Source organism: Chryseobacterium candidae (assembly GCF_004916905.1).
Classification (GTDB): domain Bacteria; phylum Bacteroidota; class Bacteroidia; order Flavobacteriales; family Weeksellaceae; genus Chryseobacterium; species Chryseobacterium candidae.
Map to the genome: position 1 here is coordinate 57,672 of NZ_SDLV01000018.1, position 57,671 is coordinate 115,342.

A 57,671-nucleotide genomic window follows, 5' to 3' on the forward strand; every position below is an offset into this window, starting at 1 on the left:
TAGGATAGAAAGCATATTCCGCTTAGTAAATATATGATAACTATTTTATTGTATAAATAAAAATAGAAAATGGAAACATAGATAATAAATAGAGTAATCATTAACAATATATATTTATCTAATAATTCTTTTTTCAACCTCTCAATGCTATCAATTATATTTTTTTTTGCAGTCATTTTGTTATTTTGAAAGTTATTTACTAGTAAATGCTTTTTGTAGTATGTTGAATAATAGGGTTTTGTGTAATTTAAGTTATTTTAAGGTTTTTGATTTGTATTGCCTTTATTTGATTTGTTTTTCATCCTACATTTGCACCTGTATATGTCTTTCGAAAATATTTGTTTTGAAAAATTATAATGCAAAGATATAAACATTAAAAAATATTTTGAAAATTATTTTAATTAAATTATTTGTTTATTGTTGTTTTATTAAGGTTAATTTAAAATTAAGTTTAAATAATTAATAAATAATTATAATTTTAATTATTTCAGTGTGATTTATTTAATTTATTATCTGGGTCCTGATGCTGTATTATTCCGGAAACAGGTAATGGAAAGTATAAATCCATACAAATGTAAATGCCACTATTTTATATTTCTGAATTTGTCTTTTTATAACCAATCTTAATAATACAATATACTATAATTAAAATGCAAAATTCATTTGACAAAGAAAAGATGTCATTATCAAGGCCACCTCCTTATACTGGGAATAGTATCTTAAGAATTTGGTCTTCGAACCGTAACGAAGTAATTTAAATAAAACAAAAAAACAAAAAATGAAAAAATATATATTACTCATTTTCATAATGATGATCGTTCCTTTTCAAGCATATGCTCAAGTTGGAATCAATACAACTAGTCCCAATAGCAAATCTGCGCTTGACATTGTTTCTAAAGATAAAAATACAGGAACTTTGCTAACCCGTCTTACAACTGCTCAAAGAAATGCTATTACCGGGTTGGCAGCTACTGAAGATGGGTTAACTATTTATAATACTGATGAAAAGTGTTATAATTACTATCAAGCCACTAATGCCACCTGGTTAAGTCTTTGCGGAACATATAAACCTGCTGTTTATACCGTAGACTGCAGCAAAATAAAGGTTTTTGGAACTTATACTCAAGGGACTTCCCTTAATGTAAATAATTACATCACGATGCCGGTTACAGTTGCAACAGCCGGAACCTACCATATAATTGCAAAAACAACCAATGGCTATTATTTTGAAAAGACAGGTGTATTTCCGAATGCCGGAACTTTTACTATTTCCTTGTCTGGCTCAGGAGCTCCTAGTGCAGGACCTCAGACGGATACCATATCTTTTGAATATGATGGAACTATTGACACTTCATGTACATCTGTAACTGTAGCGGTAAGCGGCTCACAAATCAGTTATGGTATCACATGTGGTAGCGCAGTTGTAAACGGAACCTATAATGCACAAACTGTTTTGGATTATAATACCAATACGGTGACAATACCTTTATCTAACGTAGATACAGGAGGACAGGTAACCATTATTAGTTCATCTAATAACGGTGTCAATTTTACCGATACAGAAACAATCACAACAGGAAGTACTTCAATAACGCTTCACGGTTCAGGAACTCCAACAAGTGCAGGTGTATTTACTTATACTTTTACAACGAATGGTGCCAATTCACAAACCTGTACATTTTCTGTAACATTTGATACTACCAAAGGTACTTTTGCAGATCCGGCAGACAGATGTTTAGATATTTACAATCTTGGTAAAAGAACGGATGGGGAATACTGGATCAAGACTGGTTCTGCAGATGTTACACCTATTAAAACCTATTGTGATATGACTCATGGAGGGTATACTTTGCTGTGGTCATACTCTGAAAAAACCGCTTATACAGGTGGTGGTCTTTACGGAACGGCTAATAGTATGTATATTGGCGCGAACTCAGGTGCTGTAGCACTTTCTGCGAACTCACCACAGAATGTTGTTACAACTGCTGCAGGGGTTATGAATTATACTAACTACAGAATACCTCTTACAGCAATGCAAAACTCTAAAAGTGCAACTCTGGGCGACTATAGGGTTCAAATCACCAATAATCCAACTAATATGAATGATAGCTGGGGAAATGGTAATTTTTTCAATGCAAAACCAACAACAGGGTATGATTATATCGCGAATGTTGCATCAACTTGCGAGCATCCAATTGTTCCAACTACAGGTAAAATCTTCGGATATGTTTATGATGCCCGTACCAATAATGCTACTTACAATAATGTTGCGACAGCAGGGAGAGTTTGCCCGTATATTAATTCTGGTTATACTTCTCACTGGGATGCAGGAGGACGTATTGCGGGTACGATAACTGCACCTGACGGTACTTCAATAAATGCATCATCATTTAATAATTTATTCGGATTCTTTGGTGAAGTTGAAGGGAATCACCTATTTGGAAAATGTACTACAGATGATAACAGCTTTGCTACGCAAACGTGTTCTTACACAAGCCTAAGGCCACATTCTTTTAATAGTGGAGAAGGTAGATACTTGCAATGGTTTGTTAAATAATCTCATATTATAATCTATATATTATATATTCAAAGATCATAAGCCCGGAACTATTACCCGGGCTTATTTTCGAATGAGAATTCCTTGTCTCATCAACTTAATAGTCTAAAAATATCATAATATGAAATTGAATGAGTTGCAAAAGTTAATAGGACTGAGTAAAAAAGAAGTATTGTCAGAATTTGGAAGTGAATTTAATCATTATCCTGCTGATATATGGACTTATTATTTGAATTCAAATTGGATAGGTATGAAAACCTATATCATCATCTGTTTCAATAATGAGATTGTAGAAAATGTAAAAATGGTAAAGCGATTTGGACGAATTAAGTTTTAGGAAATTTAAATAAGAAATTATGATAAAAGGACCCAATTATAAAAAAATATATACAGATATGGTGCTTGCTAAATATCCGGGTAAAATTGAGGTATGCGGTAATATTTTAAATAAAGAATATATGAGTATTCTTGATGTGATTAAGCTCAATAGACTTTTATTTGAAACAGATAATGAAATCGCTAATCAAAAATTGAGATCATATGATAAAAGAACTGTTTTGGAGATTCTTCACTATCAGAAGGAAAATAAATTGAATAATATACAGACTGCAGTGCATTTTAAATTAAGTCGTAATACAATTACCAGATGGAAGAAATCATTTTTGTAAAGGAGTGAATTTTATTGATAATCAGGTATTTACCATAACGGAAGTTAATCCTAACAGACCTGCTTATCTTATAATGAATGAACCAGGAAATTATGAATATTTAAAAAGGCTTAGTTTAATCTTAAAAAATGAAACAAAACAGCGAAATCGAATTGTCTGGACTGAGCATCATATGAAGAGGAAAGGTGAAAATTTCTATCAGTGTATATAAAAAGAAATTCATTGTCTGAAAATAAAATAACCATCTAAGAATTAGATGGTTATTTTATTGTTTGTAGACCCACAGGGATTCGAACCCCAGATGACTGAACCAAAATCAGTAGTGTTACCGCTACACCATGGGTCTGTTTCTATGCCGCGAAATTATAGAAATTATTTTAAATATGAAAATCTAAATTAAAGATTAATTAACATAATTATTGAGATTGCAGCTTTATGTATTGATATCCAAAGAATTATTTTTTAATATTTTTTTTAAAAACAATTTTTGTAAGAATAGTAACAGATTTTCAGATATTGTTTGTTTAGCTTTAAGGGGAAGCCAGTAATGAATTCCCATTAGATAGTGACTTCCAGCCTCCTTCTTCCAGCTTCTCTCCTTCAAGGTTCATTTAAATAATAAAACCTTATCTTTGCAAAAAAAAATTGGGCTCCAAAAGTTGGAGTAACCCATTAATAACATATCCTGAGCAAAGCAAAAGGATTATTAAACATTTTTTATGTCAAATATTGTCGCAATCGTTGGACGTCCCAACGTAGGAAAATCCACGCTTTTTAACCGTTTATTAGAAAGAAGAGAAGCTATTGTAGATTCTACAGCTGGTGTTACCAGAGACCGTCACTACGGAAAATCAGACTGGAACGGAGTAGACTTTACGGTAATTGATACCGGAGGTTATGATGTAGGTACAGATGATATCTTCGAAGAAGAAATCCGTAAGCAGGTACAATTAGCGGTGGATGAAGCAACTTCTATTATCTTTATGATGAACGTTGAAGAAGGGCTTACTGACACAGACCACGAGATTTACAGACTTCTTAGAAGATCCAATAAACCTATTTACATCGTTATCAATAAAGTAGATTCTGCAAAAGAAGAGCTTCCTGCAACAGAATTCTATCAGTTAGGAATTGATAAATATTACACACTTTCTTCTGCTACAGGTTCCGGAACAGGAGATTTATTAGATGATATCGTTAAAGATTTCCCGACTACAGAATATAAAGATCCATTTGAAGGACTTCCTAAAATTACGATTGCAGGTCGTCCAAATGTAGGAAAGTCTACAATGACCAATGCCTTATTGGATGTTGAAAGAAATATCGTAACCGATATCGCAGGAACCACAAGAGACAGTATCCAGACTTTATATAATAAATTCGGACACGAGTTTGTATTGGTAGATACCGCAGGGATGAGAAGAAAGTCGAAGGTAAGCGAAGATCTTGAATTCTACTCTGTAATGAGATCAATCCGTTCTATTGAATATTCAGATGTTGTGATCATCATGGTAGATGCTACACAGGGATGGGAATCTCAGGATATGAACATCTTCGGACTGGCTCAGAAAAACAGAAAAGGAATTGTAATCCTTGTGAATAAGTGGGATTTGATCGAGGACAAGCAGACCAATACGATGCGTGATTTTGAAAAATCAATCAAAGATAAGATCGGTCAGTTCCAGGATATTCCAATCCTATTCGTTTCAGCTTTAACGAAACAAAGAATCCTGAAAGCTGTAGAAGTTGCCATGGAAGTTTATGAAGACCGTAAGAAGAAAATTAAAACTTCAAAACTGAATGAAGTAATGCTTCCGATCTTCGAAAATACACCACCACCGGCATTGAAAGGAAAGTATATCAAAATCAAATATTGTGTTCAGCTTCCTACGCCTTCACCACAGTTTGTATTTTTCTGTAACCTTCCACAGTATGTGAAAGAACCTTATAAAAGATTTACTGAAAATCAGCTGAGAAAAGAATTCGGATTTACCGGAGTTCCGATCGAAGTCTATTTCAGACAAAAATAACAAGAACAGATGTTCATCAAAAACCTCCGGCAAGCGAAGCTTGCCGGAGGTTTTTATATTATCAGATCAGACTTTATCTTTCAGCCCGATCTTTCAATTCGTTTTTTAGTTGTAATTTTGCAGCAATTGAAATTAAAAATAAAATTTTCATGCTTACTATTTTATCGCAACACTTCTCTCTGGTCAACGAATGGATAAATGAACTTAGAAACGTTACTATCCAGCACGACCGAATGAGATTCAGAAGGAATATGGAAAGAATCGGGGAGATTGCCGCTTTTGAAATCAGTAAAGGACTGGAGTACAGAGAAGTTGAAATTCAAACTCCTTTAGATACGATAAAAAGCCGGGAAATAGCTGTACAACCGGTTATTACAACTATTTTAAGAGCCGGAGTTCCGTTGTTCGAAGGAATTCTGAACTATCTGGACAGAGCAGACTGTGGTTTTGTAGCAGCTTACAGAAAACATGATGCCAACGATTATTTCTCCATCAAACAGGATTATCTTACCTGCCCAAGCATTGAAGGCAGACCTTTGATCGTGGCAGATCCCATGTTGGCAACAGGAGCTTCCCTTATTGAAGCTATCAAAGATTTGCTGACCAACGGAAATCCAACCCAGCTTCATATTGTTGCCGCTATTGCATCAAAGCAAGGTGTGGAAACAGTCCAGAATGCTTATCCTGAAGCTCATATCTGGGTAGGAGCCATTGATGAACATTTAACATCAAAAGGGTATATCACTCCTGGTTTGGGAGATGCCGGAGATTTGAGCTACGGAGAAAAACTTCAGCGATAAATTAAGAAAGATTCCGGAAATCTTTTATTAAGTTCAATAATAAATCAGGCCGTACTTTATCCATAGGATGCTTTGTGTCCGGAAGTACGGCAAATTTTGCGTTTGGAAGGCTTCTGTAAACTCTCATACTCTCTTCAATAGTGACCATATTATCTTTATCTCCCACCATGATTTGAACCGGAGTAGTAATCGTAGCAAAATTATTTTCCAGAGGAGGATTTTTACCTAGATCAATCATTAAATCAGCAATAGCAGGAAGAAGCTGTTTCCATTTTGTTCCGTGTTGTGATTCTAAAAGCTGGGCATACTGAGGAATTTTTTCAAGAATAACATCCGGATTAAGCATTTTACTTTCTTTCAAAGCCTGTTCTTCAGTCCAGTCGAACTTTGTTCCCAACGTTATAACAGAATTTACATTGTCAGGATTTTGCATGGCGTAGCAAAGTGCAACATAGCCACCCATGCTGTGTCCGAAAATAGATAGGTCAGTCAGATGATTCACTTTACAATACTCAGATAATTCCTGGACATACTTTTTAATACTGAGACCGCCTGCAGGAAGTTCCTGATCTCCATGTCCTGAAAAAATAGGAGTATGAACTCTAAAATATGATGACAGAACGTTCAGATAAGGCTTAAAAATGTCACTGTGACCTAAAGCTCCGTGTAGTAAAATCAGATTGGGCATAGTTGTATAGTTTCCGGAAAATTAGGAAAATGAATTGAATCGTGAAAATAGATGGAGGAGGAATTGTAAGAGTGTTTGAGTGTTGTAGGGTTTGAAAATATTCTTGATTATTGCTCTGCACAGAAAAATCCGAAACTAGCATCCTGCAACTCACAACTCGCACTCCGTTCCCGTATCAAGCATCCTCAGCCATCACCAAAACACTCACTTTATTATCTCCGGCACTTAAAATTTCCCATGCCACTGATGAAACCGTATTTCCTGTAGTGAAAACATCATCAATCAGTAGAATATGCTTTCCGGTAATAGATTGAGTAATGGAGAAAATATTGGCAGACTCCAGTCTGTGTTTCTTATCTTTTAAAGCCTGAGCTTTTGAATAGTGATTTCGTTTAATTAATTGATGATCAAAAGCGATGTTGTAAAATGAAGACAACGTTTCTGTGAATAAATGAAGTTGGTTATATCCACGCTCTTTGAGTTTCCTCGGATGAAGAGGTACGCTAACCAGTAAATCAGGTTTGTGGTCATCAAATTTCAGCCGCTCAGTCGTCCAGTCTGCAAGAATCTTTCCAGTTTTTTCTCTGCTTTTATATTTCAGCTCATGAATAATCTGTCTGCTTAAGCCTTTCTCTTCAAATTGTATTAAAGAATAAGCGTTTTCAACCGGAAAGAATAAACTGCATTTTTCCTTAACCGGATTATTTTCAAAATAATTGTAATGGGTAAAATGAATCTGGCTGAAACAAAGATCACAAACCAAAAATTCAGGATCGATGATTCTGTTGCAGTGAATGCAGCGGTTAGGAAACAATACATCTAAAATCATAGTGTGTTTTTACTAAGATATGAAAATAATTGTCAATTTTTGCTTCGCAAAGTCAATAGTGAATTATTATTGTTCGCGAATTTTGTGAACTAATTTATATTGGGTTCGCAAAGGCATTTTTTCGTTGCTGAGTGGAACGGCATAGAGAACGAAAAGCTATTAAATAGTATAGAAAACTTTGTGAACTCCGCGTTTAGAAAATAACTTACCCGTGAATTTCAACAGCAAATCTATTATTCACAAACCTTAATCTCGAATCCCGAACCTCGTATAGAAATTCACAAGCTAAGCGTATTGACAATTCACAATTCACTTTTTAAATATCTTCAAACGTCTTCCTGATCTTCTCCACAGAACTTTTCATACTCAGATTAAAATGTTCCTTTTCCAGTCTTACGGGCGGTGCCTGTCGCACTTCACAATCGGCAATACTGCATGATTCGCAGGTAACCCCTACATTGATGGTTTTTAAAGATGGAGACTTGATAAAACCTATTTTTTTAATCGTTTGAGAATTCAGTAAAATCCCCAGACAATAACTTCTGTTACTTCCATCTGAAAAAGGATTTTTCTGTGAAGTAGAAATTACCAGATAGCTTATTCCCTGATCTTTATAGTGAGAAATCTGAGCATCCGTAAGGGTTTCATTTTCTTTTAAATCACCAAGATTTTTTACCGCAATCCATCTTCTGCAGTAATGTTCGTTCATTGCATTCGCATGAGGAGCCTGTTGATGATTAAGATGAAGCTCTTTTAAAATCTGAATTTTATCCGAGTTTTTCTTTTTTACCAGGCATAAATAAAAAAGATCTTTAATTCCTATTTCAGCCGAGAGGATGTTGGTCAGCCGATAGTAAAACGTTTCAGGAGAGTGGGTGAAACTATCGATCAGTCCCTCAAAACTTTTAGATTCCCATGTATTCTGCTGGAAAAATTCTGAAGTTTTTTCAATGACAGATTTTTTGGAAATGAGCAATGCTCCTGCAAAATAAGAGGCGTAAAAGTTGTTCAGGATCTCTTCAAAACTTCCGAAGTCAAGCCATGAATACGTATTGGGACGATTTTTTAATTCCAGTACATTGAAGCCGATTTCTTTAGCGAGGATGAATGTTTTCTGATCCTTTTCCAGTTTTTTATTCAGAAGCAAAAGTTTTTTTTCCGGAATAAAAAGAGATCGCAGATTGTCCAGAGTTCCATATTTTTCAAAATCTTCAGACTGAATGGTGTAGCTGAATTTTTCTGCAAGAATTTTCTCCAGAATATCAGACTTTAAGCTTTTCTTGATTTTTAACTGATTTTCATGTGTAAACAAATCTACCTTTTCTTCAATTTCCGGAAAATAATTGTCATACAATTCCTGAAATGATCTTAATACCGCAAAATAAAATCTTTCTTTTCCCAGATTATAATTCTGAGAAATTTCGATCAGAGCATTGATAAAAGCAGTTACTTTTTTAGGAGCATCACTGATGATGCTGATGAGGTTGTTCTTATTGATTCCAAAAAGTTCCAGCGGAACTTCTTTAAAGAAATCAGACTGCAGGATTTCATTGAAAGGGGCAAGACTTTTATCAAGTTTGGTAGAAACCAGATCATCGAAAGTACAGTTCAGCGCTTCAGAAAGCTGAATGATTTTATCATGCTTGGGATATTTTTTTCCGTTTTCAATTTCGTTGAGGTAAGATTTTGATAATCCTGTCTTTACAGCAAGATCCTGCAGAGACCAGTTTTTCTTTTGTCTCTGCTGTTTCAGTTTTAGCCCGAAAACTGTTTTGATAAAGTCGCTTTCTGAATTCATTACTCAAATATAAATAAATAGATGCGATTATTCGCATAATAAATTTTAAAATAAATTTAGCGAACGTTCGCTATTTGTGAAAATTTTTATTTATGTTTGTAACATCAAATCACAAAATCAATAGGTTATGGAAACAAAGACTCAGTTAGAAATAAAGTCACAGAAGCAGTTTGAGGAAATATTTACTCCTGATTTGGTAGATTTTCTGATTTCGCTTCATCAAAACTTTAATGATAAAAGACTTGAACTTTTAGAAGAAAGAAAAAATACTCAGCAACATTTTGATCAGGGAAATCTGCCCGGCTTCTTAAAAGAAACTGCAGACATCAGGAATGGGAATTGGGTATGTGCTTCACTTCCTGACGATATGCTGGATAGAAGAGTAGAAATTACAGGCCCTGTTGACCGTAAAATGATCATCAATGCCCTGAATTCCGGAGCATCTGCATTTATGGCTGACTTTGAAGACAGCAGCTCGCCGGTGTGGGAAAACTGTATCCAGGGACAGATTAACCTTTCTGATGCCATTAACCGAAAAATTGATTTTCTCAATGAAAAAGGAAAAGCTTATACCCTCAATGAGAAAACGGCTGTTCTACAGGTTCGTCCACGTGGTCTTCATCTTCCGGAAAAACATATTGAAATCAATGGAGAGAAAGCTTCCGGATCACTGACTGATTTTGGAATGTATTTCTTCAGAAACGCAAAACAGCTTCTGGAAAACGGCAGCGGTCCTTACTTTTACCTTCCCAAACTGGAACATTATAAAGAAGCCCGATGGTGGAATGAGGTTTTTGTTTTTGCACAAAACTACCTTGGAATTCCGGAAGGAACTATTAAAGCTACTGTTTTAATAGAAACCATTACTGCATCATTTCAGATTGATGAGATTTTATTTGAATTAAAAGAACACAGTGCAGGACTGAATTGCGGAAGATGGGATTATATTTTCTCCTACATTAAAAAATTCAGAAACCTTCACGAGTTTATTGTTCCGGACAGAGACCAGGTGACGATGACTTCTCCTTTTATGAGTGCATACTCAAAAAGGGTGATCGAAATCTGCCATAAAAGAAATGTTCATGCTATCGGCGGAATGGCTGCCCAGATTCCTGTAAAGGACGATGATGAAGCCAATAAAAAAGCTTTTGAAAAAGTAAAAAATGACAAAGAAAGGGAAGTGAAAAACGGTCATGATGGTACATGGGTAGCACATCCGGCATTGGTAGCGGTGGCAAAAGAAATTTTTGATAAGTATATGCCTTCCAAAAATCAGATCGATAAAAAATTTGAATATCATATAACGGAAAATCAGCTGCTGGAAATCCCCAAAGGAGATATTACCGAAAAAGGAGTCCGGAAAAATATCAATGTTGGAATTCTTTACCTTGAAAGCTGGCTGATGGGAACCGGTGCTGCTGCTATTTATAATCTGATGGAAGATGCCGCTACTGCAGAGATTTCAAGAACACAAATCTGGCAGTGGCTGAAAAACGAAGCCGTTCTGAGTGATGACAGGACGTTAACCCGAAGCATGGTACTGCAGTGGGAAAAAGAAGAAATGGACCATATTGAAAAGTATGTAGGAGAAGCCCGTTTCCGGAACGGAAAATTTAACCTCGCTAAAGAACTTTTCAATGAACTGATCTTTTCTGAAAAATTTGAAGAATTTCTAACCCTTAAAGCATATCCTTTTATTTAATAAAATGTTGGTTGCTGGTTTTATAGTTGCTGGTTGAAAACCCAATTATCAATTAACACTAACAATAGAACTGGCATCCAGCAACAAAATTATTTTCAAACCTAATCAAACAAAATCCCAATATTATGAAAACAAGACAAGAACAAATCCAGGCTATTGAACAGGATTGGCTTACAAATCCACGCTGGAACGGTGTGAAAAGACCTTATACAGCAGAAGAAGTTTTAAAACTTCGCGGTTCTTATACCATAGATTATACTATTGCTACAGAAATGTCCAAAAAATTCTGGAATAAATTAAATACTCAGGATTATGTGGCAGGACTTGGCGCATTGACAGGTAATCAGGCGGTACAGGAAGTAGATGCCGGGCTGGAAGCAATATATCTTTCAGGGTGGCAGGTTGCGGCGGATGCCAACCTGTCAGGGGAGATGTATCCGGATCAGTCATTATATCCGGCCAACTCAGTGCCTTCTGTGGTAAAGAAAATTAATAATGCCTTACTAAGAGCAGATCAGGTGCAATCCGTAAGCGGAACAGGAAACAAAGAATATCTTGTGCCTATTATTGCTGACGCAGAAGCAGGTTTTGGAGGTAATCTGAATGCTTTTGAGCTGATGAAGCAGATGATTGAAGCGGGAGCAGCGGGCGTACATTTTGAAGACCAGCTTTCTTCAGCCAAAAAATGCGGTCACTTAGGCGGAAAAGTATTGGTGCCTACTCAGGAAGCAGTCAATAAGTTGATTGCAGCACGTCTGGCTGCCGATGTATTAGGTGTTCCAAGTCTTATTATTGCAAGAACAGATGCGGATGCTGCAGATTTACTGACTTCTGATATTGATGACAGGGATAAAAAGTTCGTAACAGGAGAAAGAACCTCTGAAGGGTTTTACGTAGTAAGAAACGGAGTAGAACAGGGAATCGACAGAGGTTTGTCTTATGCTCCATACGCAGATCTGATCTGGATGGAAACCTCAAATCCTGACCTGGAACAGGCGAGAAGATTTGCAGAAGGAATTCATGCCAAATTTCCGGGAAAAATGCTGGCTTATAACTGTTCACCTTCATTCAACTGGGCAGCAAGACTGAGTGTGGAAGAAATGTCTACTTTCCGTGAAGAGCTGGCTAAAATGGGATACAAGTTCCAATTTATTACCCTTGCAGGATTCCATGCCTTGAACACGGCTATGTTTGAATTGGCTTTAGCTTATAAAGAAAGAGGAATGGCAGGATATTCAGAACTTCAGGAGCGTGAGTTTGCATTACAGCAGAAAGGATTCAGAGCAGTGAAGCATCAGTCTTTTGTAGGAACAGGATATTTTGATGAAGTACAGAATATTGTCACAAACGGTTCCTCGGCTACAGTAGCGATGAAAGATTCTACAGAAACCGCACAGTTCCATTAGTCATTTTTTCATATTTTTTTGATATTAAACCTTCTCGTCTTCGGGAAGGTTTTTCTTTTGTTTAAAGGTGTTTAAGCCTGTTTTTACACTATAGATATCTCAAAATAATAAAGAAATAAATACTACATGATAAGTAATTGAAATTTGAATTATATTTGAGACTGAAAAAATATTATTAAAAATGAATTTAATTAAAGTACTTTTTATTACATTAGGATTAACACTTACAGCCAATGCTGCAAAAGCCCAACAAAAGATTGGTAGCGTGAATACTGATGAAATTTTTGCAAGTTTATCCGAAGTAAAAACAATAAGTGCAACTGTGGACAATTTTACAAAAACCAAGCAGACTGAAATTGAAAAATTAATCGGTGATTATCAGGCTAAATTGAAGGCAGCCCAGGATAAAGAAAAGACTCTTAGTGAAGCTAACAAAGAAGCGGTAACGAAAGAACTGATGGCAGCACAAACAGAATTGCAGACTCTGGGTAAAAAAATTGAAGAATCAAGAGCACAGGCTGCTAAAGATATTTCTGCAAAACAAAATGAATTGTTTACTCCGTTACAGCAAAAAGTAAAAGCTGCTATTTCTGCTGCTGCCAAAGAAAAAGGTATCAATTATGTTTTTGATATTGCATCTCAGGAAACTAATAATCTTATTTACAACGATGGAAGTGAAGATATCACAGCTCTTGTGAAAAGTAAATTAGGAGCTGCAGCAACGCCTGCAAAACCTGCTGGAAAATCTAAATAAGAAACTTAATATACTGAATATTACAACGGAATCAGAATTCATGATTCCGTTTTTTTATGCGTAAAAGTGATTAATGGGATGAAGAATATTTTGTTTTAAAATGATAAATTTGAGTAAACTTTCAGCAGAATGAATTTAATGTACGAAAAACAGATCAAAGTAACAGAAGAACATATTGATCACAATAGCCATGTGAATAATGTACAGTATGTACACTGGGTGGAAGAAGTGGCTTCAGAACACTGGGATCTCTTGAAATATAAAACAGAGTATATGAATGATGCCTGGATGCTTCTGGATCATCATATTCAATACAAAAAACAGGTTTATCTGCATGATATCATTACGGTAAGAACCTATCCAATGGCTCCGGAAGGAGCTAAGCAGCCAAGGAAAGTAGAATTCTATTGCAATGATGAACTGGTGGTAAATTCAAGCACACTCTGGATTTTGTTTGATCCTGAAACTAAAAAGATCAAACGTTTGGAAAATGACTGGTTGGAGAAGTTTTTTTGACTATTTGCATCAAATTAAAAAACTAAATACATATGAAGCTCTTATATTCACTGACATTGCTCTTCTTAAGCATGGCAGGTTATGGCCAGGAAAACCCTTACTGGTTTACAGATGATATTAAAAAAAGGTGGCAGACTCCACCCAAAGTCAATCCTGGAGAAGCCAGATGGGTGCAACATTTTACTCGATAAGCGGACAATATAACCCTGCATTGAAAAGTTGGGATATGACTTTTGGAAGAGTGAAAAAGCTGAGCACTGCAGATAGTTTAAGATTTACAAAACTAATCCCTGTCAACGCAAAAGATTATATCTTGAAAAGATCCTTTAGTGAACAGATTATCATCATTAATGAAGCCCATCACAATGCCAGTCACCGAACTTTCGCATCTTCCTTGCTTCAGGGGTTATATGATAACGGATACAGATATTTGGGACTTGAAACATTAGCGAGTGACTCTGTAAACACCACGAAATTTGCTGCTCTTAACAGTGGATATTATTCCAAAGAACCAGAATTCGGAAACTTTATTTACAATGCCTTGAAAATTGGGTTCAAGCTTTTCCCATATGAAGCAGAAGGAAATAATAAACAAAGAGAAATAGGGGAGGCAAACAATATCTTCGATTTTATGCAGAAAAATAAAGATGGCAAATATTTCATCTACTGCGGTTACCAGCATGCGTATGAAGGTGTTCATAAATCCTGGGAAAAAACAATGGCGGGAAGACTTTCAGACCTTACTGGGATAAATCCTTTTACCATTGATCAGACTCAGTTTTCAGAAAAAAGTAACCCGAAGTATAACGAACCACTTTTAAGATTGGTAAATAATACTATCCCTGTTGTTTTAAAAGATGAAAATCAGGCAATCTATAACGGAGAAGATAAAGAACTGTATACCGATATTAAAATCATTCATCCCATTACAAAATACATCAAAGGCAGACCAGATTGGATGCTGACGAAAAATAGAAAGTGGTATAAGATTCCGGTTTGTGAAGTTTCAGAATATCCGGTATTGATTTTTGCCTATAGAAAAGGGGAGTATGAACAGAAAGGAATTCCTGCCGATATCATTGAACTCAAAACATCTAAAGACAATCGTTATTTAATTCTGGACAAAGGAGAATATGAGATTGTCATTAAAAATAAAGAATATAAAGTCATTAACAGATTTGAAAAAACGATCAGATAAAGAGAGGTGATGAAAAACAAATTAAGAAAGATAGTCATCGATAATAATGAATATTTGTATTCGGTTACGGATCAATTGAACGCTGAAACTGAAATTAATACTCTAACATTGAAAGTTTTTCTAAGAGAGCATAAACAGACTCCTTTGATCGTTGAGTTTGTAACATTTGATCATTATATTATGGGTCAGCCTTTAAAATCCGGTATTAAGTTGAGAAATAAATTAACAAACTCAGAAGATACCGTTAATCTTAATGAGCCAAAGTACATTAAACAGTTTATTTTGCTTGGATTAAAAAATGGGTGGTCAGGTGTTAATTCAATAGCAGTTCAAGATGGATTGGATTATTTGTATCAATTAGGTTTTGAAGTAGACCAATTAATTTTCAAGAAGTAATAGATATCAATTTTGAAAACCTGCTAAAAAAAAAAATTTAAAATCGCTGTAATAGAAACAGTCTTTTCTCTATTAAGCGGTTTTGTCATATCTTTGTAATATGATACGTATTACAAAAATTTTTACATTCGAAACGGCTCACGTGCTTTACAACTACGATGGGAAGTGTAAAAATATGCATGGACACTCCTATAAGCTGTTTGTAACAGTGAAAGGGAGACCGATTAATGATATTGAAAATCCTAAAAATGGAATGGTGGTAGATTTCGGAGATATCAAAAGTATCGTAAAATCTGAGATCGTGGACGTATGGGATCATGCGGTCCTTGTCAATGCGCTGTCTCCTCATAAAGAACTGGGAGATGACCTTGAGCAGAAAGGACATAAAGTAATCTATTGCAGCTTCCAGCCAACCTGTGAAAACATGTTGTATGCCATTGCTGCTAAAATCAAATCAAGACTTCCCGAAGGAATTTCTTTAGCCTATCTTAAACTTCATGAGACAGAAAACTCTTATGGAGAATGGTTTGCAGAAGATAATCAATAATTTTTCACAAAACTCAGAAGGTGTTAAAAACAACAATTAATTTAGAACCTGGAAAAAAAGTATATTTCGCTTCGGATCAGCATTTTGGTGCTCCTACACCCATGGAAAGCAAGGTACGGGAGGATAGATTTATACGCTGGATGGATGAGATCAAAGAAGATGCTCAGGTTTTGTTTTTAATGGGTGACCTTTTTGACTTCTGGCATGAATGGAAGCATGTTATTCCCAAAGGATATGTCCGGGTACTTGGAAAAATTGCAGAACTCAAAGACAGAGGAATTCATATTTATTTCTTTGTCGGAAATCATGATCTCTGGATGAAAGATTATCTGGAAGAAGAGATTGGCTGTACCGTATTCTATCAGAAACAATATTTTGAAATGGGAGGGAAGCAGTTTCTGCTGGCTCACGGAGATGGCTTGGGACCCGGAGACAAAGGATATAAAAGAATGAAAAAACTATTCACAAATCCTTTGGCACAATGGTTCTTCAAATGGCTTCATCCCGATATTGCAATGAAAGTAGCGTTGTATCTTTCCCAAAAAAATAAAATGATCTCAGGAGAAGAAGACAAAGCTTTTCTGGGAGAAGATAAAGAGTTTCTCATCATTTATTCCAAAGAAAAACTGAAAACTCAGAAGATTGATTACTTTATCTATGGACACAGACACCTGCCAATGGTACTGGATCTGGACCATAATGCAAAATATATCAACCTTGGAGACTGGATTTCCTATTTCACGTACGGGGTTTTTGAAAAAGATTTTGAACTGAAAACTTTTCAAAAATAAAGCAAAAAAAATTACCCCTAAAAGAGGTAACTTTCGAACGGGTGGAAAAACCCACTCTTGTTTTTAATCCATATTCCAAGTAACACATTGCAATAAGTCTACCAAAATAGGTTTAATGCATTAAAAAATTATTTAAAAACAATATTTTATCTCTGTAATTGCCTTGTAGTAAGGGATTAAGAAACTCAAAAATTATGGAATTGAAAAATATATTCAACATAGAGAATGAACAGGATTTTCTGAATGCCTCATTGAAAACATTTCGTTATCAATATGGAAATGTTGAAATATATAGGAAATTTGTTGATTTTCTGAAGGTTAATCCCGATGAGGTCGATAGTCTGGTGAAAATCCCGTTTCTTCCTATTGAAATGTTTAAAAACCATCAGATTCTGGATAAAAATATTGATACGGATCTTTTTTTTCAAAGTTCAGGAACAACCCAAATGAACCTTTCAAAACATTTCATCGCAGATACTGAGCTTTATGAGGAGAGTATTTACAAAAGCTTTGATCAGTTTATCGGAAAACCGGAAGATTTTATTTTTCTGGGGCTGCTTCCAAGTTATCTGGAGAGACAGAATTCATCACTGATCTATATGGTAGATTATCTGATGAAAAAATCCGGGAAACCGGAAAACGGATATTTTCTTTATAACCATGCCGAACTCTTTGAACTCCTGAACACATTGAAGGATAAAAAAGTGATTCTTTTCGGAGTTTCCTTTGCTCTTCTGGACTTTTTGGATTATTGCCATGAACAAAGCGAAGAATCCATGAACTTCCCCGAAAATTTAGTGGTAATTGAAACCGGCGGTATGAAAGGGCGAAAGGAAGAAATGACAAAGGATGAATTGCTGAAAATATTACAGGAAGGTCTTAAAACAGAGAAAATCTATTCCGAATACTCTATGACAGAGTTGCTTTCACAGGCTTATTCCCTTGGAAATAATGAATATGAGTGTCCAAACTGGATGAGAATTATGGTTCGCAACGCAGAAGATCCTTTAGCTTATGAAAAAGAAGGCCGAACAGGAGCTATTAATATTATTGATCTTGCCAACACCCATTCCTGCTCATTTATTGCAACACAGGATTTGGGAAAAATAATAGGAGATAAATTTCAGGTCTTAGGAAGAATAGATCATTCCGATATCAGAGGATGCAGTCTGCTGGTAAGCTAAAAGTTAAATATAAAAGCAATTGTGAATCGTCAATTTGCTTCGCTTGTCAATTTTTGTATGATCATAATAAATAAAAATACCTTGCGGCTTTTGCTGAGTGAAACAACTCTGCGAACATTTTAAACAGTAGGTAAATAAAAAAACTTTGTGAACTTAGCGTTTACAATATTGACTTTTAGGAGAGCGCATCATCATTAATACTTTTTACATTGTACATTTTACAATTATATCAATGATCAAAATAGAAGAACTCATACACGCCTACATTCATTCCCATTGCGATTTTGAAAAAGAAATCGTACTGACGAATTATTTTCAGGCAGATTGGGAAGCAGATATCTTAATCATCAATTCAGAAGGTGAAAGTCACGAAATTGAAATTAAGCTTTCAAAAAGTGATTTCAAAAATGATTTCAAAAAATCATACCTGAATAAAGATACCGGAGAAAAATTTCTGAAACATGATAAAATTTCCTGTGGCGATTATGTATGCAATTCCTTTAGCTTTTTGCTTCCAATGGGAATGGTAGATGCAGCCCTTATCCCTGAACACTGCGGAATCATAGAGTTCTATCATAATGTGGATACCTGGGAAGCTGAATTTTATCTGATTCGCCAGCCTAGAAATCTTCATAAGGATTCTTACTGGAAACTGAATGACAAGGATCTTTTTATCAGAAAAATGGCTTTGAACCTTCTTCAGCGTAAAATGGAAATCAAAGGAAAGCATGAAGAGCTGATCTTTAAAAATCCTTTTGAAATCAAAAAAATAAAATAAAAAATCCTGCCGCCTGACAGGATTTTATCATTGAATGTTATTTTAAAATTAATCTGCAATTTCAGCAGTATCTCTCTGAAGTAAGAACTTGTAGATTAAACCTCCTACAATTCCTCCCAAAATAGGAGCTACCCAGAACAGCCAAAGCTGTGACATTGCAGTTCCTCCCACAAAGACTGCCTGAGAAAGTGATCTGGCAGGGTTTACAGAAGTATTCGTAATCGGGATAGAGATCAGGTGGATCAAAGTAAGAGCAAGACCAATAGCAAGACCTGCAAATTTACCATTCGCCCACTTATCCGTAGCTCCCATGATTACAATAAGGAAAAATGCGGTTAATAAAAACTCAGCAAGAAATGCTGCTCCCATACTGAAAGCTTTTCCGTTATAAACGGCTTCACCGTAGAAGTTGGTGGCGAAATCTCCGGGTTTTGAGAATTCTACCGCTCCGGCTCCGTTAAGAATCGTGTACAGGCATCCTGCTGCTACAATTGCGCCCAGACATTGTGCTACAATGTAAGGAATAAGGTCTTTTGCAGAAAATCTTCCTCCTGCTAAAAGTCCAAACGAAACCGCCGGATTAAAATGCCCTCCTGAGATATGTCCTACAGCGTAAGCCATAGTAAGAACAGTAAGACCGAAGGCTAAAGCAACTCCTAAAAGTCCGATGCCAATATCTGGAACACCGGCTGCGAAAACAGCGCTTCCACATCCTCCGAAAACAAGCCAAAATGTGCCGAAAAATTCAGCGAAAAGTTTTTTTATCATGTTGTTTATTGTTTAAAGTATCTCAAATGTAAAATTTAAATCTTAAAGTAAAAAGATAAATCTTAAAAATATTTCAAAAAAGAGAGAACAAAAATTGTAAAATCTGCAATTTGGTGTAAAGTTTGTTTGGGATTTATTGAGAGAGTATAATAGTCAGTTTTGAAAGATATAACATAAATGTTTTATCTTTCATTTGTAATTTAAAAGGATGGTGAATGAGAAAGTTTTTTTGCGTGGTCTTTGTACCTTTTATTTATAGTTTACATTATTCGCAGGCAGCTAAAAAAGATTTTCCCTGTTATGATCTTGCCACTGTACTGAAGGTTGAACCAACGCCGCTTTATAAATCTCATCTTGATGCCTCAAAAAGTTTTGGGGTACAGCTGCTGAAAGATTCCAGGACCGTACAGAAATACATCAATAGCGGTAAATTCCACAAAGTAAAAAAATCCGGGAAGGGATATCATGTTCAAAGGCTTGATTACAGCAGGGCTTATATGGTATCAAAGGCAAAAACCACGCTGGAGAAAATAGCATCTAAGTTCAGCAAGGATACAAAAGGCGGTACATTTACTGTTTCATCCATTACAAGAACGCTTGAAGATCAGTGCAGGCTAAGAAGAGTGAATTCTAATGCCTCATTAGGGATTAGTTCTCATAATTATGGGAATTCTTTTGATATTTCTTATGTGAGATTTAACAATGTTCTAAAATACAATCCGAAAATGGAAATAGCTCTGGAGAAAGTTTTAAAGCATTATGAGAAGATTGGTAGAATATATTATATCAAAGAGAAGCAACAGAGCTGTTATCATATTACTGTGAAAAATTATTAATTAAAATCTTCTTGCGTAGCATGTTTAGTTTGTATATTTTTATACGACTAAAAACTATACTTATGTCAACATTAAACATTGTAGACTATATGCTGCCTGGAGAAGAATGTAGAGCAGCATCAAACCAGTGGAAAGCGTCCCTTTCTGACTTTTCCAAAATTCAAAAACTTATCCCTACTAACTATGTTTTTAATATTTCCAGAGAACACCTTGAGTGGATGAAAGGGTTCAGGGAGTATAAAGACTTTTGTGCTGCAGTAGGAGTTTACAGAGACAGATTGATTCTTATTTTTTATCCTATCGATAACGAGGGAGTAAAAATAGATGCAAAAGAATATCCATACAGCTTCCTTACCCAGCTGGAAAAAGATATTAGACTCCAGGAGATCCAGGAATACACTCTTATTAAAAATGCTGTTCTGTCTAAAGATCTTGAAAGCATGGAAAAGAATGCCAATATGGGATTACCGGTTTCCAATACACCAATTCTTGAGCAGGACAAAGCTGTAGATGCTATTGAACGCTGGAGAAATCAAGGTATGGATTGGTTTTACAAAGAGAGCAGAGAAAATCAGGGAAGTGGAATCTTCAGAAAATTCTATGTTCCTACTGCAGACCTTTGCCTTTCTGATGATGGTTTGGCAGGTATTACCTGTTCTTTTGGTATCAGATACAATGATATTTATGGGAAAATGCTGGTAACTCTTATTTTTATCTCTTTCCGTGAAAACCTTAGGAATGCAGAACTTGGAGCCGAAGCTATTTCAAATACATACGATTGGGCAAAACCATGTCCTCCTATCTGCCGTATACCGGATGAAGGTGTAGGATGCGAATTTTAAATGATACACTGAGGAATGGCTGAACTTTATAAGGCAATTTTATTCCTGAACTATGCACTGCTCCTATCTGTTATACTGCTGGGAGCAGCAAAATACCGCATATTAAATCATAAAGAAAAGCAGTATTTTCATTGTATTGCTTTTCTTTTTTTTATTGAACTGCTGAATCTGGCTCTGCCTTATATCTTCAGATTGAATGACACATCATTCCTATATCCTTTATACATTGCAGGAGAGTTTTTTTTACTGACCGGCTTATTTATCAGGAAACTGGACTGGTCAAGATACGTTCTGTTAACTGTAGGTGTATTGGCTGCGGGCTTTATGATCTCGAAATACGGATTTGACTATCCTGCAAATGCTGATATTGCGAAAGTGGTTTCCAATATTATAATTATTTGCCTTTCCGGATTTACCCTGATTCTCGAGATTAAGAATACCTCTGCTCAGAACCGTTTTCTTGTTGTAGATGCCAGTATTTTTTTCTATTACTCAGTTTCAGTATTTATTTTTATTATTCAGCATCAGATTGCCAATCTGTCGGAAAACGATTACTATACCATTCTCAGTGCCAATAATATTCTATCGAGTATTTTGTACTGTTCATTTTTATACACATTTTTCAGATTAAAGAAGTAACTTTAAATATCAATCTGCTGATCCTTATAATTGTTACCATAGCAATTATAGTATCCTTTATTCTGTTGGCCTACAGAGCTTTTATTACCAGAATTATAAAGGAAAAAAACGTACAGCATGAAGCAGAAGTACTCCATCAGAAAAAATTAGTTCTGGAAAATATTAAAGCTCAGGAAGAAGAAAGAAAAAGAATTGCAGTGATGATTCATGATGACATCGGAAACCGCCTTAATATTCTTTCTTTATGGCTGAATAACCTTGATACCCAGGGTGATGAGCAGATCAAAAAAAATATCTACAGCCAGATGTCTTCGCTGATTGACGCTTCCAGAAGTATTTCCCATTCATTATACCCGGTAAATCTGGAGTCGGTAGGGCTGGTTTTATATGTTGAAGAATTAATAGCCAATCTTTCCCATAAAATTAATATCTCTTTGCAGGTAATGCAGGGATATGAAAAGAAAGATCTTTTCGTGGAAGTACAGCTGTACAGGATTATTCAGGAATTTACCACCAATGTGATCAAGCATTCCGATGCAACGGATATCTGGATTTACATTAAAGATTATCCTGATAATATGGCAGTGGTGATTTCTGATAACGGACAGGGTTTTGAATATGAAAAAGTGAAAAAAGGAATGGGAATCAAAAATATAGAATCCCGTATCAAATCTATGAACGCAATACACAAATGGAAAAAAAGTTTTTCGAATAAAGGAAGTCGTTTAATTATAAAAATTCCAAAATATCATGAGTTCCCAAATCAAACTAGCACTGATTGATGATGAACAGCTGATCCTCGAAGGGGTAAAAATGCTGCTTTCCAATGAAAAAAATATATCAGTTTGCCTTACCGCAGATAATGGCCCCGATTTTATAGAAGACCTCGGAAAACTTTTAAAAGATGATTTTCCTGATATTGCTCTCGTAGATGTTCAGATGAAACCTATGAACGGTTTTGAACTGGTGGAAATCCTCAAGGAAAAATATCCGGATCTTAAAATTATTATTCTGTCATCCCATTATAAAACCTCTATTCTTGGATACATGGTTAAGCTGGGAGTATCAGCATTTCTTCCCAAAAATTCGAATAAGAAAACCTTCATTGATGCCATCACAATGGTAGATAAAAATGGGGTATTTTTCACGGCTGAAGATCATCAGATGCTGTTTACTTATATGAACAGTTCTGCCAAGAAAAATTCTCTGTTTGAAACTGAAGATGAATTATCAGAAAGAGAAAAAGATGTGGTAAAACTGATCTGCCAGGAATTGACTAACAACGAAATTGGAGAAAAACTCTTTATCAGCCCAAGAACTGTAGAAAGTCACAGGCAGCGTATTCTTGAAAAAATAGGAGCCAAAAATACAGTGGGAATAGTGATTTATGCTATTGTCAACAATATTTACTCACTTGAAAAAATATAAATTGATTCCGTAGAAATACGGAATTTTTTATTTGGTACTTTTCACTCTAGCTAACCTTGTTTTTCTTCTGTTATTTTGGAATGTCTCTTTTAGGGATGTCAGTTGAAAAAACACAACAGGATCTTTAGTAAAAAATTAAAGTAGAAACATGAATGGTAACAGAGTGATTTCCGTCGGGATTTTCTTTGACGGTACAGGAAACAATGGGGTCAATATTCTTTCACCGGATAAACCGCTGAACAATAATGAAAGCTACTATGGTACTTTCAGCAATATCTATAAATTATACAGTCTGTTCCTTGGAGATCAAAAGATTTATATTGAAGGAATTGGTACTGTAACAGGGAATGAGGATAATAATTTTGCCATGGCGACATGTGCAAACCCGCCGTATGGAAGCGGATATTCATCTGATGATAAACTTCGGAAAGCCGGAGATTTTGTGCAAAAAACAGCAAGTGATGAGACTAAGGAATATCATTTCTACATCTATGGATTCGGGAGAGGAGGTATGCTGGCAAGAACTTTCGGTAATCAGCTTCTGACTTTTTATGCGGTAGGAAATTGCAGAATAAAATTTTTAGGACTTTTTGATACGGTAGAGTCCAAACCTTTCAATACTTATAATATGAAGATATCTTCACAGGTAGAAAATGTTTTACATTTCTGTGCAGTCAATGAGAGCAGGTTTTTCTTTCCGCTTACCGGTATTTTTGAGAATTCGAAAACAATGCAGGATCAGAAATCAGAAAATAAGCCATCAGTTTGGAAAGAAGTATTTGTCCCAGGAGATCATGCTGATATTGGAGGCGGCTATCTGGAAGGACCGCAATCTGTTTATATTTCTACAGATTTCATCAATGTTGATGATCTGCATAATTATGTTTCAGATATCAGAAATACAAAAACCAATGCTGAAGGAAATAAAATCTGGGATGCCTTACTCTCAGGATATAAAGTGGAAACGGTGGATGGCATTTCACGGGCGTATGTCTGCCGTGATAAAGTATACAATGACCTGTCAAAAGTATATGGAAAACTGATGATGGACGAGACCAATACCATATTGTCAGTATTTAGTACAGAAAATGAAGCCTACTTCGGAACAGATTATAATAAACATGCTTTTCTCAATAGATATTATATCAAAATGAAAGAATACCTGAGAGACCTTTCCGGAAACAAAAAGCCAATATATGATTTCGGAAGATTTGCAGATTATACTCATATTTCGTCAAACTTCGGATTGTATAGTAATAGTTTCCGGGATAGAACCCAACGTGAAATTAATATTGAGCTGATCAATAACGGATTAAATGTATCAAGCAGTACCTCCGTTGATGAAACAAGCCGGACAAAAAGGCTTTCCGTAGAACTTCATCTGCCGGAAGACAGCTTTGTTGCTGACTTTCTTTATGGAACAAACGTGCCCAATAATGATATCTGGGTTCGTTCCATTGTAAAAACGCCTGCAGCTGTTAGATTAAATGAATGGAAGAATTAGTGAAAACACTTCTCAGTTTTAAATTTAGGTTAGGGGACATCTTATGGTGTCTCCTTTTTAAAAGGTAACATCTGTCTTCATAGAAGGAAAATGCTCCGAAACTGGCTGCTTTTTTTATTTCTCGGCTATTCATTTCTTTTTCCGTATTTTTGCACCCGAAAATTCATTATTCATTACTAATTATTAATTAAGATGCTTTCGGTTCAAAGTTTAGGGTTACACCATTCAGGAAATTATTTATTTCAAAATGTCAATTTCACCATTAAAAAGGATGATAAAGTGGGTCTCGTTGGTAAAAACGGAGCCGGAAAATCTACTTTATTGAAAATGCTTTCCGGAGAAATTAATTTCTACGAAGGAGAGGTTGTGACGGAAGGTAGTGTTACCATTGGTTTCCTTAAACAGGATCTTGATTTTGTAAAAGGAAGAACGGTATGGGCTGAAACCATGCAGGCCTTTGAGCAGATCAATGCCTGGAAAGATGAGCTGGAAGAGGTGAATCACCAGATGACAGTGAGAACTGACTATGAAAGTGATTCCTACACGGATCTGATTAATAAAATGACCGAACTGAATGACCTTCTGATGAATCATGATGCCTACAATCTTGAAGGCGATATGGAAAAGGTATTATTTGGTTTAGGATTTAAAGCCGATGATTTCCAGAAAATTACTGATGAATTTTCCGGAGGGTGGAGAATGAGAATCGAATTGGCAAAACTGCTTCTTCAGAAGAACGATATTATGCTTCTCGATGAGCCTACCAACCACCTGGATATGGAATCTATCATCTGGCTGGAGAACTTCCTCAAAGATTATCCGGGAGCTATTGTTCTGGTAAGTCACGATAAACAGTTTATGACAGCGGTATGTAACCGTACTTTTGATATCAACAACAAAAAAGTTGACGACTATAAAGCGAACTATTCCAAATATCTTGTCATGAGAGAAGACCGCCGTGAAAAACTGATTCAGGCTAAAAAAAATCAGGATGCGGAGATCAAGCAGATGGAAGATAACATTAATAAGTTCCGTGCAAGTGCTACCAAAGCTTCTTTTGCACAGTCACTTATTAAAAAATTAGATAAGATTGAACGTATCGAAGTGGATAACGAAGACGTTTCAAAGTTCAACATCCGTTTCGTACAATCTATGGTTCCGGGGAAAGTAATCTTTGAAGCCATCAATCTTGGAAAAGCATATGGGCAGAAGCAGATTTTTGATGATGTAGATTTTATCGTTCAGAGAGGAGACAGAATTGCTCTTTTAGGACAGAACGGACAGGGGAAAACAACGTTAGCCAAAATTTTAGCAGGAGATATTAAAGATTATTCCGGAACATGGAATCTTGGGCATAATGTTAACATCGGATATTTCGCTCAGAATCAGGAAGAGGTTTTAACACCTAATAAAACAGTTCTGGAAGAAGCAGAAGATGCAGCAACAGAAGAAACAAGACCAAGAGTAAGAGATTTATTAGGATCTTTCCTTTTCCAGGGAGATGCTGTTACTAAAAAGACAAAAGTACTTTCCGGAGGAGAAAGAAACCGTCTGGCACTTTGTAAACTGTTACTTCGTCCTTTCAACACACTGATCATGGACGAACCTACCAACCACCTGGATATCCAGTCTAAGGAAATTATCAAGCTGGCACTGCAGAATTTTGAAGGAACTTTAATCGTAATCTCGCACGACAGGGAATTCCTTCAGGGATTGTGTGATAAAATCTACGAATTCCGTGACGGAAAAATGAAAGAATTCCTGGGAGATATCAATGAATATCTTGAGTACAGACAAAAGGAAACCATCAGAGAGATTTCTGCAGAAAAAGCTAAGCTTCACAGCGAAGTAAAGGTAGAACCTAAGAAAGTGGAAGAAAAACCTGTAGTAACGAGCAGTCAGTCTTCAAATATTGTAAGTAAAGAGCAAAAAAATATTCAGAATAAAATTAAGAAAGTGGAAGAGAAAATTTCCGAGCTTGAAACAAAAGTAGAGCAAATGGAAGCTTCTTTTGCCAAAGAAAATCCTTCAGATGAAATCTTAGAACAATACAATAAAACTAAGGAAGAGCTGGATACAGCTTTACAGGAGTGGGAATATCTTGGAACACAACTGGATTAAATTTAAAATATAAATGCTTCATCAACTCAATAGGATGAAGCATTTTTTTGTAACAAAATCGTACTCATTTCTACCTATTGTCAACAATCATTAAGTAATTTAATAAAAGTTTAAAGGAAACAATTAAATTATTTTCATAATTTTGAACCATGATTATTAAAGAAAGCAGAAACCTAAAGAGTTTTATCTCCAAGCTGTTGTTTGGAGTGTATTTCCTTGCGCTGCTTTCTCAAAGCTTTCACCATCACGATTCGGTAGACTATTTTAAGGCTTTTCATCTTAAAAAGGTTGAGAATACGATGACGAAAGCCGTTACTAAAGAGAAAGCTGGCGACTGTCTGGCCTGCCACTTTTTGGTTACCGGACATACATTAGCTCCTGAAGAATTCGCTTTTACTGTTGAGAATTACAGCCATGAGGTAAAACAAATTATCGCCGTTCAGGAGAAAATCTGGTCACAGACCAAATTCACCTTCCAGCTTCGGGGACCGCCCACAATTTCATAATTCATAGATTCTATAGGGTTTAAAGTTTTGTACTTTAAAATTCAATGTTTAAAGTTTAAAGTTGTTGGGAAAAACACCTGATAATCTGTAATTGATATTTAAATAATGTTCAATTACTAATTTCCAGATCCTAACTTCTTACAACGAATGCATTGTACTATCAAAACTAACCCTTCCCACAAATTTTAACGAAAAATGTACCCTGTTGAAAAGGGTACGCAATCAATCTATTTACAATGAAATTGATATATTGCCTGCTGCTGATCTTTTGTGGATCAGTATTTACAAGTGCACAAAAAACGTATACTGTAGAGGGAACCGTTCAGGATTTCCATGATAAAACATTGCTGGAAAATGCAGTGATTAAAATCGGGAACTTTACAGCCAAAACAGACAAGAAAGGTAAATTTTCTTTAGATAAAATTCCTGCAGGGAAGTATACACTCATTGCACAACATCCGGATTGTGATGATTATACTGAAAATATAGGAGTCTATCAGGATGTACATCTGGTTATTACGCTGGAGCATCACGTCAAAGACATTGAAACAGTGACCGTTCACGGAAGCCACAAGAACAATGGAAGCATGGTGGTGAAAACACTTGATAAATCAACGCTTTCAAGAAATGTCACCGAAAACTTAGGGAATTTATTAACCAATATTTCCGGTGTCAATGTTCTTAAAACCGGAAATAATATCGCTAAGCCTATTATTCATGGTCTTTATGGAAGCAGAGTTTCCATTCTTAATGATGGGGTGAAGCTGGCTGAACAAGAATGGGGAGTAGAACACGCTCCTAACGTGGATGTCAATAATTTTGAACATATCGATGTGATTAAAGGAGCATCTGCTTTGAAATATGGAGCGGGTGCTGTAGGTGGAGTCGTTGTTTTACAACCTCAGATTTTACCAAAGAAAGATACTATTATGGGAAATGTTTCTCTTTCCGGAATTTCAAACGGAAGAGGGGCTGATCTCAATGTTAAGCTTGCAAAAACCTGGGAGAATGGCTGGGCCATCAAAACCAATGGAAGCTATAAAAAGCTGGGGGATCTTGAAGCTCCTGAGTATGGTTTGATGAATACAGGGCTTGAGAGTTCAGGATTTAATTTTGGTGTACAGAAGATGACATTTGAAAAAGGTTTTTCATTTGATTACTATCTGACGAAAAGCACAGTCGGAATCCTTAGAAGTTCTCACGTAGGAAACTCTGAAGATCTGCGTAATGCTCTTACATCTCCGGAACCAATCTATCAGAGAGGTTTTAGCTATGATATTGACAATCCTAAACAGGAAATTGAACATCATATCGCTAAAGTTTCGGCTTACAAAAGGTTTGAAAATTTTGGAAAAATAACGGCTACTTACAGCTTTCAGTACAATCATAGAAAAGAATATGATATCAGACGTACAGAAGCTTTGAGTAAAAAACCGGCATTGAATCTTGAGCTGATCACCAACGATCTTAATGTAAATCACCTGATAGAAAGAGGAAACTGGAATCTTGAAACAGGGATTAACGCAGGGTATCAGAACAACTATTCCAATACGCAGACCGAGGCAAGACGTCTTGTCCCGAACTATGACAGATATTATGCAGGAATCTATTCTGTACTAAAATATAAAATTGCGTCGGAACTGGATATTGAACTGGGGGGGAGATATGATTACGATCATTATGATGTAACAAAATGGTTTGGTCTGAGCGACTGGAATAAAAAATATGCGGCAGATTATTCAAATTTTGTAGTAAGAATAAACCAAAACAGAATTCTTACCAAGCCATCATTAACGTATAATAATGTTTCAGTAAACGGTGGAATTGTCTATCACCCATCCGAATATTTTAACCTGAAATTCAATTACGCCAGAGTTTCAAGATCTCCGAATATCGCAGAGCTTTTTGCAGATGGGCTTCACCATTCTGCAGCGATCATTGAGAGAGGAAATATGAGAATGAAGAGTGAAACCGGAAATCAGTTTAATTTAGTGGCAGACATAAAAGCAAATGTCCTAAAAGGATTGAACATTTCTGTAAACCCATATTTCTTTTATACTCAGAATTTCATCAATCAGATTCCTACAGGTTATCTGAATACACAATGGGGTGGAGCTTTTGTAGAGTATAGTTATCAGCAGATCAATGCAAAAATGTATGGACTGGATATCGATGCTCAGCTTAAAATTACAGATAATCTGACGTATAAAGGAAGCGGTTCCTATGTATATGGGCAGGATACTACTCATGATGTACCGCTTATTCTCATGATGCCGCCGAATTTTAACAATTCCTTGGAATTCAGTAAAAAAGAATGGAAAAACTTCTATTTCACAGTGAGTAACAATACTTATCTGAAACAGACAAGATTTCCTGTTTATAACGTTCCGATCAGATTATTCGATTCTGACGGAAATCCTTACAATGAAGAAGTGGATATTTCTACACCTCCAAACGGATATTCCCTTTGGAACCTTCAGACAGGGGTGAATCTGTCTAAAAATTTCGGAATTGATTTTTCAGTCCGAAATGTATTCAATACGTCGTACAGAGATTATCTGAACAGACTTCGTTTCTTTTCCAACGAAATGGGAAGAAACTTTATTTTAACTCTTAAATATCAATTTTAATTACTTAAAATCAAAAACATGAAAAATATTTTTAAAAATACAACGCTTATCTTAGGACTTTTATTCTTAGCCGTTTCTTTAAGCTTAACATCGTGTAACAGAAGCGATGATGAAGCAGATGATCTTCCTCAGGAAGAACTGTCAGATGTTCTTTTAAAAGTAACGGATGAAGCTACAGGAGTTCCTGTAGTTTATGATTATCAGGTGAACAGTACCACGAACCCTAATGTTAAACTGATCAATGGCCACACTTATAATGTAGAAGTTATTTTCAAAAATGGTGACGAAGATGCTACTCAGGAAATTAAAGAAGCAAAAAATGAACATTTCCTGGTATACAACTTTCCAAACTCAGATATCACCTTAACCCGTACAGATGATGAATCTTCCAAAAGAGATGACGGAAACCGTGTGGGACTGAAAACAAAATGGGTGGTCAATACTGCGGTAAAAAATGCTTCTGCACCTAGCCAGCTGGTTCTTACATTATTCCATGAGCCGGTAACAGTTTCTGAAGCTTCTGCTGTTAGTGGAAACGGAGTGATTTACGGAACTCATACAGGAGGTGAAACAGATGCACAGGCCAACTATAATATTATTAATTAATATACCTTTAATCTTGTTTGGGCCACCGGAATTCTCCGGTGGTTTTTTATTTAACAATATTTGGCGTTATAAGTTGATTTTAAATGAGTTTTTTTCATAAAAAATTCCTATTTTTGCAACCTAAAATTTTAATCAATAATGAAGGTTACCGCACAAAACCATGATGACGTAAGTGCATTGCTTACAGTAACATTGGAAAAATCTGACTACAAAGAAAAAGTAGAGAAGCAGTTGATTAATTATGCTAAAAATGCGCAAGTTCCTGGATTCAGAAAAGGGAAAGTGCCTTTGAGTATGGTTAAAAAACAATATGAAGCAGGTATTGCATTTGAAGAAATCAACAGACAGGTTTCTGATGCTTTAAACAACTATGTTAATGAAAACAAATTAAGATTAGTTGGTCAGCCTGTTCCTCAGCCAGTAAACGAATTAGATTACAATGCTGATCAATTAGAAGTTGCTTTCGAAGTAGGATATGAGCCTGAATTCACTATAGATTTAGCTAAATATGAAGCACCTCATTACAAAGTAGAAGCTTCCGATAAAGAAATCAGCAAGAGTATTGAAAACATGCAGAAGCGTTTTGCAGAGCAGGTTCCTCAGGATAAAATCACTAAAGATTCTTACATTGCTTTAGAAGTTTCTCAGGTTGTGGAAGAAGATGCTGAAGGAGAGCACCACCACCACCCAAAAAACCTTACCATCACAGCTGAAAACAAAGAAGCTTTCAAATTGGTAAAAGGTTTGAAAATGGAAGGTTCTGTAAAAGTAACGAAAGAAACTCTTGCAGGTGACGAAGAATTGGCTAAAGAATTAGGATTCAGCAAAGAAGAAGTTGAGCACCTGCACCACAATGAATTAGAAGTTAAAGTGAAAGATTTCTATTCATTAAAGTTGGCTGAACTTAATCAGGATCTTTTCGACAAAGTATACGGAGAAGGAAACATTAAATCCGAAGAAGAACTTAAAGATAAAGTTAAGACTGAATTAGACGAGTATTTCCAACAGAATGCTGATGTTCACTTCGTGAATAAAGTATTAGAACAAGTAACTGAGAAAGAAGAAGTAAAACTTCCTGAATCTTTCCTTGTGAAGTGGTTATTATTCTCTAACCAGAATATCCAGTCTGAAGATCAGGCTAAAGAAATTCTTGAAGCCGAGAAAAACCAGTTGAAATATCAGATCATCGAAGGTAAATTGATGACTGAAAACGAAATCAACCTTGACTATGCTGATGTATTGGCTCAGGCTGAACAGTTAGTAAAAAACCAATTGGCTATCTACGGAATCCACCACTTAGGAGATGAAGAAATCCAGAAATATGCTGTTGAAATGTTGAAAGACCAGGAGCAGGTAAGACAAATTTCTTCTGAAGTAGCGATGGCTAAACTGAAAGATGTAATTCTTGAAAAAGCGAGCAAAAAAGAAACTAAAATTTCTCACGACGAATTTTTAGAAGAACTTAAGAAATAATTATAGTCAGATATAAATATTTGAAAACCGTCAATTCTTTGGCGGTTTTTTTATGATGTAAATATTCATCACTCATCATTCATCACTTATCATTCATCATTTATCTGTATGTCCGCCAATATTCCTATATTTACCCTTTAAACTTTATTATAAATATGAAAAAGATCATTATTCCGTTTTTCTGCGCTGTACTTTTCTCAGTACCTGCAGCAGCTCAGAAAAAAGCGGCTGCATCTGCTAAAACAGAAGCAGTGAAATCAAAACTTACACCTAAAGATGTTGTTGATAATTATTTCAAAGCATTAGGTGGAAAAGATAAACTGGACGCTGTAAAATCTACTATTACTGATAACACAGTTGCTGTGCAGGGAATGGAAATCCAAATGACCACTAAGAAATTAGGGAATAAATTCAAATCTGTACAATCTTTCATGGGTAAAGAAATGGTGCAGCTTTTTGACGGTGAGAAAGGATATTTTGATCAGATGGGAACTAAAACAGATATTCCTGCTGACAAAATTGCAGACCTTAAAAAAGGAAAACCAATGGATGCTTTAGCATTTGATGCGTCTAATTTCCAGACTGTATCTACAGAAAAACTTGATGGAAAAGACTATAATGTATTGTCTTCAGACAAAGGAAAATTTTATTTCGATGCTGGAACAGGACTTTTATATAAGACGGATGCAGGGGAAGGTAAAGCAACCATTAAAAGCTATATGGCTGTAGATGGAATACAGTTTCCGGCTGAAGTAGAAGCTGAGGGAGGAGGTCAGAAAATGACAATTAAAACGAGCAAAGTGGTCATCAATTCCGGAGTTTCGGATGCTGATTTTAAGTAAAAATTGCTTTTTAAGAGATAAAGAACCGGGAATTTCCCGGTTTTTTTAGTATAGAATATGTACCCGAAAAGCACATAAGCTCGTTGAAAGTGCTATTGCGTTGTTTTAGAAATAGGTTGATAACTGAATTTTTTTAATTAAAATGATAAAACCATAGTACGATATAATATTTTTTTTGTTTTAGAAAGGGAATATCATAGCGGATTTGCTATAATTTAAGAGTAAAATAAGAAAATGACATTATTTTTAATTAGTCTATTTTAACTAATTAATGAATGTTTTTAATTAAAAATTAATTTAAGTAACATAAAAACAATAATTTGTTTTCATTTTATTATAATTACATTTTTTAACTTGAATTTAACCCTCTGGCAAAGCCTCATCGCTGGGAGAATTAATATTTTTGAAAGGTCAAAATAATGTAGATGAAAAGAATGTTATCTTCGTTTTCAGTCATCTTCCTGATGTCTGTCAATATGTATGGACAAAACATCCCTGTGGATCCGTCCTTAAGAATTGGTACTCTTTCCAACGGAATGAAGTACTACATCAAAAAAAATGCTTTACCTGAGAAAAAAGTAGAATTCCGTCTGGCGATTAATGCCGGATCTATTCTTGAAGACGAAAATCAAAGAGGGCTTGCTCACTTTATGGAGTACATGAATTTCAATGGAACCAGGAATTTTCCGGATAACAAATTAGTGGATTTTTTACAGTCGATTGGGGTAAAGTTCGGTCAGCACCTTAATGCTTCTACAGGTTTCGATGAAACGGTTTACATGCTTCCTGTTCCGTTGGATAAACCCGGTAATCTCGATGCCGGACTGAAAGTGATGGAAGACTGGGCATTTAATGCGACACTTTCTGACGAACAGATCAATAAAGAAAGAGGAGTGGTACTGGAAGAACTCAGATTAGGTCTTGGACCTGATAAAAGAATGATGGATAAATACCTTCCTAAGCTTTTATACCAATCTCAATATGCAGAAAGACTTCCTATTGGTAAAAAAGAAGTAATTGAAAACTTCCAACCTGATCTTATCCGAAAATTTCATCAGGATTGGTACAGGCCTGATCTGATGGCAATTGTTGTAGTTGGAGATATCAATATAGATGAAATCGAGAGAAAAATTAAGGATAATTTCAGCAAATATAAAAATCCTTCAAAACCTAGAGAAAGAAAATCTTTTGATCTTCCGAATCATAAAGAAGCAATGGTAGCTATTGAAACTGATCCTGATGCAACAGGTTCAGGAGTACAATTCATCATCAAAGATTCCGAAACGTACCAGCCGGATGTAACGGTTCAGCAATATGATCAGAGTATTGTAGAAGGTCTTGTGAATATGATGCTGAACAGCAGATTGGCAGAACTGGTTAACTCTACGAATCCACCCTTTACTTATGGATCTGTTTACCACGGAGGAACTTATGCAAGAAGTAAAGAAGCATTTCAGGGAGCAGCAGCTACAAAAGACGGCGATCAGCTGAATGCACTGAGAGTCCTTTTGGAAGAAGTGGAAAGAGCAAAAAGATTCGGTTTTACCCAATCTGAATTGGACAGAGCAAAAGATCAGATGCTTTCATCTTATGAATGGGCCTACAACAACAAAGACAAAAACGAAAGCGGTGATCTGATAGATGGTTATGTGAACAATTTCTTGAGACAGGAGCCCATACCTGGGATTACATGGGGATATGAGCATATTAAAGAAATCCTTCCAACCATAGTACTGGAGCAAACCAATGGAATTATCAAAAAGTTTGTAAAAGATGACAGCAGGGTAATCGTCATTACAGGGCCAAAAAAAGATAATATTAAAATGCCGACAGAGGCTATGGTGCTGAATACATTTGATACTGTTAAAATAGCTGATCTTAAACCTTACGAAGAAAAAACTAAAATTGAAAGTCTGATAAAACCTTTCAAATCTGAAGGAAAAATAACAAAAACGGAAACGGATGCCAAATTAGGAACAACCACCTGGACATTAAGCAACGGAGCTAAAGTAACCTTAAAAAAAACAGATTTTAAAGACGATGAAATTGTTTTTGCAGGAATAAGCCTGGGAGGTGTTTCTGTCATTCCGGATGCTGATTACAATACAACAAAATTTGCATTCGATGCTTTGCTGGAAGCTGGATTAGCCGGTCTTTCCAAGACAGATCTTACCCATTATCTTGCAGGAAAACAGGTAAGTGTAAGCTCTTATGTAGGTGGTCTTACAGACGGGATCTCCGGAACAAGTTCGAAAAAAGATCTGAAAACAGCTATGGAATTGATTTATGCCTGTTTTACAGACTTGAATTACAATCCCGAATCATTCAGCGCCTACAAAACAAAGAAATCTTCAATGCTGGCGAATGTAGATTCAGATCCACAATATTATTTCTCCAATGAATATTCCAAATTTATCAATCAGAAAAACCCAAGATTTACCAGCCTTGAACCTACCGAAAAAGATTGGGCAAATACAGATTATAAAAAAGCCTATGATATCTACAAACAGAAATTTGCCAATGCAGGTAATTTCCACTTCTATTTTGTAGGGAGTATAGAGGAAGGGCAGCTTAAAAATGAAGTTCTGCAGTATATTGCTTCACTTCCTGCAACAGGAAAATCATCTACATTTAAAGATACAGGTTACAGGCCACTGAAAGGAGGATACACAAAAGTTTATAAAAAAGGAAAAGAGCCGAAGAGTCTTGTAACAATTTCTTACAGTGGTGAAGCGCCTTATAATGAGAAGGAAGCTTTGGCGCTTTCAGCTCTTGGAGAAGTAGCTACGATTAAAGTTCTTGAAAAACTGAGAGAAGACGAAAGCGGTATTTACAACGGAGGTGCAGGAGGAAGTTTCAGTAAAGTCCCATATAGTGCCTATGATTTTAGTATCAATTTCCCTTGTGGTCCTGAAAATGCAGATAAGCTTACCAAAAGTGTAATGACCGAATTACAGAAATTAATAGATAAAGGACCGGAGCAAAAGGATCTTGATAAATATAAAGAAGGAGAATACAATGAATATCAAACCAGCCTTAAAGACAATGGATTCTGGCTGCAGGGCATTGCCCAAAATCAATTAGACGGAAGTGATCAATATACTATTCTGAATTACCAGGATAAAGTAAAAGCACTTACTGTAAAAGACCTTCAGGATGTTGCCAAAAAATACCTCACAAAGGAAAAAAATATAGCGATACTAATGCCGGAAGATGGATGGGAAAAAGCTAAAAAAGATGAACCCAAAAAGCAGGAATAGTGAACTAATTCATTTTTTCTTTACCGTAAGCAATAAGAAAACCGCAGATCTCTCTGCGGTTTTTATTATTTCATTCAAATACGTATCAGTTAAGAACCATATTCTTTTTTCCATTCTTCAGCGGCTTCGCTGAGAACAGTATAAAATTCTTCACCATACTTTCTCGTCAGTGGAGTTTTTAAAAATTTATAAACAGGAACCTGAAGTTCTTTTCCGAGTGTACAGGCATCGCTGCATACATTCCACTCATGATAATTCAATGCGGTAAAGGAAGAATATTCCGTAACACGGATGGGGTAAAGATGGCATGAAATAGGCTTCTGCCAGTCTACAGCACCATCTTCATATGCTTTCTCAATACCACATTTGGTAATTCCTTTTTCATCAAAGGTTACATAGGCACACTCGCGGTCCTCCACCATGGGAGTAACATACATTCCGTCGTGTGGATCAGTAGTCCATGTTCCCTGTTCTTCAAGGGCTTTAATTCCTTCCTGGGTAAGGTAAGGCTTTATTTTATCAAAAATACTGTCCAATATTTCAAGCTCGTCTTTATCCAACGGAGCTCCCACATCTCCTTCCACACAACATGCACCTTTACATTTCGTAAGGTTGCAAACAAATTCTTCGGAAAAAATTTCCTCAGAAATCAATTTATCGTCTATCTGAATCATAATTTTTTAAAATAAATCAAAAACTGTACCCGCTTTAAAGGTCAGTAAACTACTAATAATAAGCCATACACTGGCTTCACGCATCCAGTATTTAGGTAAAAATCTCATCATTCTGCTCAGAATAATACTTGAAGGAAAGGCCAGAAGAAGCAGATATTCATAGCTTTTATTCATATATAGAATGATGGAAATAAGCTGTGCTACAGAAAAGACCAGCAGGAAAGTATATTTATATCTGCTTATCGGACTTTTCTTGTTATAATTTTTAAAATGGTCATACACTGCGTAAATAAGCATCAGCAATACAGGGATCAACGGCAGAAGTTCTGTATAATCTGTTACCGGCTTCATTTTTCCAAACGGAAAATAATCAATATTCCATGAAGTGAACTGAACGAAATACATTACAGAGAAATAACTGAACGCAATCAGACCAATTCCCAGAAGAAACCTGAAAAGATTCAACCCGATTTTGGCAGAGGTAGCAACCACGTGTATGATTACAAAAACAGCCATCGGCCACGTGGTAGGAAGAAATATAAAGTTCAGGGCTACAATAGATCCTACCAATACATAGGACTTCTTTCTGATATCTTCATCTGTACTTGTCAAAAGAAGTATAAGAAAGGAATTGGTAAGCAGAGAAACGGCAATTCCTATATCCAGATTTCCGGGATACAGCCCGAAAATAAAAAAGGTGTATAAAAATAATGGCAGATGGGTCTGATAATTAAGGGCAATGCTGTGAAAACCAAAATATCCCAAAGCAATTCCCAGAAAAGTTATCCCGGCAACTATGGCTTCATATGTATTGAAATTCAGTATGTTAAATATTATTACTACTAAAAGAAGAAAACCAATATAAACAGGAATTGAAAAAATATTGCTTTCTTTTGAAAGTAATTTAAACATTTTTTATAAATTTGTACAAAGTTAATTTAAAAAAGGAAAATAATGACGTCTTTCTTTCTATTCTTAAGCAAAGTTTTCAAATGGACTTTCGGTTTCTTTGATGCGTTTGGAAATGTTTTAAACTGGATTCTATTTATAGTTTGCTGTGTACTATTTACTTATTGGTGCTACGTACTTGTGGTTACGCTAGGTGGTGACAAAGATAAAGACTATTATTCCCCAACGGAAGGTAAGCATCCTTACTACGATCCGAATATCTACAAAAAAGAAGGTTAATTAATTGGTTATATAGTAAAAAACCGATCAAACATTGTGATTTGATCGGTTTTTTTATTACTAACGATTAAAATTTTATTTTTTAGTCGTGAATTGGAAGTACCAGAACAGGAATAGTTGAACTTTTAGTAATTCCTTTGGTTAAACTTCCCACGAATACATCATAAATTCCGCTTCTGCCGTGTGATCCCATCACAATATAATCTGCATTTTTTTCCTTTGCATGTTCCAGAATAATATCTTTTGCAAGTCCCTGTTTTAAAAGATGCTCACAATCGATATCATGGCTGATGATTCTTTGCTCAATTTTATTAAGCTGCACCAGCTCTTCTCTGATTTCGTTGGCTTCCACTTCGGGAAAATATTGAAATCCCATATCACCAATGGCAAAGCCGATATCTGATGGTGCTACGTGGATCAGGTAAATTCTGCCATTAAGCTGTTTTGCAAATTTTATGGCACCGTCTACCAATTGGTCTGTCTTGTCCCCAAAATCTACGGGTAATACAATATTTATCATAACCTCTGGTTTTGTTACCTAAAGATAGGAAAAATTTGTCAGACTTTGGTATTAAATACTTATAATATTCGGATATCAAGGATTTTTTCCTCTTCAAGGTAAGCTTCCAGAATATCATTTTCTTCCACCTTTCCAACCCCTTTCGGAGTTCCTGTGAAGATCAGATCACCTACTCTCAGTGTAAAATACTGGGAAGCAAAAGTTACAATATCATCAAAACTGAACATCATATCTTTAGTATTACCATCCTGTACTTTTTCTTTATTTTTTAACAACGAAAACTGAAGGTTTTCAAGGCTGAAACTCTCTTTTTTAAAGAAACTGCTTACCACAGCAGAACCGTCAAAACCTTTGGCAAGTTCCCATGGAAGCCCTTTTGATTTCAGTTCACTCTGAAGATCTCTGGCTGTAAAATCTATTCCAAGACCAATTTCTTCATAATGCTTGTGCGCTGCTTCTTTCTGAATATATTTTCCACCCTTGGAAATTTTTAATACCACTTCCAGTTCGTAGTGAATATCATTTGAAAATTCAGGAATGTAGAAATCATTCCCCTTTAGAACGGCAGTATCCGGTTTCATAAAAATAACAGGATTCTCAGGAATTTCGTTTCCTAATTCTTTCGCATGCTCACTGTAATTTCTTCCTATGCAGATGATTTTCATAACTTAATTGCTTTTTAATTTAACTTTAAAGCATTATTTTTCTATATATTTTTTAAGATCATAGTCCATTTGAGTTTAATACTCAGTATACTCGAAAATACAATCTTCTTTTTATAAGATTTTTTATACAAAATAATTTTGCTGTTCAAAAATCCTGTAATTATTATTTTTATGATTTAGTACCCTCAATTTACGATCGGAGATCAGCCCATTTGTACTATAACGGTTGTTTTTGTTGATAATGCAAATATACTATTATGTACAAAATACTGCATCAATTTAAGGATAATTACATTAAATGAACAAAGTGTTTGTTGAATTTTATATTTATACAAATATTAGGAGTTAAAATTCACATATAAAAGAGTCTCCACAGAATATTTTAAAACTAAATTATTATGAAAAATTAAAAAGCTTTCGAGAAATGAGAATGAATGTTAAAGGGCTGCCGGAATCTTATGAATATAAGAATTATTAGATACTGTAAGTTTCCCCTATCATTATACTGTAAGTTCTAATGGAGTGGAAACAATAGCACATTACGTAATGATGGTTTTGGACATGCAAATTCTTCAAAATGTACTAGATTTTTATTCATACTTCCTATCGACTGTACCTGTTAAGAATTTTATGTTGAATCTCTTTTATATATAATGTTAAATAATAATTATAAATAAATATTTAGAATAAATTATTTTAATAAATCAAAAAAAATAAAGTATTGATACTGTTGTATTTATATTATTTTAAATAATGTTTTGTGGTTTTTATGTTTTATAAAATTAATTGTAAACATTTTAATTTTCTTTGTTTCAGAATTTTAAAAAATAGAAAATGAAAAAATTACAATTAATTTTGTTGTTGTTATTTTATTCCTTTACTTTTTCTCAAGTGGGGATAAATACAATAACACCAGATCCAAACTCTGTACTAGATGTAGTAAGTGATACAAAAGGAGTATTAATACCAAGGGTTGTATTGACTGATTTGAATTTGCCTAACCCATTAACGTTACACGTAAGAGGCATGATAGTATATAACAAAAGTACTTTTGGTTCTGCTGTCACTCAAGGTTTTTATTATAACGATGGGGAAAAATGGGTTAAGGTTAATGAGGAGGTCGCAAGTTTAGTGAGTTTTGATACTACAGATCCAAATATAGTATCAACACTATTTACTCCAAATGTCACTGCTAACCCCAATAGTGTATATTCATCTTCTGTGGATGGTTCTTTTTGGAAGTATGATACCACAACATCTAAATACATTACATATCAGCCTAAGCCGTCTACTGAATGGTATTTAAATGGAACTACAACGGATGCAGCAGCTAACAAGAATATCGCTATTTATAGAATAGGAGAAGTTGGTATTGGTTCTGACACTAACATTAATCCTAGCGCAATGTTAGATGTGAATTCTTCTACTAAAGGTTTCTTGCCACCGAGAATGAAAAAAACAGTGCGAGATGCTATTACAAAACCGGCTGCAGGGTTAATCGTTTACTGTACAGATTGTAGAGGTGGTGATAGCGATGGTTGTTTGAACTATAATTTTGGAACACCAGATAATCCAACATGGGAATGTTTAGGAGAGCCAAAAGGAGCTATAGTAAGTATTGATTGTCCGGGAAGTTCAATAGAAGGTAATTATATTGTAAATGTAGCGAATACTGCTGCTAATGTTATTAAATTTAAGATTGATAATAATACATTTGCTCCTATTACCGGTAATTTTACTAATTATGTTACTTTATCAGGAGCAACAGGTGGGCTCTCTGTTTCTGGTCCAACTCCGGCTCAGCCAATAACTATTAATGCAGGTGCAAGTGCTATTTTATCTTATACTATTTCCGGAACGCCGACTGTACCAGGTCCTTTTAAAGCAAGGTTTGCAGGAAATGGATTAGTGTGTGAAAAATCTGGGGAAGTCCTTAATTCATCCATTGTTGTGGATTGTGCAAATGCTTTTGTGTATGGAATGACTCCTATAAAATACCTAAAGGCAGGTACAACGTATAGCGGAGGAACGGTAAGAATTCCTTATAAAGCTTATCAAAGCGGTATAACATATCCTGCACAAACTGTTACATTGCCTAGCGGTATTACACTTACTCGTGCTGCAGGAACTTTTGCCACTCCTTCAGGTTTTGTAGAGTACACTATTGGAGGTACTTATTCAGGAAGTAATTGCGCTATTGTAACCGCAGACATTAATGTGGAAGGAAACAGTATATGTAATGTAGTAATTGGAGATAATCAGTCTGATTATTTATCAGGGGTTTATAAAGCTTCTAGTGATGGATATGGAAATAGTTGCCCAGCCACACAATTCGGCATGACAGATACAAATTATTCTTCTGGATGGGCTTCTCCAAATACAACAGCCAATCAGTGGGTAGAGATTACTTTTCCTTCTATGGGTGTGAGAAAAGTTGTGCTATCTGGAGGTCCCGTTTCTTGTTGGGCAGGAAATGCAAGCTATGTTTCTTATTATGCAAATCAAGCAGGATTACAATTAGAATATTGGAATGGGTCATCTTGGGTAGGGTTAGCTTCTGTTCCTACACTATATCAGGATAGAGTAACTATTATAGATATAAATTGCGATACCCCTGCTATTTCAAGACTAAGGGTGAGAAATAATACTGCACAATGGTGGGGTATAGGAACTTTCTATCCTGTAGGATATTGGGACTCAAAGGTAACTCCTCCTGTATTGGATTGTGAAGCGGCTGTAGTTTCTCTTTCTCCCAGCAATACTTTAATTAATGGGCAGTCATATACGGGAACGGTAACCGTTAACTATACTGCTACTCTTGCTTCTTCATATAATGCAGAAGTGGTTTCAAAAAGTGGACTTACTTTAACAAGAGCTGCCGGAAATATGGTGAACGGATCAGGATCTATCGTTTATAACGTATCAGGAACCTATACAGGTAATTCTTATAAAGAAGAAACTTTTCCAATCAGTTTAATTGGCTCATCATGTGAGGTAACGTTAGGTAATCCTACGGAATTCAAAACGGGTACTTATTCTGCCTCAAGTTCAGGATATGGAAACACCTGTCCTGCTACACAGGCTAGTATGACAGATAGTAGTTACACAACAGGTTGGGCTTCCCCAAATACTGCAGCAGATCAATTTATTGAGATCAATTTTGGGACTGCAAAAGTTGTTAAAAAGATTGCTGTATCAGCTGGCCCGGTTACTTGTTGGGCAGGAAATGCACAGTGGGTTTCTGCTTATGCAAATGTAGCAGGACTACAGTTCGAATACTGGAACGGATCATCTTGGGTAGGGATAGCTGCAGTACCTACGGTAACTCAAAATAGTATAACAACTTATGTATTAAGCAATACCATTTCAACTAGCAAAATAAGAGTTAGAAATAATACTGCGCAGTGGTGGGGACTAGCAACATTCTATCCTTTTGTATACTAAGTTAAATTATGATTTTTTATAAATCAATATGATTATTTAATATTTGATCCGGGAAAACCTTAAGTTTTTCCGGATTTTTTTTGAAAAAATATTGGTTTATATTAAATACCGTTCAAATGGATACATTTTTAGTGAAGTTTACACAAGAAGAATTTTTTGATTTTTTAAATAATCAAAAAGAAGAGATTAATCATGTTATTAAGAATTTTTGAAAGGTTAAGTTTTTAGGTATTTGATTAGTGGATTTTTCACCCTTTTAATAATTGTAAGAAGCTAAACGTTATTATTTTTAAGATCATTTAAGTATTCTTGGGGAGTTAAAGAATATTTATTTTTAAAAACACGATTAAATGTAGCTTGATTATCAAAGCCAACAGTAAGATAAATTTCTTTTACAGAAAAAAGGCCTTGTTCATTTTTATCTTTTGCTACATCAATAAAAGCTTTTAATCTGTAATTATTTAAGTAAGTTTTGAAATTATTTTCAGTATACTTATTTATTGCAAAGGAAACATATTGATGATTCGAATTTAAATCTTTTGCTAATTGATTAAGATTATAAGTTGATGATTTCCAGGGCTGATATACCTGCATATAGTTTTCTATTCTGTCAAATAGTAATTTATAAAGTGACTGATCATCATATATACTTTCATTTGTAAACTCAGTAGAATTAGATGAAAAGCTATAAATATGAGGTTTTATTAAATAAAATTCATCAATATGAATTTCATTATTTAAAGTATATTTATAAACGTATTTTAGCTTATTTGTTTGAATAAAATAATATAAGTAAGTGAAAAATAAAACTAATGAAAAAATAGTTGTGTAAATATTAAATAGAGTTTGATATTGTTCTGAAATAACTTCCAATTTAAAATAAATCTTAATCAGATAGCTGAGGGGAAATATTAAAAGTATTGAAAAAGATAAAATAAAAGTTTTTTTAAAATTAAAAAAAAACAAAAATCCTAAAGGAAATAGAAAAATATATAATAATATAATTATCAAATTTTGTGAGTACCCTATAGAAGAATATAATATCATTAAAATTAAATAGTATATGCTTGTTATAGATCCTAATTTCAAAAAATTAAAAGTTGAAACATGAAAAATTAAAATATAAGCTGGAGTAATAGTACAAAGTATGAAAATATCCATGTATAGATATAAATATTCTCCAAATATCCAATTGATTATTAATGAGCCAATATGTCTTATTAAAATTAATAATGTTGAATATTTAGTAAATAAAATTTCATATTTATTTATTTTTTCTTTCATGTTTAATGCGATTTTTTTTAAAAAATAATAACATTTGATGCGAAGTAATTTCAAAGATATTCATAGTAGTACATTTAATAAGACTTACAGCTAAAGGCTTGAATTTTTTAATAGAAAAACCTATAAATTTTTAAGTGTTCTTTCTAAACATGATATAATAATATTAAAACTATAGATAGTTGTATGTTGTTAAAATGGTAAATTGTTAGAATATGATTTAGTATAATTTTTCAGAATTTATTAATCATCTCAGTTTTTCTTACTGTTAATTTTGTATATTAAATTGTTTTTTACTTTTCTAAAAAACAATTTAATATATTTAAACTGAGTTTTAAACTTAATGACTAAATTCATTCCCGCAATAATAGCATTTGAATTTATGGCTCGTCAGAAAGGAAATGCCGAAGAAACTCGTGGCACTGTCATCCCTGTAAATATGATTGGAACCACATTTTGGGCATACAAAATCAAATTCAGGATCAGAAATAGTATGTTCTACTTCCAATGAATACTGTTCATTGTCTTTGTAATCCTGTAGAATCTGCCTGGCCTTTTCTACATCTTCTTCAAAAACCTGAAGCTGTATACCACCTACTGCCTGTGAAAGAAGCCAATCCGACTGGATAAGCTGCTCATTTGCAATGAAACTGTTGATACCGTTTTCAGCCAGTATCTGCTTATCCCTGTTAGCTTCAAGGGCGGTCTCATAAAATTTAAAACGAACAAGTTCTGACATTTTTAAAATCTGCTTGATAGTTGAATCTTTGTAAAAACTTTTTTGGTATACAACGGAAAATCGGCATTCTGAAGCCATCCGAAATATCCTAAATCTTTTTGGAATACTGCTTTCACTCCCTGTCCTTTATATTTTCCAAAGTTGAAAATCTCTTCCATTTTTTCATTATATCCTATGAATCCGGCAAGATCCGCATTCTTATTGTGGAATGTAAATTCACTTAGCGGAGCTATTTCGTTAGGGATATCATCATATTTTCCTACTTGTGCATCCAGTACTTCAAAAGTCGCCATCACATCCGCTTCTGCAGAGTGTGCGTTTTCCAATGTTTTTCCACAGTAGAATTGGTACGCTGCCCCTAAATTTCTGGGCTCCTTTTTATGAAAAATAGTCTGTGCATCTACCAGTCTGAATTTACTCAGATCAAAATCCATTCCTACTCTTAAAAGCTCTTCTGCCAAAAGCGGAACATCAAATCGGTTGGAATTAAATCCTCCCAAATCACTTCCGGTAATCATTTCCATAATTTTAGAAGCAATATCTCTGAAAGTAGGAGCATCTTTTACATCTTCATCATAAATGCCGTGAATTTCGCTGCTTTCTTTAGGGATAGGCATTTCCGGGTTTACACGCCATGTTTTGCTTTCTCTGGAAGCATCCGGGTTTACTTTTAAAATACAGATTTCAACAATTCTGTCTTTTCCGATATTGGTTCCTGTAGTTTCCAGGTCAAAAATACAAAGTGGTTTATGGAGTTTTAAATTCATTTTTTCTATTTGAAAATGTGTTAATTTGATAATTTGAAATGAGGATATAGCATTCCTCATCAATTGTACAGCTTAATTTAATTGTTTTTGGAATATTATTGATACTAATATATAATACAAAACAAGCATCGGGATTCCCACAGTCTGGAACAGGGCAAGAATAGCAATTCCTCCCACTAATAGTAAGACTTTTGGATAGTTATCTTTTAACTGTTTGGATTTGAATTTCATTGCCATCATCTTGATCGGGCTGATCAGAAGCCATGAAGTAAGAAGAGTAAGCAGAACCAGTAGCAATTCATTATCAAATAAAAAGCTGAAAGATCCGGTTTCTTTAAAGGCATAATAAAGACCGAACAGCAAAACGGTATTGGTTGGCGTATTCAATCCTTTGAAATAATAACGCTGCTCTTCATCAAGATTAAAAATAGCAAGCCTCAGGCAGGAAAATACAGTGACAATGAGTCCCAGATATTTGATCTCAAACGGAAAATGCATGCCAAGCAGTTCTGCACCAAAAGGTTCAAGTGCTTTATACATCGTAAGTCCGGGGATTACCCCAAAGCTTACCATATCTGCAAGCGAGTCCAGCTGAAGCCCAAGATTGGAATTTGATTTTAAAGCTCTGGCTACAAAGCCGTCAAAAAAATCAAAAACCGAGGAGAGAATAAGACAGATAGCTGTTGTCTGATAATCTCCTAATATTAGATGTATTGCCCCAATAGAGCCTGCAAATAAATTAGCGAGGGTTAAGGCATTGGCCAGATTATTCTTTATAAAATCCATAAGCACAAAATTACAGTTTTTAGAAATTCTAACTCAAAATAATATGAACTAAAAAATGCATTACAGTGATTTTGATGTAAATTTGTCCCATGAAATTTTTAAAAGGATTTAGAAAACAGGAAGTTCTGGCACTGGTTTACAGAATTTTTTTAGCCTATGTTTTTTATCAGATTGCCAGACTTTTATTCTGGTACTTTAATAAAGATCTGATTAAAGTTGATTCCATTTCAGAATATATAAAGCTGGCTTTCCATGGTACAGCCTTCGATACCACAGCTATTTTATATGTCAATGCCTTATTTATACTCCTTAGTTTATTGCCTTTGGTGATCAATACAAAGAAAGTTTTTCAGAAGATTCTTTTCTGGCTGTATTTCATTACCAACGGGATTGCGTATGCGATGAATTTCGGAGATTTTATTTACTATAAATTTTCTCAGGCAAGGCTTACTTCAGCAGTATTTCAGGTGGCAGAACATGAGTCTAATGTTTCCAAAACACTGATGATCTCTATTGGTGAACATCCTTTTGTGCTGATTTGGTACGTCGTGCTGATGATTTTATGGGTTTTCCTTTACAAAAGGGTGAAAGTGGATGATGTGAAACCTTTGAAACTACTTCCTTACTTTATCACTTCCATTCTTACGCTGTGTATTACAGCGGTGCTGGTTGTGGGAGGAATCCGAGGAGATTTTAAACACAGTACAAGACCGATCAATATGGTGGATGCAACCCGTTTTGTAACCAATCCGCTGCAGGGAAATATGGTGCTCAATAGTACATTTTCCTTTTTCAGGACTTTAAATACCAATAATTTCAAGGAAGTTCATTTTGTAGATGAAAAGTTTATCGAAGAAAATGTTCAGCCCTATAAAGTATACGACAGGAAAGTGGAGAACCGTCCCAATATTGTTATTTTCATTGTAGAATCTTTCGGAAGAGAGTATTCTGGAGCCTTCAATAAAGACAAAAATATTAAAGACTACGTTTCTTATACTCCGTTTATGGATAGTTTAGCTAATCAAAGTCTTATTTTCCCCAATACTTTTGCAAACGGAAGACAGTCTATTCATGGGATGAGCAGCGTATTGGCCGGAATTCCGAGTCTTACCGACGCATTTACAGGATCTCCGTATTCCAATCAGAAAATTCAGTCTATTGTTTCCGTGTGTAATGACCTTGGCTATGATACTTCTTTTTATCATGGTGCCCCTAATGGTTCTATGGGATTCCTTGGATTCGGGAATATCTTAGGATTTAAACATTATTTCGGAAAAACAGAATACAATCATGATGAGGATTTTGATGGAATGTGGGCGATCTGGGATGAACCTTTCCTTCAGTATTTTGCTAAGAATGTAGGAAAGAAACAGCCTTTTATGGCCACCGTATTTACAGCATCATCACATCACCCTTTTAAAATCCCTGAAAAATATAACGGGAAATTTAGAAAGGGAAAAATAGAAATCCACGAGCCGATGCAGTATACAGATTATGCAATCAAACAATATTTTGAGACGGCTAAAAAACAGCCCTGGTACAATAATACAATCTTTGTTTTCACGGGAGATCATACCAATCAGGTCTATTATCCTGAATATGAGAGAGCGATGAACCGCTATGCAGTTCCATTGGTCTTCTATTCTCCGAATCCTGCCTATCAGTTAAAAGGAGTCAGCCAGGAAATTGCACAGCAGGCTGATATTTATCCTACACTGGCTGATCTTATCGGGTATAACAAACCTATCAGAAGCTGGGGTAGAAGTTTGGTGAGTGATAAAAAATATCCTTTCATCGTAGTCAACTCAGATGGAAGTACGGATCAGTTCATGATCGGAAATTATATTTACCGCTTTGACGGAAAAGAAATCATCGGAGTGTATGCTCAATCTGATCTGAGCCTTGAAAAAAATCTCATGAATGAAGTTAAAAATCCTGAAGTAGAGCAAGGGAAGAAAACGGCAAAGGCCTGGTATCAGGATTATATGGACAGGGTAATTAACAGGAAGCTTTACTAAGGATAAATAATCGATTTTTGATTGACATTCTTGTTTTTCTTTAGCTCTTTATGCTTTGTATAATAAAAGTTTTTGTTTGTTGAAAATTAATTTATATTTTTATCAATACGTAGATAAGAATATTGTATTAAAATTAAAACTATAAGAAATATGAAAAAATTATTGTTAACATTCGTGCTTTCGCTGTTCAGTGTGCTTACGTTTGCACAGATCGAAGGTAAGTGGAAAACGATAGATGATGAGACAAAACAGGCGAAATCTATTGTGGAGGTATATAAAAAATCTGATGGGAAATATTATGGGAAAGTTTCTCAGTTATTGATAAAGCCTGCTGATCCTAACTGTACAGCTTGTAAGGATGACAGAAAGGGAAAACCAATTTTAGGATTGGAAATCATCAGAGGATTGAAAAAAGACGGTGATGAGTTCACAGGAGGAACTATTACGGATCCTAAAACAGGAAAAACATACAAATGTACCATTACAAGAACTGGTGATAAACTGAATGTAAGAGGTTACTTAGGATTATCTTTATTAGGAAGAACCCAGGTTTGGGAGAAAGCTAATTAATATAAGTTTAAATAGAATTTTAGATGACACCTCAGAATTAAGGTGTCATTTTTTTATATACAAAGAAATATCGGGAATTTTTTTGGAGGCTTCAGAAAAACTGCAGATAAGAGAGCTGTTACGAAGAAAAGCCGTTATAAATAAAATTAAGCATTAAAATTTTCCATTCAAATGAAATGCCTTTTTATGATGTGTATAATAAAAAAACACTACTTTTGTAGTCTAAATTTTTCAAGAAAATATGGCAGAATATACTTTTCGTGAGGTAATTGCACAGGCAATGAGCGAGGAAATGCGTAAAGACGAATCCATCTATCTGATGGGGGAGGAAGTTGCAGAATATAATGGTGCATATAAAGCTTCAAAAGGAATGCTGGATGAATTTGGTCCGAAAAGAGTAATTGATACACCGATTGCAGAACTTGGATTTACTGGAATCTCTGTGGGAGCAGCAATGAATGGCAACAGACCCATTGTAGAATTTATGACATTCAATTTCTCATTGGTAGGAATTGATCAGATTATCAATAATGCGGCGAAAATCCGTCAGATGAGTGGAGGACAGTGGAATTGCCCAATCGTTTTCCGTGGACCTACTGCTTCTGCAGGACAATTAGGCGCAACTCACTCTCAGGCTTTCGAAGGCTGGTTTGCCAACTGTCCGGGACTTAAAGTGGTAGTACCTTCTAACCCATACGATGCAAAAGGATTATTGAAAACGGCAATCCAGGATAATGACCCTGTTATTTTCATGGAATCCGAGCAGATGTATGGAGATAAAATGGAAATTCCTGAAGAAGAATATTACTTACCAATAGGAAAAGCAGATATCAAGAGACAGGGTACAGACGTTACTTTGGTTTCTTTCGGAAAGATCATGAAGCTGGCTTTACAGGCTGCAGAAGATATGGCTAAAGAAGGAATTTCTGTAGAAGTTATTGACCTTAGAACAGTTCGTCCTCTTGATTTTGATACAATTTTAGAATCTGTAAAGAAAACAAACAGACTTGTTATTTTAGAAGAAGCCTGGCCATTTGGTTCCGTCTCTTCAGAAATTACTTATATGGTACAGCAAAAAGCATTTGATTATTTAGATGCTCCTATCAAGAGAATTACTACTCCTGATGCACCTGCACCTTATTCTGCTGCATTATTTGCAGAGTGGTTCCCTAAACTTGAAAAAGTGAAAGAGGAAATTAAAAAAGCGATGTACGTAAAATAGTTATAGAGAAAAACTTCCGAAAGGAAGTTTTTTCATTTATTATATTTATGAAGAAAAATTCTTGACGTCATAAAATTAGTATAAATTTGCGCCTTTAAAATAAATTAAGCTGATATGGCAGAAGTTACAGAAGATGGTTACCACTTCGACATAAAGAAACTTTCCTTCATGGGAGTTTTAGTGTCTCTAGGAATTGTTTTTGGAGATATTGGTACCTCTCCGCTTTACGTAATGAAAGCAATTGTGAATGCAAGGTCCGAGGGAAGCAATATGCCTTTCAATGAGTACATAGAAGGAGCTCTTTCCTGTATTATCTGGACTCTTACCCTGCAGACCACAATCAAATATGTGATCATTGCTTTGAGAGCAGATAACAAAGGTGAGGGTGGTATTCTTGCATTGTTTTCATTAGTAAGAAACCTTAAGAAAGGATGGTTGTACCTCATAGCAATCATTGGTGCTGCGGCGCTTATTGCAGACGGAGTAATCACCCCTTCACTGACAGTAATGTCAGCTATTGAAGGTCTTGAAATCTATAACCCGCACACCCCTGTTGTGCCTATTACCATTGGAATTCTGATTGCCATTTTTGTGGTGCAGCAATTCGGGACCAGCTTTATCGGGAAGTTTTTTGGTCCTATAATGGTGGTTTGGTTTCTGGTATTGGGAGGCCTGGGAGTAATGCACCTAAGTGAAAATTTTGAGATTTTAAGATCTTTCAATCCTTACTATGCTTACAAGCTTATTGCCAACTCTCCGAGTGCTATTGTTATTTTAGGAGCTGTTTTCCTTTGTACAACCGGAGCAGAAGCATTGTATTCCGATTTAGGACACTGTGGCGCTAAAAACATCAGAATAAGCTGGGCATTCGTTAAAATTATGCTTATCCTAAACTACCTTGGGCAGGGAGCGTGGCTTTTGACCAATCATAATAAACCAGGATTTTCTGTAGTAAACCCATTCTTTGGAATTATGCAGGAATGGATGATCATCCCGGGAGTAATTTTAGCCACTGCCGCCGCAATTATTGCCAGCCAGGCATTGATTACAGGTTCTTTCACCATATTCTCGGAAGCAATGTCTCTTAACCTTTGGCCGAATCAGAAAATTGATTATCCTTCCGGAGTAAAAGGACAGATGTATATTCCAAGAATCAACTGGGGACTTCTTATCCTGTGTATCATTGTGGTTCTTCACTTCAGAGAGTCAGGAAAAATGGAAGCTGCTTATGGACTTTCCATTACAGTGACCATGCTGATGACAACCGTTTTGCTGGTCTTCTGGCTGCTGAAACACAGAGTAAGCAAAGTCCTGATTCTGGTTTTCGCAATGGTTTATATGGCAATAGAATTAGGTTTCTTCAGTGCGAATATCATCAAATTCATGGAAGGTGGATGGATCACCGTTGTATTAGCTGGTTCTATCGGAATTTCTATGTATGCATGGTATAACGGAAGATTGATCAAAACAAGATTTATCCAGTTTGTGAAAATAGAAAAATATGTGTCTATTCTTAAAGACATGAAACTGGACGAAACCATTCCGAAATATGCTACCAATCTGGCCTATCTGAGCAGAGCAAAAAGAAATGATGAAGTGGAATCTAAAATTATCTATTCTATCATCAAAAAACAGCCGAAAAGAGCAGATCATTACTTTATCCTGAGCATCGTAAACCAGGAAGATCCATACACTTTCAGATATACAGTAGATGAAATTCTTCCCGGAACAGTATATAAAATCAACTTCCTTTTAGGATTTAAAGTAGACCGGAGAATCAACGATTATTTCAATATGGTTCTTAAAGACTTAATGGCAGACGGAACTATTCCATCAAGAAGCAGCCATCCATCTTTAAGAGCTCATGATATACCACCGGATCTTAAATATGTGATCATAGATAACACCTATATCAACGATATCCTTTTAACTGTTAAACAGAAGATTACACTTAATATTTACAACTTTGTGAAGTATATCGGAAGTGATGACTTTAAGGCCTGGGGAGTATCTTCTCATAACGTTGAAGTAGAATCTGCACCCATCACAGAATTAACAGTTTATGACAATAAGATCGAGCAGTCCGGCTATTTCCGTCACAACTCGTAGTCACTCGTATTTAACCATGCTATCTATTTAAATAAAATTCAATAAATTTGTAGATAATTTTTTTAATGGATACAGTACAAAAAGAAAAAAATATAGCTTTGATCAAGGATGTTTTGAGAAACTACTTATTAGAAAAGGGGTTCAGAAACACACCTGAAAGATATACGATATTGGAAGAGATTTATAATATGGATCATCACTTTAATGTTGATGATCTGTATCTTCTGATGATGCAGAAAAAATATCATGTTTCCAAAGCAACCATTTACAACACGATTGAAATTTTCCTTGATGCAGGCTTAATCCGTAAGCATCAGTTCGGAGAAAAGACATTGACTTCTTCGTCTTATGAAAAGTCTTATTTTGACAAACAGCATGACCACCTGGTGATCTACAAAAAAGACTCTGATAAAGAAATTGAAGAAATTATTGAATTCTGTGACCCAAGAATCCAAGGAATCAAAGAAGCCATTGAAGAAGCATTTGGCGTAAAAATTGATTCTCATTCGCTGTATTTCTATGGCACTAAGAATGATTAATTAATGAGAATAGCCCTTTTTCTGTTACTCTTTATTTCTACGCTCAATTTTGCGCAGGATAAAACACCTGTGAAGAGAGATCCTTATTTGCAGGCTTCTTCACCAGCTCAGCCTAAACAAGTGAGACCTGAAGATAAAGTAAAGATCATCCATGCTGACGAGATCAAGAAAAGCCCTGACAAATATGACGGGAATCAATATTTTACAGGAAATGTTCAGATTGAACACCAGGGATCTATTCTTACCGCAGATGAAGTTGTTTTGTATAATGAAGAAAACTTTGTAAAAGCAATAGGCAATACAAGGCTTCAAAACACAGACGGGTCTGTAATCACAGCAGGTGAGATGGAATATGATGCCAATACCCAGAAAGGTGTTGCCAGAAAAAATGTAGTCCTAACGGATCCTAAACAAACCATAAAAACAGATATCCTGTACTATGACAGGCTGGCCAATCAGGCTTATTTTAATACAGGAGGCACGATTTCTGATGGTCAGAATGTTACCTATGCCAAAGTAGGAACCTACTTTCTTAATACAAGAGTAGTGGATCTTACCGGAAATGTAAAGATTGAAACACCTCAATATACAATAGAAGGCCCTAATATCAAGCAGAATCAGAATACAAAAATTGCTGATTTTCTAGGTCCTACAACCATTACGAGCAAAACCAATCCAAGAAACAGAATCTATACCGAAAAAGGAACATATAAAATGGATTCCAAGGAAGCTTTTCTAACCAAAAATTCCAGGATCTTTTATAATGAGAAAATCCTTACCGGTGATGATATGTATTATAATCAGATCTCAGGGTTTGGCAAAGCAACGGGCAATGTAACCCTTGATGATCCTAAAGAAAAAAGATTTATAAAAGGAGGTTACGGGGAAATTTTTGAGAAAAAAGACTCCGCAATGATGACGAAAAATCCTTATGCTGTAAAAGCAATGGAAAAAGACTCTATCTATTTTGCCGCAGAAAAAATTATCTCTTATCAAAGACCGGATACGTTGGATATCAAAGTCAAGAAAAGCTATCTGAGAGCCTTTAAAAAAGCCCGCATTTATAAATCCAATGCACAGGGAAGGGCAGATTCCATTGCCTTCAATGAAACGGACGGAATTATGCATATGTATACCAACCCGATTCTATGGAGCGGTGAAAAACAGGTTACCGGAGATAAAGTGGAAGCTTATTTCAATACGAAGACAGAAGATATTGATTCCTTAAAAGTAATAGGAAATGCCTTTGCCATCAGTAAAGTAGACTCACTTACGCTGAAAGATGAGTTCAATCAGGTAAAAGGAAAATTCATGACGGTTTACTACGAGAAAAATGCTATTAAAGAAGCAAGAGTTGTTGGAAATGCTCAGTCCATCGTCTATGTTGATGATACCGATCAGGAAACCAAAAAACCGGAAAGAATAGGAATTACATTGTCTACCTGCGGAATTATCGGAGCATTGTTTGAAGAAAGAGCTTTACAAATTATTTCCTGCAGTATCGGAGCTGCTTCCGATACCTATCCGATGAGTATGATAGAACCTTCGAAAAGAAAATTCCCGGATTTTAACTGGAATACCAAAGACAGGATCCGGAAATGGCAGGACATCCTTGTAGACAGTCCGAATAACGAAGAAATACAATATACAGCAGATAATGAGCTCTTCGATAAAGCTCAGAAAGCCATAGATGACGAAAAAGCGAAAGAGGAAGCTAAAAAGCCCAAACGTACCAGAAAATAATAGAAAAGACCAGTAACTCACTGGTCTTTTTTGTGGATTAATTTCAGCGTTTAATGAATCTTTTATAGCTTTGCTGAAATTTTTGTAGACAATGGAAATGCATAAAGATTTTTTTACATATCAGGCTCAAACCACCAAGTTTGCTGCTGGTTTTGAAGTGGAAAAAGCAGTAGGAAGTTATATTTACGGTACAGATGGAAAGAAATATCTTGACTTTGTAGCAGGAGTTTCTGCCAATACGCTGGGACATTCACATCCTAAAATAGTGGATGCCATTAAAGAACAGACCGATAAATATCTTCACGTAATGGTTTACGGAGAATATGCGCAGGAAAAACCTGTTGCATTATGCAGACTGCTTGCAGAAGCTACTCCGGATCCACTGGAAGTTACTTACCTTGTAAATAGTGGTGCAGAAGCCATTGACGGAAGCTTAAAACTGGCCAAAAGATATACCGGAAGAGAAGAAATTGTTTCCTTTAAAAATTCTTACCACGGAAATACTCACGGAGCTTTAAGTGTTTCCGGAAATGAAACGCACAAGAGAGAATTCCGTCCTTTATTACCAATGGTTTCTTTTATTGAATTTAACAATGAAAAAGACTTCGGTAAAATCACGGAGAAGACTGCTTGTGTTATCCTTGAAACCATTCAGGGAGCAGCAGGGTTTCTGGTTCCTGATAACGACTACCTGATCAAGCTCAAGAAAAGATGTGAAGAAGTAGGAGCGCTTTTAATTTTGGATGAAATACAGCCGGGATTTGGAAGAACAGGGAAGTTATTCTCTTTTGAACACTTCGGAATTGTGCCGGATATTCTTGTCATGGGAAAAGGAATGGGAGGCGGAGTTCCTGTAGGAGCTTTTATGAGCTCCAGAGAAATCATGGAAACCCTTTCACATTCGCCTAAATTGGGCCACATTACTACTTTTGGAGGAAATCCACTCATTGCAGCGGCAAGTTATGCCACATTAAAAGAAGTTCTGGAAAGCGGTTTAATGAACGAAGTAGAGGAAAAAGAGAAGTTGTTCAGGGAACTTTTGGTTCACCCTAAAATCAAAAATATCAATGGTAAAGGCTTGATGCTTGCCGTAAACTTAGGAACTCCTGAATACACGCTGGAAGTAGCTAAAAAATGTATGGAAAGAGGGCTTATTGTTTTCTGGCAGCTGTACAGAAATGAATACCTGAGAATATCTCCGCCTCTTACATTATCTCTGGACGAAATCAGAGAAGGATGCCAGATTATTCTTGATATACTGAATGAAAATTAAAAATAAAATCTCTCTGTAAATGAGAGATTTTTTTATTTTTTGCATGGTAATTTTTAGCTTTAAAATATAACACCGCAGTGATTCAAATTCCGTGATAAATATCATGCAGATTCTATAAAAAAGTAATTGTTTTTTTGCGTAATAAAAAAATTAATTTATATATTGCGGGACGATAAAACAAAGATTATATGGCGAAACATAAAGTCCATTACGAATTTCCAATGCACTGTTTATCAGAGATTTTATATGAATATCTGGCAACTGCAGAGGGATTGTCTGAATGGTTTGCGGATGAGGTAACAGAGAAAGGCGATGATTTCTTTTTTAGCTGGGGTGGAGGTCCTGCTGAGAAGGCCACTTTGATCAGATATAAGCCTGAAGGTTTCGTGCGTTTCAGATGGGAAGAAGATGAAGGAACAAAAAATTTCTTTGAAATGACTATCACAATTGATGATATTACAGAAGACCTTGCTTTAAATATTACAGATTTCTGTGAAGAAGGTGATGAAGAGGAAAATGCAATGTATTGGGAAAATCTTATCGAAAACCTTAGAATAAAACTAGGTGCGGCATAATACCGGGCTATAGGAAATGATAAAACTGATGAACGATTTATCGTTCATTATTTTTTTGTAAATAAATTACATCAAAAATTGGAAAATCAATATTTTACATCAGACGAGTTAAATGTAAAGAACAGAGCTTTTCTTTGGGGAGACTCAGTAAAAGTTTCTTTCTTGGTAAGAAATGGTAGATTGATCATGGACGAAGAGTGCTATTTTTTTCTGATGGCTTCCATGAGAAAGATGAGACTTAATATTCCTTTGACGTACACCCTGGAGTTTTTCCAGACTCTTTTTCAAAAAGAAATTATTGAAAGTAAAGGAGTAGAAAATGGAATTATCAATTTTCAGGTGTTCAGAAATGATGATGGAGTAACACTAGCGAAATCTTCTGTTTCCTATTTTTACGAAGTGACGGAAATAGCGGATGTACTTGCTGTTCATCAGAGACCTCTTGAATTGGATTTGATTAAAGAAATCAACGTTAATAATAACCTTTTAAGCAACATCAGAGTTCACTGTCCGGAAAATATCTACGGGGTAATTTATGCCCAGGAAAATGACCTTGACGATGTGATTCTTCTGAATCCAAACAAAAGAATAGCGCGTACCACAGCCGGAAATCTTCTCTTTTTAGAGAGCGACGTTATCAAAGTACCAAAGCAGACAGAAGGAGCTTACATTTCTCCTCTGATGGAAAACTTTGTTACTTTTTTACACAAAAATAACCTTGCTGATATTCAGGAACACGAGATTATCGCTTTTGAATCCCAGAAGGCTGAAGAAATTTTAATGATTTCTGATGAGAAAGGTATATTTTCCGTAGGTAAGATAAGAAACAAAACTTTTGAAACGACCCGCTTCTCCGAGCTGGTAGAAAGCTGGAAACAAAGTTTTAATCAATAGAAATTGACAAACCCGGTAAACAACAAAGTTCCAGAAGTCCTTTACCGGGTTTTATTCTGAGTAAATCAGAAATTGTTTCTTTATTTAATATTCGTTGATAATCTCAACAAATTTCTGTGCGATTTCTTTCTGCCCCTTTTCACTGGTAATATAATTCCTGTTGTCGGAATTATTAATGAAGCCAAGCTCTACCAATACAGCAGGTGCTTTGGTCTCTCTTAGCATGTGAAGATTACGCTCCTCAATTTTACAGGCATTGAATTTCTTGTAGATTTTTCCGGCCAGTTCCTTTGAAACGTCAGAATTCTGAACGTAAACTTCAAATCCGTTGTCAGATCTTTCTTTTTGCGGAGAACTGTTAACGTGAAGGGAAAGGACCATTTCAGGGTTCAGCCTATTGATCAGATCTGTTCTTTCAGTAAGGGTAGGAGAACTGTCTGAATCCCTTGTTAGAATAATTTCATATTTATTCTGGTTTTCATTGATTTTCCGGATTTCCTTAGCAATGCTTAATGAAATATTTTTTTCCAGAATTTCACCATAAACAGCCCCAAAATCATTTCCGCC

At 35.4% G+C, this 57,671-nt stretch carries 53 protein-coding genes and 1 tRNA gene (2 of these 54 cut by a window edge); 39 read left to right on the plus strand and 15 right to left on the minus strand.

Annotation, left to right across the window (positions count from 1 at the left end; genetic code table 11):
* On the minus strand, window positions 1-176 hold the 5' end (the start) of the coding sequence (locus tag EK417_RS09760) for a helix-turn-helix domain-containing protein (RefSeq protein WP_076595901.1). It extends 820 nt beyond the left edge of the window; 176 of the gene's 996 nt are visible here — the first part of the coding sequence; its start codon is at window positions 174-176; its stop codon lies off the left edge, out of view.
* Between the two features lie 602 nt (window positions 177-778).
* Here EK417_RS09760 and EK417_RS09765 point away from each other — a divergent pair.
* Complete coding sequence (locus EK417_RS09765; protein ID WP_136522071.1) at window positions 779-2,557, plus strand: phage tail-like protein; 1,779 nt, start codon at window positions 779-781, stop codon at window positions 2,555-2,557.
* A gap of 356 nt (window positions 2,558-2,913) precedes the next feature.
* The gene (locus EK417_RS09770) at window positions 2,914-3,225 is read left to right on the plus strand and encodes a helix-turn-helix domain-containing protein (RefSeq protein WP_110367062.1); all 312 of its coding nucleotides are present in this window, start codon (window positions 2,914-2,916) and stop codon (window positions 3,223-3,225) included.
* A 275-nt stretch (window positions 3,226-3,500) separates the two neighbouring features.
* Here EK417_RS09770 and EK417_RS09775 read toward each other — a convergent pair.
* Window positions 3,501-3,571: transfer RNA gene (locus EK417_RS09775), tRNA-Gln, on the minus strand.
* A gap of 373 nt (window positions 3,572-3,944) precedes the next feature.
* On the opposite strand from EK417_RS09775, the gene der reads away from it, so the two are divergent.
* Both der and upp read left to right on the plus strand, forming a co-directional pair.
* Entirely contained in the window at window positions 3,945-5,255 is a 1,311-nt protein-coding gene (gene der, locus EK417_RS09780; protein ID WP_076596391.1) for a ribosome biogenesis GTPase Der, read from the plus strand.
* Window positions 5,256-5,404: 149 nt separating this feature from the next.
* Window positions 5,405-6,055 carry a uracil phosphoribosyltransferase gene (gene upp, locus EK417_RS09785; RefSeq protein ID WP_062676151.1) on the plus strand — a complete coding sequence of 217 codons (651 nt, stop codon included), beginning with the start codon at window positions 5,405-5,407 and terminating at the stop codon, window positions 6,053-6,055.
* A 1-nt stretch (window position 6,056) separates the two neighbouring features.
* On the opposite strand, the gene EK417_RS09790 is transcribed toward upp, so the two are convergent.
* The 3 genes from EK417_RS09790 to EK417_RS09800 form a co-directional block, all read right to left on the minus strand.
* Window positions 6,057-6,743, minus strand: a complete 687-nt coding sequence (locus EK417_RS09790) for an alpha/beta fold hydrolase (RefSeq protein ID WP_076596390.1) — start codon at window positions 6,741-6,743, stop codon at window positions 6,057-6,059.
* Between the two features lie 175 nt (window positions 6,744-6,918).
* Window positions 6,919-7,572, minus strand: a complete 654-nt coding sequence (locus EK417_RS09795) for a ComF family protein (protein WP_076596389.1) — start codon at window positions 7,570-7,572, stop codon at window positions 6,919-6,921.
* 316 nt (window positions 7,573-7,888) lie between these two features.
* Window positions 7,889-9,370 carry a helix-turn-helix domain-containing protein gene (locus EK417_RS09800; protein WP_136522072.1) on the minus strand — a complete coding sequence of 494 codons (1,482 nt, stop codon included), beginning with the start codon at window positions 9,368-9,370 and terminating at the stop codon, window positions 7,889-7,891.
* A gap of 127 nt (window positions 9,371-9,497) precedes the next feature.
* Between EK417_RS09800 and aceB the strand changes: the two genes are divergently transcribed.
* The 11 genes from aceB to EK417_RS09850 all read left to right on the plus strand — a co-directional run bounded on the left by aceB (window position 9,498) and on the right by EK417_RS09850 (window position 18,642).
* Window positions 9,498-11,072 carry a malate synthase A gene (gene aceB / locus EK417_RS09805; RefSeq protein ID WP_136522073.1) on the plus strand — a complete coding sequence of 525 codons (1,575 nt, stop codon included), beginning with the start codon at window positions 9,498-9,500 and terminating at the stop codon, window positions 11,070-11,072.
* 125 nt (window positions 11,073-11,197) lie between these two features.
* Entirely contained in the window at window positions 11,198-12,478 is a 1,281-nt protein-coding gene (aceA, locus tag EK417_RS09810; RefSeq protein ID WP_076596386.1) for an isocitrate lyase, read from the plus strand.
* A gap of 181 nt (window positions 12,479-12,659) precedes the next feature.
* Window positions 12,660-13,232: an OmpH/Skp family outer membrane protein gene (locus EK417_RS09815; RefSeq protein WP_076596385.1), complete on the plus strand. Its 573-nt coding sequence runs from the start codon at window positions 12,660-12,662 to the stop codon at window positions 13,230-13,232.
* A 129-nt stretch (window positions 13,233-13,361) separates the two neighbouring features.
* The gene (locus EK417_RS09820; protein WP_136522074.1) at window positions 13,362-13,748 is read left to right on the plus strand and encodes an acyl-CoA thioesterase; all 387 of its coding nucleotides are present in this window, start codon (window positions 13,362-13,364) and stop codon (window positions 13,746-13,748) included.
* 32 nt (window positions 13,749-13,780) lie between these two features.
* A complete protein-coding gene (locus EK417_RS21075) occupies window positions 13,781-13,939 on the plus strand; it encodes a hypothetical protein (RefSeq protein ID WP_168801972.1) in 159 nt (52 codons plus the stop codon).
* Window positions 13,915-14,946 (plus strand): hypothetical protein, encoded by a 1,032-nt coding sequence (locus EK417_RS09825; protein ID WP_168801973.1) that lies wholly within the window; start codon window positions 13,915-13,917, stop codon window positions 14,944-14,946. The genes EK417_RS21075 and EK417_RS09825 overlap by 25 nt, the downstream gene beginning before the upstream one ends.
* 9 nt (window positions 14,947-14,955) lie before the next feature.
* Window positions 14,956-15,342 carry a hypothetical protein gene (locus EK417_RS09830; protein WP_110367069.1) on the plus strand — a complete coding sequence of 129 codons (387 nt, stop codon included), beginning with the start codon at window positions 14,956-14,958 and terminating at the stop codon, window positions 15,340-15,342.
* A gap of 100 nt (window positions 15,343-15,442) precedes the next feature.
* Window positions 15,443-15,889, plus strand: coding sequence for a 6-pyruvoyl trahydropterin synthase family protein (locus EK417_RS09835; protein ID WP_076596381.1), 447 nt, complete (start codon window positions 15,443-15,445; stop codon window positions 15,887-15,889).
* 20 nt (window positions 15,890-15,909) lie between these two features.
* On the plus strand, window positions 15,910-16,680 hold the full coding sequence (locus tag EK417_RS09840) for a UDP-2,3-diacylglucosamine diphosphatase (RefSeq protein WP_136522076.1): 771 nt from the start codon (window positions 15,910-15,912) through the stop codon (window positions 16,678-16,680).
* A 194-nt stretch (window positions 16,681-16,874) separates the two neighbouring features.
* Complete coding sequence (locus tag EK417_RS09845) at window positions 16,875-17,864, plus strand: LuxE/PaaK family acyltransferase (protein WP_181446076.1); 990 nt, start codon at window positions 16,875-16,877, stop codon at window positions 17,862-17,864.
* Window positions 17,865-18,096: 232 nt separating this feature from the next.
* A complete protein-coding gene (locus tag EK417_RS09850) occupies window positions 18,097-18,642 on the plus strand; it encodes a hypothetical protein (RefSeq protein ID WP_136522078.1) in 546 nt (181 codons plus the stop codon).
* Between the two features lie 48 nt (window positions 18,643-18,690).
* Here EK417_RS09850 and aqpZ read toward each other — a convergent pair whose 3' ends face one another.
* Window positions 18,691-19,407, minus strand: coding sequence for an aquaporin Z (gene aqpZ / locus EK417_RS09855; protein ID WP_076596410.1), 717 nt, complete (start codon window positions 19,405-19,407; stop codon window positions 18,691-18,693).
* A 218-nt stretch (window positions 19,408-19,625) separates the two neighbouring features.
* Here aqpZ and EK417_RS09860 point away from each other — a divergent pair, with 218 nt between their 5' ends.
* The 13 genes from EK417_RS09860 (at window position 19,626) to EK417_RS09920 (ending at window position 36,097) form a co-directional block, all read left to right on the plus strand.
* On the plus strand, window positions 19,626-20,246 hold the full coding sequence (locus EK417_RS09860) for a DUF5715 family protein (RefSeq protein ID WP_076596378.1): 621 nt from the start codon (window positions 19,626-19,628) through the stop codon (window positions 20,244-20,246).
* Window positions 20,247-20,308: 62 nt separating this feature from the next.
* A complete protein-coding gene (locus EK417_RS09865; RefSeq protein WP_228402554.1) occupies window positions 20,309-21,088 on the plus strand; it encodes a hypothetical protein in 780 nt (259 codons plus the stop codon).
* A gap of 15 nt (window positions 21,089-21,103) precedes the next feature.
* Window positions 21,104-21,727 (plus strand): hypothetical protein, encoded by a 624-nt coding sequence (locus EK417_RS09870; protein ID WP_076596377.1) that lies wholly within the window; start codon window positions 21,104-21,106, stop codon window positions 21,725-21,727.
* Between the two features lie 65 nt (window positions 21,728-21,792).
* Window positions 21,793-22,509, plus strand: coding sequence for a sensor histidine kinase (locus EK417_RS09875; RefSeq protein ID WP_228402552.1), 717 nt, complete (start codon window positions 21,793-21,795; stop codon window positions 22,507-22,509).
* On the plus strand, window positions 22,478-23,155 hold the full coding sequence (locus EK417_RS09880; protein ID WP_076596375.1) for a response regulator transcription factor: 678 nt from the start codon (window positions 22,478-22,480) through the stop codon (window positions 23,153-23,155). Before EK417_RS09875 ends, EK417_RS09880 begins: the two co-directional genes overlap by 32 nt.
* Before the next feature lie 148 nt (window positions 23,156-23,303).
* Window positions 23,304-24,659, plus strand: coding sequence for a T6SS phospholipase effector Tle1-like catalytic domain-containing protein (locus tag EK417_RS09885; RefSeq protein WP_110367072.1), 1,356 nt, complete (start codon window positions 23,304-23,306; stop codon window positions 24,657-24,659).
* 192 nt (window positions 24,660-24,851) lie between these two features.
* Window positions 24,852-26,780, plus strand: coding sequence for an ABC-F family ATP-binding cassette domain-containing protein (locus EK417_RS09890; RefSeq protein ID WP_136522079.1), 1,929 nt, complete (start codon window positions 24,852-24,854; stop codon window positions 26,778-26,780).
* A gap of 149 nt (window positions 26,781-26,929) precedes the next feature.
* Window positions 26,930-27,286 carry a hypothetical protein gene (locus EK417_RS09895; RefSeq protein ID WP_168801974.1) on the plus strand — a complete coding sequence of 119 codons (357 nt, stop codon included), beginning with the start codon at window positions 26,930-26,932 and terminating at the stop codon, window positions 27,284-27,286.
* Between the two features lie 236 nt (window positions 27,287-27,522).
* On the plus strand, window positions 27,523-29,916 hold the full coding sequence (locus tag EK417_RS09900) for a TonB-dependent receptor (RefSeq protein WP_136522080.1): 2,394 nt from the start codon (window positions 27,523-27,525) through the stop codon (window positions 29,914-29,916).
* 18 nt (window positions 29,917-29,934) lie between these two features.
* Window positions 29,935-30,522, plus strand: coding sequence for a hypothetical protein (locus EK417_RS09905; RefSeq protein ID WP_076596370.1), 588 nt, complete (start codon window positions 29,935-29,937; stop codon window positions 30,520-30,522).
* Between the two features lie 138 nt (window positions 30,523-30,660).
* Complete coding sequence (locus EK417_RS09910; RefSeq protein ID WP_110367075.1) at window positions 30,661-31,995, plus strand: trigger factor; 1,335 nt, start codon at window positions 30,661-30,663, stop codon at window positions 31,993-31,995.
* A 155-nt stretch (window positions 31,996-32,150) separates the two neighbouring features.
* Window positions 32,151-32,837, plus strand: coding sequence for a hypothetical protein (locus EK417_RS09915; RefSeq protein ID WP_136522081.1), 687 nt, complete (start codon window positions 32,151-32,153; stop codon window positions 32,835-32,837).
* A gap of 425 nt (window positions 32,838-33,262) precedes the next feature.
* Window positions 33,263-36,097 (plus strand): M16 family metallopeptidase, encoded by a 2,835-nt coding sequence (locus EK417_RS09920; RefSeq protein ID WP_136522082.1) that lies wholly within the window; start codon window positions 33,263-33,265, stop codon window positions 36,095-36,097.
* 89 nt (window positions 36,098-36,186) lie between these two features.
* On the opposite strand, the gene EK417_RS09925 is transcribed toward EK417_RS09920, so the two are convergent.
* Together EK417_RS09925 and EK417_RS09930 are read right to left on the minus strand one after the other, a co-directional pair.
* Window positions 36,187-36,771 (minus strand): DUF3109 family protein, encoded by a 585-nt coding sequence (locus tag EK417_RS09925; protein WP_136522083.1) that lies wholly within the window; start codon window positions 36,769-36,771, stop codon window positions 36,187-36,189.
* A 6-nt stretch (window positions 36,772-36,777) separates the two neighbouring features.
* Complete coding sequence (locus EK417_RS09930; protein WP_136522084.1) at window positions 36,778-37,683, minus strand: DUF6427 family protein; 906 nt, start codon at window positions 37,681-37,683, stop codon at window positions 36,778-36,780.
* A gap of 42 nt (window positions 37,684-37,725) precedes the next feature.
* Here EK417_RS09930 and EK417_RS09935 point away from each other — a divergent pair, with 42 nt between their 5' ends.
* Window positions 37,726-37,959: a DUF6341 family protein gene (locus EK417_RS09935; protein WP_047434770.1), complete on the plus strand. Its 234-nt coding sequence runs from the start codon at window positions 37,726-37,728 to the stop codon at window positions 37,957-37,959.
* 82 nt (window positions 37,960-38,041) lie between these two features.
* Here the strand turns inward: EK417_RS09935 and EK417_RS09940 are convergent, their stop codons facing one another.
* Window positions 38,042-38,479: a universal stress protein gene (locus EK417_RS09940; protein ID WP_076596364.1), complete on the minus strand. Its 438-nt coding sequence runs from the start codon at window positions 38,477-38,479 to the stop codon at window positions 38,042-38,044.
* Window positions 38,480-38,538: 59 nt separating this feature from the next.
* Window positions 38,539-39,144 (minus strand): fumarylacetoacetate hydrolase family protein, encoded by a 606-nt coding sequence (locus EK417_RS09945; protein WP_110367078.1) that lies wholly within the window; start codon window positions 39,142-39,144, stop codon window positions 38,539-38,541.
* Between the two features lie 834 nt (window positions 39,145-39,978).
* On the opposite strand from EK417_RS09945, the gene EK417_RS09950 reads away from it, so the two are divergent.
* Window positions 39,979-42,588 (plus strand): discoidin domain-containing protein, encoded by a 2,610-nt coding sequence (locus tag EK417_RS09950; RefSeq protein WP_498365953.1) that lies wholly within the window; start codon window positions 39,979-39,981, stop codon window positions 42,586-42,588.
* 273 nt (window positions 42,589-42,861) lie between these two features.
* On the opposite strand, the gene EK417_RS09955 is transcribed toward EK417_RS09950, so the two are convergent.
* The 4 genes from EK417_RS09955 to EK417_RS09970 all read right to left on the minus strand — a co-directional run bounded on the left by EK417_RS09955 (window position 42,862) and on the right by EK417_RS09970 (window position 46,161).
* Complete coding sequence (locus EK417_RS09955) at window positions 42,862-43,872, minus strand: helix-turn-helix domain-containing protein (protein WP_110367080.1); 1,011 nt, start codon at window positions 43,870-43,872, stop codon at window positions 42,862-42,864.
* Between the two features lie 337 nt (window positions 43,873-44,209).
* The gene (locus tag EK417_RS09960; protein WP_110367081.1) at window positions 44,210-44,608 is read right to left on the minus strand and encodes a putative signal transducing protein; all 399 of its coding nucleotides are present in this window, start codon (window positions 44,606-44,608) and stop codon (window positions 44,210-44,212) included.
* Between the two features lie 2 nt (window positions 44,609-44,610).
* Window positions 44,611-45,375 (minus strand): 3'-5' exonuclease, encoded by a 765-nt coding sequence (locus EK417_RS09965; RefSeq protein ID WP_110367082.1) that lies wholly within the window; start codon window positions 45,373-45,375, stop codon window positions 44,611-44,613.
* 72 nt (window positions 45,376-45,447) lie between these two features.
* Window positions 45,448-46,161, minus strand: a complete 714-nt coding sequence (locus EK417_RS09970; RefSeq protein ID WP_076596359.1) for a CDP-alcohol phosphatidyltransferase family protein — start codon at window positions 46,159-46,161, stop codon at window positions 45,448-45,450.
* A gap of 89 nt (window positions 46,162-46,250) precedes the next feature.
* Between EK417_RS09970 and EK417_RS09975 the strand changes: the two genes are divergently transcribed.
* From EK417_RS09975 to EK417_RS10015, 9 genes are all read left to right on the plus strand, one after another.
* A complete protein-coding gene (locus EK417_RS09975; protein WP_136522085.1) occupies window positions 46,251-48,179 on the plus strand; it encodes an LTA synthase family protein in 1,929 nt (642 codons plus the stop codon).
* 150 nt (window positions 48,180-48,329) lie between these two features.
* Entirely contained in the window at window positions 48,330-48,749 is a 420-nt protein-coding gene (locus EK417_RS09980; RefSeq protein ID WP_076596357.1) for a DUF2147 domain-containing protein, read from the plus strand.
* Between the two features lie 241 nt (window positions 48,750-48,990).
* Window positions 48,991-49,971, plus strand: a complete 981-nt coding sequence (locus tag EK417_RS09985) for a pyruvate dehydrogenase complex E1 component subunit beta (protein ID WP_076596356.1) — start codon at window positions 48,991-48,993, stop codon at window positions 49,969-49,971.
* Between the two features lie 114 nt (window positions 49,972-50,085).
* Window positions 50,086-52,080 carry a KUP/HAK/KT family potassium transporter gene (locus tag EK417_RS09990; protein ID WP_076596355.1) on the plus strand — a complete coding sequence of 665 codons (1,995 nt, stop codon included), beginning with the start codon at window positions 50,086-50,088 and terminating at the stop codon, window positions 52,078-52,080.
* A gap of 65 nt (window positions 52,081-52,145) precedes the next feature.
* Window positions 52,146-52,619: a Fur family transcriptional regulator gene (locus tag EK417_RS09995; RefSeq protein ID WP_027374694.1), complete on the plus strand. Its 474-nt coding sequence runs from the start codon at window positions 52,146-52,148 to the stop codon at window positions 52,617-52,619.
* A gap of 3 nt (window positions 52,620-52,622) precedes the next feature.
* A complete protein-coding gene (locus EK417_RS10000; RefSeq protein ID WP_136522086.1) occupies window positions 52,623-54,362 on the plus strand; it encodes an OstA-like protein in 1,740 nt (579 codons plus the stop codon).
* Window positions 54,363-54,459: 97 nt separating this feature from the next.
* Window positions 54,460-55,635: an aspartate aminotransferase family protein gene (locus EK417_RS10005; protein WP_136522108.1), complete on the plus strand. Its 1,176-nt coding sequence runs from the start codon at window positions 54,460-54,462 to the stop codon at window positions 55,633-55,635.
* A 188-nt stretch (window positions 55,636-55,823) separates the two neighbouring features.
* The gene (locus EK417_RS10010; RefSeq protein ID WP_034696870.1) at window positions 55,824-56,210 is read left to right on the plus strand and encodes an START-like domain-containing protein; all 387 of its coding nucleotides are present in this window, start codon (window positions 55,824-55,826) and stop codon (window positions 56,208-56,210) included.
* Between the two features lie 78 nt (window positions 56,211-56,288).
* On the plus strand, window positions 56,289-57,104 hold the full coding sequence (locus EK417_RS10015) for an aminotransferase class IV (RefSeq protein WP_136522087.1): 816 nt from the start codon (window positions 56,289-56,291) through the stop codon (window positions 57,102-57,104).
* An 84-nt stretch (window positions 57,105-57,188) separates the two neighbouring features.
* Here EK417_RS10015 and EK417_RS10020 read toward each other — a convergent pair whose 3' ends face one another.
* On the minus strand, window positions 57,189-57,671 hold the 3' portion of the coding sequence (locus tag EK417_RS10020; protein WP_136522088.1) for an N-acetylmuramoyl-L-alanine amidase family protein. Its footprint extends 99 nt past the window's final position; only the last 483 of its 582 coding nucleotides appear in the window; its start codon lies off the right edge, out of view; the stop codon is at window positions 57,189-57,191.

Coding starts and splice junctions, on each gene's coding strand:
- EK417_RS09850 (WP_136522078.1), top strand. CDS start 18,097: ATGATCAAAATAGAAGAACTCATACACGCCTACATTCATTCCCATTGC.
- EK417_RS09815 (WP_076596385.1), top strand. CDS start 12,660: ATGAATTTAATTAAAGTACTTTTTATTACATTAGGATTAACACTTACA.
- EK417_RS09790 (WP_076596390.1), bottom strand. CDS start 6,743: ATGCCCAATCTGATTTTACTACACGGAGCTTTAGGTCACAGTGACATT.
- EK417_RS09865 (WP_228402554.1), top strand. CDS start 20,309: ATGTCAACATTAAACATTGTAGACTATATGCTGCCTGGAGAAGAATGT.
- EK417_RS09835 (WP_076596381.1), top strand. CDS start 15,443: ATGATACGTATTACAAAAATTTTTACATTCGAAACGGCTCACGTGCTT.
- EK417_RS09915 (WP_136522081.1), top strand. CDS start 32,151: ATGAAAAAGATCATTATTCCGTTTTTCTGCGCTGTACTTTTCTCAGTA.
- EK417_RS09940 (WP_076596364.1), bottom strand. CDS start 38,479: ATGATAAATATTGTATTACCCGTAGATTTTGGGGACAAGACAGACCAA.
- EK417_RS09910 (WP_110367075.1), top strand. CDS start 30,661: ATGAAGGTTACCGCACAAAACCATGATGACGTAAGTGCATTGCTTACA.
- EK417_RS09960 (WP_110367081.1), bottom strand. CDS start 44,608: ATGTCAGAACTTGTTCGTTTTAAATTTTATGAGACCGCCCTTGAAGCT.
- EK417_RS09885 (WP_110367072.1), top strand. CDS start 23,304: ATGAATGGTAACAGAGTGATTTCCGTCGGGATTTTCTTTGACGGTACA.
- EK417_RS09895 (WP_168801974.1), top strand. CDS start 26,930: ATGATTATTAAAGAAAGCAGAAACCTAAAGAGTTTTATCTCCAAGCTG.
- EK417_RS09930 (WP_136522084.1), bottom strand. CDS start 37,683: ATGTTTAAATTACTTTCAAAAGAAAGCAATATTTTTTCAATTCCTGTT.
- EK417_RS10005 (WP_136522108.1), top strand. CDS start 54,460: ATGCATAAAGATTTTTTTACATATCAGGCTCAAACCACCAAGTTTGCT.
- EK417_RS09990 (WP_076596355.1), top strand. CDS start 50,086: ATGGCAGAAGTTACAGAAGATGGTTACCACTTCGACATAAAGAAACTT.
- EK417_RS09800 (WP_136522072.1), bottom strand. CDS start 9,370: ATGAATTCAGAAAGCGACTTTATCAAAACAGTTTTCGGGCTAAAACTG.
- EK417_RS09860 (WP_076596378.1), top strand. CDS start 19,626: ATGAGAAAGTTTTTTTGCGTGGTCTTTGTACCTTTTATTTATAGTTTA.
- EK417_RS09830 (WP_110367069.1), top strand. CDS start 14,956: ATGAAAAACAAATTAAGAAAGATAGTCATCGATAATAATGAATATTTG.
- EK417_RS09770 (WP_110367062.1), top strand. CDS start 2,914: ATGATAAAAGGACCCAATTATAAAAAAATATATACAGATATGGTGCTT.
- EK417_RS09935 (WP_047434770.1), top strand. CDS start 37,726: ATGACGTCTTTCTTTCTATTCTTAAGCAAAGTTTTCAAATGGACTTTC.
- EK417_RS09975 (WP_136522085.1), top strand. CDS start 46,251: ATGAAATTTTTAAAAGGATTTAGAAAACAGGAAGTTCTGGCACTGGTT.
- EK417_RS09950 (WP_498365953.1), top strand. CDS start 39,979: ATGAAAAAATTACAATTAATTTTGTTGTTGTTATTTTATTCCTTTACT.
- aceB (WP_136522073.1), top strand. CDS start 9,498: ATGGAAACAAAGACTCAGTTAGAAATAAAGTCACAGAAGCAGTTTGAG.
- EK417_RS09880 (WP_076596375.1), top strand. CDS start 22,478: ATGAGTTCCCAAATCAAACTAGCACTGATTGATGATGAACAGCTGATC.
- EK417_RS09845 (WP_181446076.1), top strand. CDS start 16,875: ATGGAATTGAAAAATATATTCAACATAGAGAATGAACAGGATTTTCTG.
- upp (WP_062676151.1), top strand. CDS start 5,405: ATGCTTACTATTTTATCGCAACACTTCTCTCTGGTCAACGAATGGATA.
- EK417_RS09765 (WP_136522071.1), top strand. CDS start 779: ATGAAAAAATATATATTACTCATTTTCATAATGATGATCGTTCCTTTT.
- EK417_RS09905 (WP_076596370.1), top strand. CDS start 29,935: ATGAAAAATATTTTTAAAAATACAACGCTTATCTTAGGACTTTTATTC.
- EK417_RS09920 (WP_136522082.1), top strand. CDS start 33,263: ATGAAAAGAATGTTATCTTCGTTTTCAGTCATCTTCCTGATGTCTGTC.
- EK417_RS09820 (WP_136522074.1), top strand. CDS start 13,362: ATGAATTTAATGTACGAAAAACAGATCAAAGTAACAGAAGAACATATT.
- EK417_RS09965 (WP_110367082.1), bottom strand. CDS start 45,375: ATGAATTTAAAACTCCATAAACCACTTTGTATTTTTGACCTGGAAACT.
- EK417_RS09945 (WP_110367078.1), bottom strand. CDS start 39,144: ATGAAAATCATCTGCATAGGAAGAAATTACAGTGAGCATGCGAAAGAA.
- EK417_RS09825 (WP_168801973.1), top strand. CDS start 13,915: ATGGGTGCAACATTTTACTCGATAAGCGGACAATATAACCCTGCATTG.
- EK417_RS09870 (WP_076596377.1), top strand. CDS start 21,104: ATGGCTGAACTTTATAAGGCAATTTTATTCCTGAACTATGCACTGCTC.
- EK417_RS09970 (WP_076596359.1), bottom strand. CDS start 46,161: ATGGATTTTATAAAGAATAATCTGGCCAATGCCTTAACCCTCGCTAAT.
- EK417_RS10000 (WP_136522086.1), top strand. CDS start 52,623: ATGAGAATAGCCCTTTTTCTGTTACTCTTTATTTCTACGCTCAATTTT.
- EK417_RS09955 (WP_110367080.1), bottom strand. CDS start 43,872: ATGAAAGAAAAAATAAATAAATATGAAATTTTATTTACTAAATATTCA.
- EK417_RS10010 (WP_034696870.1), top strand. CDS start 55,824: ATGGCGAAACATAAAGTCCATTACGAATTTCCAATGCACTGTTTATCA.
- EK417_RS09980 (WP_076596357.1), top strand. CDS start 48,330: ATGAAAAAATTATTGTTAACATTCGTGCTTTCGCTGTTCAGTGTGCTT.
- EK417_RS09995 (WP_027374694.1), top strand. CDS start 52,146: ATGGATACAGTACAAAAAGAAAAAAATATAGCTTTGATCAAGGATGTT.
- aceA (WP_076596386.1), top strand. CDS start 11,198: ATGAAAACAAGACAAGAACAAATCCAGGCTATTGAACAGGATTGGCTT.
- der (WP_076596391.1), top strand. CDS start 3,945: ATGTCAAATATTGTCGCAATCGTTGGACGTCCCAACGTAGGAAAATCC.
- EK417_RS09925 (WP_136522083.1), bottom strand. CDS start 36,771: ATGATTCAGATAGACGATAAATTGATTTCTGAGGAAATTTTTTCCGAA.
- EK417_RS09900 (WP_136522080.1), top strand. CDS start 27,523: ATGAAATTGATATATTGCCTGCTGCTGATCTTTTGTGGATCAGTATTT.
- EK417_RS09890 (WP_136522079.1), top strand. CDS start 24,852: ATGCTTTCGGTTCAAAGTTTAGGGTTACACCATTCAGGAAATTATTTA.
- EK417_RS09795 (WP_076596389.1), bottom strand. CDS start 7,572: ATGATTTTAGATGTATTGTTTCCTAACCGCTGCATTCACTGCAACAGA.
- EK417_RS21075 (WP_168801972.1), top strand. CDS start 13,781: ATGAAGCTCTTATATTCACTGACATTGCTCTTCTTAAGCATGGCAGGT.
- EK417_RS09985 (WP_076596356.1), top strand. CDS start 48,991: ATGGCAGAATATACTTTTCGTGAGGTAATTGCACAGGCAATGAGCGAG.